Origin of the sequence: Streptomyces sp. NPDC014894, from assembly GCF_043080985.1 — a bacterium.
Taxonomy (GTDB): Bacteria; Actinomycetota; Actinomycetes; order Streptomycetales; family Streptomycetaceae; genus Streptomyces.
Genome location: NZ_JBIBWD010000019.1, coordinates 1 through 56,585, shown reverse-complemented (window position 1 = coordinate 56,585; position 56,585 = coordinate 1). Strand labels below are relative to the sequence as shown.

General features: G+C 73.8%; 49 protein-coding genes and 3 tRNA genes (1 of these 52 running past the window's edge). 29 read left to right on the top strand and 23 right to left on the bottom strand.

The window, feature by feature from the left end:
* The 3 genes in view from ACF089_RS32105 to ACF089_RS32095 are tightly spaced (each overlapping or abutting the next) and all read right to left on the bottom strand, a layout consistent with a single transcriptional unit that may run on beyond the window.
* On the bottom strand, nt 1–40 hold the beginning of the coding sequence (locus tag ACF089_RS32105) for a hypothetical protein (RefSeq protein ID WP_392034430.1). It extends 1,466 nt beyond the left edge of the window; the window shows 40 of its 1,506 coding nt (coding positions 1–40); it begins with the start codon at nt 38–40; its stop codon lies beyond the left edge, outside the window.
* On the bottom strand, nt 18–776 hold the full coding sequence (locus tag ACF089_RS32100; protein ID WP_392034427.1) for a hypothetical protein: 759 nt from the start codon (nt 774–776) through the stop codon (nt 18–20). Before ACF089_RS32100 ends, ACF089_RS32105 begins: the two co-directional genes overlap by 23 nt.
* Nucleotides 773–1,435: a hypothetical protein gene (locus ACF089_RS32095; protein ID WP_392034425.1), complete on the bottom strand. Its 663-nt coding sequence runs from the start codon at nt 1,433–1,435 to the stop codon at nt 773–775. The genes ACF089_RS32100 and ACF089_RS32095 overlap by 4 nt, the downstream gene beginning before the upstream one ends.
* 584 nt (nt 1,436–2,019) lie before the next feature.
* On the opposite strand from ACF089_RS32095, the gene ACF089_RS32090 reads away from it, so the two are divergent.
* Nucleotides 2,020–2,673 (top strand): 4Fe-4S cluster-binding domain-containing protein, encoded by a 654-nt coding sequence (locus tag ACF089_RS32090; protein WP_392034423.1) that lies wholly within the window; start codon nt 2,020–2,022, stop codon nt 2,671–2,673.
* A 40-nt stretch (nt 2,674–2,713) separates the two neighbouring features.
* On the opposite strand, the gene ACF089_RS32085 is transcribed toward ACF089_RS32090, so the two are convergent.
* On the bottom strand, nt 2,714–3,844 hold the full coding sequence (locus tag ACF089_RS32085; protein ID WP_392034420.1) for an Appr-1-p processing protein: 1,131 nt from the start codon (nt 3,842–3,844) through the stop codon (nt 2,714–2,716).
* A gap of 853 nt (nt 3,845–4,697) precedes the next feature.
* Here ACF089_RS32085 and ACF089_RS32080 point away from each other — a divergent pair.
* From ACF089_RS32080 to ACF089_RS32065, 4 genes are read left to right on the top strand one after another with little or no spacing between them, the layout of a single operon-like run.
* A complete protein-coding gene (locus tag ACF089_RS32080) occupies nt 4,698–7,394 on the top strand; it encodes a protein kinase (protein ID WP_392034417.1) in 2,697 nt (898 codons plus the stop codon).
* Nucleotides 7,391–9,151 (top strand): hypothetical protein, encoded by a 1,761-nt coding sequence (locus ACF089_RS32075; RefSeq protein WP_392034415.1) that lies wholly within the window; start codon nt 7,391–7,393, stop codon nt 9,149–9,151. Before ACF089_RS32080 ends, ACF089_RS32075 begins: the two co-directional genes overlap by 4 nt.
* Nucleotides 9,148–11,325: an AAA family ATPase gene (locus ACF089_RS32070; RefSeq protein WP_392034412.1), complete on the top strand. Its 2,178-nt coding sequence runs from the start codon at nt 9,148–9,150 to the stop codon at nt 11,323–11,325. The genes ACF089_RS32075 and ACF089_RS32070 overlap by 4 nt, the downstream gene beginning before the upstream one ends.
* Complete coding sequence (locus ACF089_RS32065) at nt 11,322–11,990, top strand: FHA domain-containing protein (RefSeq protein WP_392034409.1); 669 nt, start codon at nt 11,322–11,324, stop codon at nt 11,988–11,990. The genes ACF089_RS32070 and ACF089_RS32065 overlap by 4 nt, the downstream gene beginning before the upstream one ends.
* Before the next feature lie 102 nt (nt 11,991–12,092).
* Here the strand turns inward: ACF089_RS32065 and ACF089_RS32060 are convergent, their stop codons facing one another.
* The 3 genes from ACF089_RS32060 to ACF089_RS32050 are packed head-to-tail and all read right to left on the bottom strand — an operon-like array spanning nt 12,093 to nt 17,406.
* Complete coding sequence (locus ACF089_RS32060; RefSeq protein ID WP_392034407.1) at nt 12,093–12,758, bottom strand: RES family NAD+ phosphorylase; 666 nt, start codon at nt 12,756–12,758, stop codon at nt 12,093–12,095.
* Nucleotides 12,752–13,438, bottom strand: a complete 687-nt coding sequence (locus ACF089_RS32055) for a hypothetical protein (RefSeq protein WP_392034403.1) — start codon at nt 13,436–13,438, stop codon at nt 12,752–12,754. The genes ACF089_RS32060 and ACF089_RS32055 overlap by 7 nt, the downstream gene beginning before the upstream one ends.
* Nucleotides 13,435–17,406 carry a CHAT domain-containing protein gene (locus ACF089_RS32050; protein WP_392034400.1) on the bottom strand — a complete coding sequence of 1,324 codons (3,972 nt, stop codon included), beginning with the start codon at nt 17,404–17,406 and terminating at the stop codon, nt 13,435–13,437. Before ACF089_RS32050 ends, ACF089_RS32055 begins: the two co-directional genes overlap by 4 nt.
* Nucleotides 17,407–17,621: 215 nt before the next feature.
* On the opposite strand from ACF089_RS32050, the gene ACF089_RS32045 reads away from it, so the two are divergent.
* Together ACF089_RS32045 and ACF089_RS32040 are read left to right on the top strand one after the other, a co-directional pair.
* Nucleotides 17,622–19,139, top strand: coding sequence for an FAD-binding protein (locus ACF089_RS32045; RefSeq protein ID WP_392034397.1), 1,518 nt, complete (start codon nt 17,622–17,624; stop codon nt 19,137–19,139).
* Between the two features lie 94 nt (nt 19,140–19,233).
* A complete protein-coding gene (locus ACF089_RS32040) occupies nt 19,234–19,524 on the top strand; it encodes a metal-sensitive transcriptional regulator (RefSeq protein WP_392034394.1) in 291 nt (96 codons plus the stop codon).
* Nucleotides 19,525–19,698: 174 nt separating this feature from the next.
* On the opposite strand, the gene ACF089_RS32035 is transcribed toward ACF089_RS32040, so the two are convergent.
* Together ACF089_RS32035 and ACF089_RS32030 are read right to left on the bottom strand one after the other, a co-directional pair.
* Nucleotides 19,699–20,229 (bottom strand): DUF1877 family protein, encoded by a 531-nt coding sequence (locus tag ACF089_RS32035; RefSeq protein WP_392034391.1) that lies wholly within the window; start codon nt 20,227–20,229, stop codon nt 19,699–19,701.
* Nucleotides 20,219–21,742: an MFS transporter gene (locus tag ACF089_RS32030; RefSeq protein ID WP_392034388.1), complete on the bottom strand. Its 1,524-nt coding sequence runs from the start codon at nt 21,740–21,742 to the stop codon at nt 20,219–20,221. Before ACF089_RS32030 ends, ACF089_RS32035 begins: the two co-directional genes overlap by 11 nt.
* 103 nt (nt 21,743–21,845) lie before the next feature.
* Here ACF089_RS32030 and ACF089_RS32025 point away from each other — a divergent pair, with 103 nt between their 5' ends.
* The 6 genes from ACF089_RS32025 (at nt 21,846) to ACF089_RS32000 (ending at nt 28,713) form a co-directional block, all read left to right on the top strand.
* Nucleotides 21,846–22,577: a TetR/AcrR family transcriptional regulator gene (locus ACF089_RS32025; RefSeq protein WP_392034385.1), complete on the top strand. Its 732-nt coding sequence runs from the start codon at nt 21,846–21,848 to the stop codon at nt 22,575–22,577.
* A gap of 249 nt (nt 22,578–22,826) precedes the next feature.
* Nucleotides 22,827–25,136 carry a glycosyl hydrolase family 18 protein gene (locus ACF089_RS32020; protein ID WP_392034382.1) on the top strand — a complete coding sequence of 770 codons (2,310 nt, stop codon included), beginning with the start codon at nt 22,827–22,829 and terminating at the stop codon, nt 25,134–25,136.
* A gap of 147 nt (nt 25,137–25,283) precedes the next feature.
* Nucleotides 25,284–25,955, top strand: a complete 672-nt coding sequence (locus tag ACF089_RS32015; RefSeq protein WP_392034379.1) for an HNH endonuclease — start codon at nt 25,284–25,286, stop codon at nt 25,953–25,955.
* 125 nt (nt 25,956–26,080) lie between these two features.
* Nucleotides 26,081–26,281, top strand: coding sequence for a hypothetical protein (locus tag ACF089_RS32010; protein WP_392034377.1), 201 nt, complete (start codon nt 26,081–26,083; stop codon nt 26,279–26,281).
* A 157-nt stretch (nt 26,282–26,438) separates the two neighbouring features.
* The gene (locus ACF089_RS32005; protein WP_392034374.1) at nt 26,439–27,026 is read left to right on the top strand and encodes an HhH-GPD-type base excision DNA repair protein; all 588 of its coding nucleotides are present in this window, start codon (nt 26,439–26,441) and stop codon (nt 27,024–27,026) included.
* Between the two features lie 142 nt (nt 27,027–27,168).
* Complete coding sequence (locus ACF089_RS32000) at nt 27,169–28,713, top strand: M28 family metallopeptidase (protein ID WP_392034371.1); 1,545 nt, start codon at nt 27,169–27,171, stop codon at nt 28,711–28,713.
* Nucleotides 28,714–28,860: 147 nt separating this feature from the next.
* On the opposite strand, the gene ACF089_RS31995 is transcribed toward ACF089_RS32000, so the two are convergent.
* A complete protein-coding gene (locus ACF089_RS31995) occupies nt 28,861–30,441 on the bottom strand; it encodes a helicase HerA-like domain-containing protein (RefSeq protein ID WP_392034369.1) in 1,581 nt (526 codons plus the stop codon).
* Nucleotides 30,442–30,538: 97 nt separating this feature from the next.
* Between ACF089_RS31995 and ACF089_RS31990 the strand changes: the two genes are divergently transcribed.
* Nucleotides 30,539–30,835 carry a type II toxin-antitoxin system VapB family antitoxin gene (locus ACF089_RS31990; protein WP_003999914.1) on the top strand — a complete coding sequence of 99 codons (297 nt, stop codon included), beginning with the start codon at nt 30,539–30,541 and terminating at the stop codon, nt 30,833–30,835.
* Between the two features lie 104 nt (nt 30,836–30,939).
* Nucleotides 30,940–31,596 carry a LytR C-terminal domain-containing protein gene (locus ACF089_RS31985; protein ID WP_392034366.1) on the top strand — a complete coding sequence of 219 codons (657 nt, stop codon included), beginning with the start codon at nt 30,940–30,942 and terminating at the stop codon, nt 31,594–31,596.
* Between the two features lie 339 nt (nt 31,597–31,935).
* On the opposite strand, the gene upp is transcribed toward ACF089_RS31985, so the two are convergent.
* On the bottom strand, nt 31,936–32,571 hold the full coding sequence (upp, locus tag ACF089_RS31980; protein ID WP_392034363.1) for a uracil phosphoribosyltransferase: 636 nt from the start codon (nt 32,569–32,571) through the stop codon (nt 31,936–31,938).
* Nucleotides 32,572–32,656: 85 nt separating this feature from the next.
* Here upp and ACF089_RS31975 point away from each other — a divergent pair, with 85 nt between their 5' ends.
* From ACF089_RS31975 to ACF089_RS31940, 8 genes are all read left to right on the top strand, one after another.
* Entirely contained in the window at nt 32,657–32,902 is a 246-nt protein-coding gene (locus tag ACF089_RS31975; RefSeq protein WP_392034360.1) for a hypothetical protein, read from the top strand.
* Between the two features lie 180 nt (nt 32,903–33,082).
* Nucleotides 33,083–33,616, top strand: a complete 534-nt coding sequence (locus tag ACF089_RS31970; protein WP_392034357.1) for a hypothetical protein — start codon at nt 33,083–33,085, stop codon at nt 33,614–33,616.
* Nucleotides 33,617–33,681: 65 nt separating this feature from the next.
* Nucleotides 33,682–34,110, top strand: a complete 429-nt coding sequence (gene tadA, locus ACF089_RS31965; RefSeq protein ID WP_392034651.1) for a tRNA adenosine(34) deaminase TadA — start codon at nt 33,682–33,684, stop codon at nt 34,108–34,110.
* A gap of 130 nt (nt 34,111–34,240) precedes the next feature.
* A tRNA-Ser gene (locus ACF089_RS31960) sits at nt 34,241–34,325 on the top strand.
* 526 nt (nt 34,326–34,851) lie between these two features.
* Nucleotides 34,852–35,016 carry a hypothetical protein gene (locus ACF089_RS31955; RefSeq protein WP_392034354.1) on the top strand — a complete coding sequence of 55 codons (165 nt, stop codon included), beginning with the start codon at nt 34,852–34,854 and terminating at the stop codon, nt 35,014–35,016.
* Between the two features lie 40 nt (nt 35,017–35,056).
* Nucleotides 35,057–35,350, top strand: coding sequence for a Dabb family protein (locus ACF089_RS31950; protein WP_392034351.1), 294 nt, complete (start codon nt 35,057–35,059; stop codon nt 35,348–35,350).
* A gap of 480 nt (nt 35,351–35,830) precedes the next feature.
* Nucleotides 35,831–36,634, top strand: a complete 804-nt coding sequence (locus tag ACF089_RS31945) for an RNA polymerase sigma factor SigF (RefSeq protein WP_392034648.1) — start codon at nt 35,831–35,833, stop codon at nt 36,632–36,634.
* A 236-nt stretch (nt 36,635–36,870) separates the two neighbouring features.
* The gene (locus ACF089_RS31940) at nt 36,871–37,749 is read left to right on the top strand and encodes an RNA polymerase sigma factor SigF (protein WP_392034349.1); all 879 of its coding nucleotides are present in this window, start codon (nt 36,871–36,873) and stop codon (nt 37,747–37,749) included.
* Between the two features lie 218 nt (nt 37,750–37,967).
* Here ACF089_RS31940 and ACF089_RS31935 read toward each other — a convergent pair whose 3' ends face one another.
* Complete coding sequence (locus ACF089_RS31935; protein ID WP_392034346.1) at nt 37,968–38,186, bottom strand: hypothetical protein; 219 nt, start codon at nt 38,184–38,186, stop codon at nt 37,968–37,970.
* Between the two features lie 496 nt (nt 38,187–38,682).
* On the opposite strand from ACF089_RS31935, the gene ACF089_RS31930 reads away from it, so the two are divergent.
* Nucleotides 38,683–39,135, top strand: a complete 453-nt coding sequence (locus ACF089_RS31930) for a MarR family winged helix-turn-helix transcriptional regulator (protein ID WP_392034343.1) — start codon at nt 38,683–38,685, stop codon at nt 39,133–39,135.
* Nucleotides 39,136–39,152: 17 nt separating this feature from the next.
* Nucleotides 39,153–40,757, top strand: coding sequence for an MDR family MFS transporter (locus ACF089_RS31925; protein ID WP_392034340.1), 1,605 nt, complete (start codon nt 39,153–39,155; stop codon nt 40,755–40,757).
* Nucleotides 40,758–40,845: 88 nt separating this feature from the next.
* On the opposite strand, the gene ACF089_RS31920 is transcribed toward ACF089_RS31925, so the two are convergent.
* From ACF089_RS31920 to ACF089_RS31895, 6 genes are all read right to left on the bottom strand, one after another.
* On the bottom strand, nt 40,846–41,610 hold the full coding sequence (locus ACF089_RS31920) for a TetR/AcrR family transcriptional regulator (RefSeq protein WP_392034337.1): 765 nt from the start codon (nt 41,608–41,610) through the stop codon (nt 40,846–40,848).
* Nucleotides 41,611–41,711: 101 nt separating this feature from the next.
* A complete protein-coding gene (locus ACF089_RS31915; protein ID WP_392034334.1) occupies nt 41,712–43,247 on the bottom strand; it encodes an MFS transporter in 1,536 nt (511 codons plus the stop codon).
* Between the two features lie 94 nt (nt 43,248–43,341).
* Complete coding sequence (locus tag ACF089_RS31910) at nt 43,342–44,079, bottom strand: response regulator transcription factor (RefSeq protein ID WP_392034331.1); 738 nt, start codon at nt 44,077–44,079, stop codon at nt 43,342–43,344.
* A gap of 68 nt (nt 44,080–44,147) precedes the next feature.
* Nucleotides 44,148–45,131, bottom strand: a complete 984-nt coding sequence (locus ACF089_RS31905; RefSeq protein ID WP_392034328.1) for an amidohydrolase family protein — start codon at nt 45,129–45,131, stop codon at nt 44,148–44,150.
* A 178-nt stretch (nt 45,132–45,309) separates the two neighbouring features.
* Nucleotides 45,310–46,188 (bottom strand): DUF2797 domain-containing protein, encoded by an 879-nt coding sequence (locus tag ACF089_RS31900; protein WP_392034325.1) that lies wholly within the window; start codon nt 46,186–46,188, stop codon nt 45,310–45,312.
* Between the two features lie 545 nt (nt 46,189–46,733).
* A complete protein-coding gene (locus ACF089_RS31895) occupies nt 46,734–46,973 on the bottom strand; it encodes a hypothetical protein (RefSeq protein WP_392034322.1) in 240 nt (79 codons plus the stop codon).
* A gap of 100 nt (nt 46,974–47,073) precedes the next feature.
* Between ACF089_RS31895 and ACF089_RS31890 the strand changes: the two genes are divergently transcribed.
* Nucleotides 47,074–47,382, top strand: a complete 309-nt coding sequence (locus tag ACF089_RS31890; protein ID WP_392034319.1) for a hypothetical protein — start codon at nt 47,074–47,076, stop codon at nt 47,380–47,382.
* On the opposite strand, the gene ACF089_RS31885 is transcribed toward ACF089_RS31890, so the two are convergent.
* The 3 genes from ACF089_RS31885 to ACF089_RS31875 form a co-directional block, all read right to left on the bottom strand.
* Entirely contained in the window at nt 47,376–48,488 is a 1,113-nt protein-coding gene (locus ACF089_RS31885) for a DUF1152 domain-containing protein (RefSeq protein WP_392034316.1), read from the bottom strand. The genes ACF089_RS31890 and ACF089_RS31885 overlap by 7 nt on opposite strands.
* Nucleotides 48,489–48,511: 23 nt before the next feature.
* Nucleotides 48,512–49,135 (bottom strand): hypothetical protein, encoded by a 624-nt coding sequence (locus ACF089_RS31880; RefSeq protein WP_392034314.1) that lies wholly within the window; start codon nt 49,133–49,135, stop codon nt 48,512–48,514.
* Between the two features lie 222 nt (nt 49,136–49,357).
* Nucleotides 49,358–49,792 (bottom strand): NUDIX hydrolase, encoded by a 435-nt coding sequence (locus tag ACF089_RS31875; RefSeq protein ID WP_392034311.1) that lies wholly within the window; start codon nt 49,790–49,792, stop codon nt 49,358–49,360.
* A 90-nt stretch (nt 49,793–49,882) separates the two neighbouring features.
* Here ACF089_RS31875 and ACF089_RS31870 point away from each other — a divergent pair, with 90 nt between their 5' ends.
* Nucleotides 49,883–50,671 carry a GntR family transcriptional regulator gene (locus ACF089_RS31870; RefSeq protein WP_392034308.1) on the top strand — a complete coding sequence of 263 codons (789 nt, stop codon included), beginning with the start codon at nt 49,883–49,885 and terminating at the stop codon, nt 50,669–50,671.
* 109 nt (nt 50,672–50,780) lie between these two features.
* On the opposite strand, the gene ACF089_RS31865 is transcribed toward ACF089_RS31870, so the two are convergent.
* Both ACF089_RS31865 and ACF089_RS31860 read right to left on the bottom strand, forming a co-directional pair.
* Nucleotides 50,781–50,853: transfer RNA gene (locus tag ACF089_RS31865), tRNA-Arg, on the bottom strand.
* Nucleotides 50,854–51,045: 192 nt separating this feature from the next.
* A tRNA-Ser gene (locus ACF089_RS31860) sits at nt 51,046–51,139 on the bottom strand.
* Between the two features lie 230 nt (nt 51,140–51,369).
* Between ACF089_RS31860 and ACF089_RS31855 the strand changes: the two genes are divergently transcribed.
* Both ACF089_RS31855 and ACF089_RS31850 read left to right on the top strand, forming a co-directional pair.
* Nucleotides 51,370–51,825: an SSI family serine proteinase inhibitor gene (locus tag ACF089_RS31855; protein ID WP_392034305.1), complete on the top strand. Its 456-nt coding sequence runs from the start codon at nt 51,370–51,372 to the stop codon at nt 51,823–51,825.
* 263 nt (nt 51,826–52,088) lie between these two features.
* Nucleotides 52,089–56,435 (top strand): PAS domain-containing protein, encoded by a 4,347-nt coding sequence (locus ACF089_RS31850; RefSeq protein ID WP_392034302.1) that lies wholly within the window; start codon nt 52,089–52,091, stop codon nt 56,433–56,435.
* Nucleotides 56,436–56,585 lie beyond the last annotated feature (150 nt).

Below are 56,585 nucleotides of genomic sequence, written 5' to 3'. Positions count from 1 at the left end.
GCGGCCGCTCGTCCCCGTCAACGGTAGGTGGTGTGGACACGGGCCTTCACCCTCCCTTCGAGCAGCTCCGTCCAGAACGCGTCGAACTGCCGGAAGCGCGAGGTCTTGGTGTCGAACTTCATCCCGTAGCCGACCGGGTGGATGTCCGCGCCGGACAGATCGGGGGTGTCGTGGGACTTCAGCAGATCGTCGATGGCGGCCCGGCGCTTGTCCTCGGTGGCCAGATCCCGTCGTCCCATCCTGAACTCCGGATCGTTCTGCTGGAAGTCGCTGACCACCAGCAGCTTGAAGGAGCGGTCGTCGCCGTCGGGCCGGGAGAGCGCGATCCGCGAGAGTCCGCCGATCACGTCCGAGCCCGGCTCCTCCCGCTGCGCGCACCGCAGCAGCTTCTGCGCGCTGACGAGCGCCGCGCCCCGCAGGGCGGTCCTGGTCCGCTCCCGGTCGGCGGTGCCGGGCAGATCGGGGTCGAGGTCGACCTCGGCCACCTGGCACTTCGAGGCCTGGGAGACCCGGGTGATCGGCGCGAAGTAGGTGGTGCGGCAGCCGTTGTCGGAGAGGAACTTCTCCAGTTTGGCGTTGAGTTTGGCCTTGGCGTCGAAGCCGTCCTTGGTGGCCGCCGCCGAGCCGGAGCCGTCGACGACGACCCCGCAGGTCTGGCTGTGCCGGTCCGGTTCGTCGTTGAGCCCGCAGGAGGCGGAACCGGCCACGGGCAGTACGAGCGCGAGCGCCACGGGCAGTACCCGGCGTACGCCGGCGGAATGGCGGTGAGCGGTCATCGGGCGGCCCTTCCCCCGGCGGCGCCGGTGTTCTGTCGGTCGAGGATGCGCAGGGCGCGGGAGGTCGCGGTGGAGTCGTCCGGGTCGTCGTCCAGCAGCCAGATCTCCGGCCGCCAGTTGGCGTCCAGCTCCATCCGGCCGGGCAGCCAGTCGGCCGAGGGACGGCCTCCCAGCCGGGAAAGCTGCCGGTGGACGGCGCACAAACCGTCCCAGTAGCAGGCCAGTTGCTGATTGGCGCGGTCGGTCACGGCCTGGGCCTGGGAGCGGCAGAGGTCGGTGCTGGTGCGCCACTCGCCCACCCAGTGGCCGTAGCGGGCCAGCGCGGCGGGCATCGGCTCCCGGCGGACGTCGTACTGGGTGACGACCCGCACCGACTCGGCGCGCAGCCGGGCGATCAGCTCGCGCTCCCGGCGGATCAGCGCGGCGCGCATCTGCTCCGTGGTGCGGCGGGCGGTCTGGCGCACCTGGGTCACATAGGGCGTGACCAGCGCCGGATCGGTGTCGGGCAGCAGGGTCGCGGAGACCTCGGCGAGCGCGAGCGGCACCCGGGGCACGCCCCGTTTCCCGTCGCGCCTGCCGCGCAGCCCGGCCAGGGTCCGCGCGGTGCGGCCGAGTCGGCCCCGGCGGGCCGCCGCGTTGACGTTGTCGGCTCTGATCATGGAAGTCTTTCCCCCGTTTTCCCGCAGCGTGAATTACGCGCCGGACAGAGATGTATTCGCCGTTCGCACTCATGCCGAAGAAGCCGTCGCGCGATACCGGCCCCATGGAACCGCGAACGGAAGTTCGGCTCGGACAGGGATCTGGTGTTCCGCCCCGGCTCCGGGCGGAGACACTGTCGGACGGTGGCGACAACTGGCAGGAGCGTAGCGGAGGTTTCCCCCTTCCGTACCCAGGAACGCCCCTATTCCGTTCTGTTCCCGAAGTCGCCCGGAAGCCGCCCGGAGAACGCCCCCGCCGGGCTCCGTAAGCGGGCCATACTGAAATGGTTCCGGGGGCCGGAGTTTTATTGATCATGGAATTGAACGCACACGGCCGCCGGGGAAAGGACGACGGCCGGATGGCGGAAACCCCGGGGGCCGGAAGGAAATCGGACCCTCCTGAGACAGGTGCGGCGGATGGGGCGGGCAGGACGGATGGAAGGGGTGGGACGGACGGGTCGGAGGGGGTGCGCGGGGGCGCGGGTCCGGGGGGCGCCGCGAAGGGTCCCGAGGTCTCGCTGAGGATCAGCGGCACGCACTTCCCGGTGCGGACCCTCGGGCCGGGCCGCCGGCTCGGCGTCTGGCTCCAGGGCTGCGGGCTGGCCTGCGCGGGCTGCATGTCCCGGCACACCTGGGACCCGCTGGGCGGCTCGGACCGTACGGTCTCCTCCCTGCTGGTCCTCTGGCGCGCCGCCCTGGCCGCCGGCGCCGACGGGCTCACCGTCAGCGGCGGGGAGCCGCTGGACCAGCCGGCCGGGCTGGACGCGCTGCTCACGGGGGCCGCCTGGATCCGGGCGGAGGCGCTCGCCTCCGGCGAGGGCACGGCCCGGCACGCCGCCGATCTGCTCCTCTACACGGGGTACGAGGACGCCGAGATCGAGCGCGACCCGGCCCGCGCGGCGGCCGTCCGGCACGCCGACACCCTGGTGACCGGGCGCTTCCGGGCGGCCGAGCCCACCGCGCTGGTGTGGCGCGGCTCGGCGAACCAGCGGATGCGGCCGCGTACGGAGCTGGGGCGGGCGCGCTACGCGCCGCATCTGGACCGGCGCGACGACGGCCCCCGCCTCCAGGTGCACATGGTCGAGGGGGAGAACGATGTACGGCTGTACGGGGTGCCCCGGCGCGGCGAACTCGGCGCGCTGGAGAAGCGGTTGGCCCGGGCGGGGATGCGGCTGCGGGGCCCGAGCTGGCGGCCCTGAGAAGGCGGCCGGGCCGCTCGTGCCCCGGCCGGCCCGGCTCTCAGAGCGCGCCGACGGCCTGCGCGGTCGCCCGGTCCCGGACGACCATGTGCACCCGCCGGCCCGGGTCCCTGGCCAGCTCGTCCCGGATCGCCCAGCGCAGCCAGGTCGCGCTGACCACGGGCGTCAGACCGCCCCGGCCCGCGCCGAGCAGCGGGAAGCAGAGCGACGAGGGCCCGCGGCCCTCCCGTTCCTCCTCCTCCCGGGCGAGCGCGAAGCAGGAGGCCACCGCGCGGGCGAGGCTCTCCGGGCCGACCCGGTAGGTGTCCTCGTACGGGGTGGCCACCGCCGCGTGGTAGATCCGCCGCACGCCGCGGGCGGCCAGCGCCCCCGGCGAGGTGGGCACCACCGTGCCGGAGCGCACCGGCAGCCCCGGGCGGCCGTGCGCGCGCAGCCACTCGCCCAGCTCCCGGACGAGCACGTCGTCCACGATCTCCCCGGCCTGGTCGCGGACGGCCGCCGCCAGCCGGAGCGAGCCGGAGACCGTCGGCCGGAAGGTCTTGGACATCTCCAGATAGACGTTCTCCGAGGAGACCAGGATGTCGATGTCGCGCAGCAGCTCTATGGGCGAGACATGGAGCGTGAAGCTGGTGGAGGCGTCCACCGGGACCCGCTCGACCCGCAGCGGCGGCTCCAGCCCGCCGGTCCTGCGCCCGGCGCCCGACGCGGCGGCGGCCGGGGCGGGGGCGGCCGGGGCGGGGGCGCTGCCCACCGGGACGGGCGCGGGCTCCCGCAGCACGGTCAGCACCGCCTCCGCGAGCTGCTGGATGACCTGCTGCTCCTGGTGCTTGCGGAACCGCTCCGGGGTCACTCCGTACACCCCCGCCGCGGTCTTGCGGCGCTCGAAGGCCGGGTCGCCCCTGCGGTCGGGCAGCAGCCCGAAGGTGTGGGCCGCCGCCCGGCCGAGCAGATCCTTCTCGCCGAGCCGCCGCACCGCCTCCTTGAGCAGGGCCTCGATGCCCGCGGGGGTGTCGTCCGCGCCCGCGCAGAAGCCCCCGGCGAGGGCGGCCGCGCGCAGCGCCGGATGGTCGGCCCCGCGCAGACCGGCGAGGCCGGGGCGGCGCAGGGTTCTGAGTTCGTCGAGAAGGTGGTCGTAGGCAGGCAGAGTGGAAGGCGACTGCTCCTGACTCATGGCGACCAGGCTAGCGAGCGGGCGCTCCCCGGTCGACGGTTTCGCGATACGGGACCGTATCGATCCGGGCCGGTGGGGGCGGGCGGCGCAACGCGCCTTCCCGGGCAAGCCGTTCTCCCGGCGGACGGTACGGGGAATGCGCGGAAATCCCGTCCGCCATTGCCGGGGCTTCGCTACCATCGCCGCGAAGCCCCGGGGGATTTCGCCGGACCGCGCGGTTTCTTTTCGTTGCCCGGTGCACGGAAATCGTCGTGCCGTATTGGCGGCCGGCATTCCGCTCGCGCGGGGAATGGCCTCCGGCCGGGGTCGGCCGTCTCTCCGGGGCGGCTGTTCCTCCGTGCCCCGGCGTGTTCCGACGCGTGCCGGGGCGTACCGGCGTGCGTTACGGCCCGGGGCGCCGGCCCTCTCCCGCGACCGACTTCACCGATCTTCCGTTCCGGCCGGCGCCGGGGTCCCTCACCACGGCGTTCTCCTCCGACCCGCTTCACCGGCCCGCTTTCGCCGGCCGCCCGTCCCGACCGGCGTCACCGCGGCTCTCCCGCGACCGCGGCCACCGCCGTCCCGTCCACCGTCCCGTCCGCCGTCCCGCCCGGCGGCCCGCCGACACCCGTCCGCCCGTCCCGGCCCGCGTCGCGCACGGGATCCCGTACGACTGTCACCGCCGACCGCCGACGACCGATTCCGGCCAGTGCCGCCGGGCCCCGCCGACCGCCGGTTCAAGCCAGTGCCGCCGGGCCCCGCCGACCGCCGGTTCAAGCCAGTGCCACCGGCCCCTCCCACCGGCCGCCCGGCCCGCGCGCGCCGACCGCCCGCCCTGTCCCGACTCAGCCCCGCCGTGCACGAGGTGACTGAAGTGACCCTTCCACCGGACCGGCCCGTCGCGCCGCCCACCGAGTACGAGAACGAACCGCCGCCGCCCACCGAGTACGAGGCGCCCGCGCCCGGGACGGCCGCCGGGGGCGTACCGCTCACCGAGGAGGAGGCCGAGGCCGAGCGCCCCGCGGCCCCGGCGCGGCCGCGCGGGGACACCGGGCAGCTGCCGCTGTCGCTGCGCGACCGGTTCCGGCTGCGCGCGGTGCTGCGGCGGCCCGAACTCCCGCACCAGGCCGCCGTCTTCCGGGTGGAGGACGCGCACGGCACGCACATCCTCAAGTGGTACGACAGCGAGCACGCCCCCGAACCCGCGGTGTGGGGACCGCTGCTGGAGCGCCGCCGCCCGCATCTCACCCACTACACCGAGGCCGACCGCACCGGGGCCGACGGCCACCCCTACGACCTGGCCCCCTCCTACGGCGAGACCGACCTCGCGACCCGCCTGCGGGACCGCCCCGGACCCGTCGAACCGGCCCTGCTGGCCAGTGTCGTACGCCAGCTGCACGCCGCCCTGACCAATCTCCACGAGCTGGGGATCGTGCACCGGGACCTCAGCCCGGCCAATGTCGTGCTCGGCAGTCTGGACCCCGCGGACCCGGAGCTGGTCCTGGTCGACTTCGGCGTCTCCGCCCACGCCCCCGAGGAGCGCTACTCCCGGGCCGAGCGCTGGGCGGGCACGGCCCTCTACATGTCGCCGCAGGCGTCGCTGCGCAATCAGCTGATCCATCCGCCCGGCGACTGGTGGTCGCTGGGCATGATCGTCGCCGAGATGGCCGGAGGACGGCACCCCGTCCCGTACACCGACAACGACTTCGTACGGGAGGAGATCAGCTCCCGCGCCCCGGACCTCTCGCTGGTCACCGACCGCAGACTGCTGCTGCTCTGCACCGGGCTGCTCACCCGGGACCCCGACCACCGCTGGGGGAGCGAGGAGGTGGCCCAGTGGCTGGCGGGCGGCTCGCCGCAGGTCGCGCCCTGGGAGGCCGGCAGCGCGCCCGGCGCGTCCGACCCGGCCGGGAGCCCGGGCGTCGATCCGTACCCCTTCCTCGGCGAGGAGTACACCCGGCCGGGACAGCTGGCCCGGGCCTTCGGCGAGAACTGGCGGCAGGCCCGCACCACGCTGGGCGGGCGGCGCGGCCGGGAGGACTTCGTCCGCTGGCTGCGGCAGTTCGAGGGCTCGCCCGGCCGCGACCCCGCCGAACTGAACGCCCTGGTCGGGCTGTTGGCGAACGAGGTCAGGCCCGCGACGCTGGTCCGGCTGATCTCCTGGCTCGGCCCCACCCTCGACGCCTCCTACCGGGGCGTGCCGCTCGACCGCGCCGGGCTGCGGGACCTGCTCCGGGAGGCCGGCCGCGGCGACGACTTCGCCCGCTCGGTGGTGGCGGACCTCGGCGCGCACACCATCCTGCCGCTGCTGGAGCACCGCCCCGGCGGCGAGGGGCTCCAGGCGGTGCACCAGCGGTGGATCACCGCCCTCTCCCGCTGGGAGCAGACCGCCGAGGAGCTGATCGCGGAGACCGCCTGGCCGAGGCAGTCCCGGGAGGAGGCCCGCGCCGCCGCCCGGCTGGACGGGGCCCGGCGGGCGGCGCTGCTGGCGCTGGCCGCCGACCCGGAGGCGAGCCGGGCCCGGCTCGCGCGGCGCGCGGCGGAGCGCCTCGACGCGCTGCCCCAGCCGGTCGCCTGGTACCGCAGGCTGGTGCGGGACCACGACGATCTCGTACGGATGCATCTCGCCGAGCGGCTCGCCTTCCTGGCGGAGCGGGAGTCGTGGGAGGCCCGGGCCCGGATCGAGGCGGACCGGGCCGTGCTGCGCCAGCAGCGGGACCTGGACGCCGCCGCGATCTGGCTGCGCCGCCAGGACATGGCTCCCACGCTCGGCTGGGCCGTCGGCGGGGCGGCCGCGCTGATCCTCCCCTGGATCCTGGTCATCGGGGTCTGCGATGTGCTCGGGTGGGCGGACCAGGCCACCGTGCTCACCGCGTGGCTGCTGGCGGTCCCCGGGGCCGCCGCCGTACTCGCCCTCGAACTGTGGACCGCGTACCGCATCGGCAGCCCCGGCTACCACCCCGACCGTTCACTGGCCGGGCTGGTGATCGACCGCGCGCTGCCCTTCGCCCGTTTCGCCCGGCAGCCGGGGGCCCGTTTCCCCGTCCGCGGTCTGGTGCTGCTGCTCCTGCCGTTCGGGCTGCTCTTCCTCACCCTGGCCCACGCGGCGTGGGCCTGGCCCGCCGGCACCGTCGCCGTACTCGCCTGGTGGACCGTCCGCCGGCTGCACCGCTGGCATCTGCATCTCGTCGACCTCCGCAGCGGAGCGCGCGGCGACCCGGGCCCGGCCCGCCCCCGCCCGCGTCGGCGACCCCGCCCGCGCACCCGCCGCGCCGGAGACGCCGGCCCGGGGAGCGGCTCAGGAGACGGACCGGGTACGGGGGACGGCCCGGGAAACGCGCCGGGTACGGGGAACGGCCCGGGAAACGCGCCGGGTACGGGGGACGGCCCGGGAAACGCGGCGGGAAGCGCGCCGGGCAGGGGGGACGGCCCGGCCGACGGCCCCGGAGAACGGCAGGACCGTCCGCCCGGCCCCGTCCCCGGACAGCGCCGGGACCCCGGAGGCGGCGGCCCGCCCCCCGGACAGCGGCCCGGCGACGGAAGCACCGACCACGGAGGAGAGTTCGTATGAGCGCGGGACTGGCCCTGCCCAGCATCGAGTCGATCGCGACACAGGTCGACTTCCCCACCGGCGAGATGGCCGACCTGTTCGCCCAGGGCGGCTCCCAGGCCGTCGCCGACGCGCTCGCGCGGGAGGGCTCGGGGACGGCCGTCGCCGACGCCCTCGCGCGGGCGGCGGAGCAGTCGGGCGCCGTCGGGTCGGCGACGGACGCGTTCCCCGCCACGGCCCAGAACCTCGGCGTCCCCGATCTCACCGTGCCGGACCTCACCGTCCCCGATCTCACCGCCTCGGACGTCCTCCCGGACTTCGCGGTCCCCGACGTCGCCGGCGTCGGGGAGCGGATGGCGGACGCGGCCGCCGACCAGCTCCAGGACCTGCTCCTGCCCGCCCTGATCGGCCTGGGCTCGCTCAGCGGCGCCCTGCTCGCCGGACGCGCGGCCATGGCGGGCGCGCAGGCGCTCGCCGCCGCCGCCGTCCGGGCCGCCGAGTCCCAGGCCGCCCTGCGCCAGGCCCGGTTCACCGCCGCCCAGTCCGCCGCCTGCTGGCGCGAGGCCGCCTTCGCCGCCGCCCGGACCAACGCCCGGCTGGAGGCGCTGCGGGCCCGGATCCGCCGGGCGGGCGCCGCCGCCGGACCCGGCCCCGAGCTGCCTCCGCCGCTGTCCCCCGCCGGGCTGAGCCTGGCGGAGACGTGGCGGCGGCTCGCCGACACCGAACAGCGGCTGCGCCACGCCGAGGCCGCCTGCGCGCGGGCCGCGATGGAGGCCGCCGGCGGGGCAGAGTTCACCGGCGGCGACAGCGGCTGGCACACCCGGCTGCGCGCCCGGCGGCGGGAGGCGCTCGCGGAGTACGAGCGGACCGGGGCCGGGGAGACGGCGACGGCTCCGCTCCCCGTCCGCCCGACGGCCGCCGCCCTCTCCGAGGAGGACGCGCTGCGCCTGGGCGGAGAGCTGCTCGCCGGACTCCCCCGGGAGCTGCCGATGGCGGACTACCGGCTGGTGGAGGAGATGGCCGCCTCGGCGGTGACCGCCGCCGGGACCCGGCCGGCCGCCGCCCGGCGGCATCTGCGCGAGGCCACCCGGTTCGCCGAGCGGCTGACCCGCACCGCCGAACGGCGGCGGGCGGACGAGGAGTGGGCCGCCCAGAAGCTCGCGTTCCTCCGGCACGACCCGGCCGGCGGCGCCGTGCCGCTGCCGGACGCCGCCGCCGAGATCGCGGACCTGGAACGGGTCCTGCACCGGGGCGAGAGCCTCGGCGAGTCCGAGATCCTGCGGATCTCCGCCCGCGTCGGCGAACGGACCGAGGTGTTCCAGCGGCTCTACACCACGGAGGTGATCCGCGCGGCCGTGCGCGAGGCGGGGACCGCCGGCTCCGACGACGGCGCCCGGAGCGACCGCGGAACGCCGGGCGCGGAGCCCCCGGCGGTCGTCGACTGGACCCCGCCCGGCTGGGGCGAGGAGCACTGGCTGCGCCTGCTGGTGGACGGCGGCGGGGCCGCCCGCGTCGTCACCATGCACCGCGACCGGCCCGCCGCCGAGGAGACCGACGCCGACCGCGAACTCGACTGGCTGCGCTGCGCCGAGGCCCCCGAGCAGCTGCGCACGCTGGAACGGCTGACCGAACGGGCCGGGCTGCCGCTGCGCTTCGCCTTCGACCCGCTCCCCGAGCGCCCCGCCCCGCGCGACCGGGCCGGGCCCGCCGACCGCCGCGCCCACGACCGGGGCGACGGCCCCAAGGCCCGCCACCACGATCAGGAGCCCCGCCGATGAGCGACACCCGGCCGCCCGCGCCCGAGGTCACCCCCGGCCGCGAACGCGGACTGCCCGCCTTCGCCGAGGAGCTGACCGGCACCCTCAGCGTCCACTCCCAGTACGTCCTGCACGGCAACATCCGCGACATCCACCTCGTCCGCCACGACTCCGCCCCCGACGACGGCGGCGCGGACCGGCCGTACGACGCCCACCACACCCTCACCGAGGTGCTGTGGAACGCCCTCTGGCAGGAGGGGTACGAGGTCCTCGTCCGCTACGACATCGTGGACGGGTTCACCGTGGTCACCGGACCGGCGAAGGACGAGGTCCGCGAGCTGCTGCACGGCCGCGACGGCGGCGGGGGCCGCCCCGCGCGGCACCCGGGCGCCGCCGCCCGCCCGGCGGGCGGCCCCGGCCCGCTGCCCGACACCGAGCGCGTCCTGCGCGCGATCGCCGGGGGCTTCCCGCCGTCCGGACCGCTCGCCGGCCCGCGCCCCGGGCAGCGCCCGGAGCGCCAGGACCCCATCCGCGCGGTGCTGCTGATCGACTACGCCGCCCGGATCCCCACCGATGTGTCCCGGCTCAGCGAGCCGGAGCGGGACTTCTTCCTCAGCTGTCTCAAACTCGCCGAGGACGCCCGTCCGCTGCCCGACCCGCGCAGCGGACGCAAGCTGTTCAACCCGGTGATCTGGCTGGCCGACGGGGAGCGCGAGCTGCCGACCTGGCTGGTGGCCGGGAGCGAACGGGTCCGGACCATCGGGCTGCCGCTGCCCGACCTCGGCGGCCGGCGGCGGATGGCGCGGCTGCTCGCCGGGGAGCACGCCGAGAAGTCCCGCCGGGACGAGGGGACCGTACGGCTCGACAAGCCCGCCGGGCCCGACGCGCCGGACGGGCCCGAGACGCCCGCCCGACCCGACCGGCTCACGAAACGGGCCCCGGAACCGGCCCCCGCGGCCGCCCCCGCCCCCGCCTCGGACCCCGAGCACGACATCGACACCTTCGCCCGGGCCACCGCCGGGCTGACGCTGCGCGCCATGCGCGAGAGCACGCACATGGCCCTCGACCGGGGGCTGCCGTTCTCCGCCATGCGCGACGCGGTGCGCGTCTATCAGCTCGGCGTGGAGGACAACCCCTGGCAGCGCTCCTACGTGCGCGACCAGATCCGTAAGGGGGAGTCCTACATCCGGGGCCGGGTGAAGGGCCAGGAGAAGGCGGTCGGCAAGACGCTCGACATCCTCAAGCGCGCGGCCCTCGGGCTCTCGGGCGCGCAGGCCTCCCACCCGGGCAGCCGCCCGCGCGGAGTGCTCTTCTTCGCCGGACCGACCGGCACGGGCAAGACGGAGCTGGCGAAGTCCGTGGCCACGGTGCTGTTCGGCACCGAGGACGCCTGTCTGCGCTTCGACATGAGCGAGTTCTCGGCGGCCCACTCGGTGGACCGGCTGGTGGGCGCGCCGCCCGGATACGTGGGGTACGAGGCGGGCGGCGAGCTGACCACGGCGGTGCGCAACGACCCGTTCCGGGTGGTGCTGTTCGACGAGATCGACAAGGCCGACAAGGGGGTGCTGGACAAGTTCCTCCAGGTCCTGGAGGACGGCCGGCTCACCGACGGACAGGGCGTCACCACGTACTTCAGCGAGTGCGTGCTGATCTTCACCTCCAATCTGGGGGTGCGGAACCGGGCGGACCGCGGCGGCGCGCGGGGCGGCGACGGCGGCGGCCGGATCGCGGTGCCGGGGATGCCCTACCACGAGCTGGAGGAGATCATCCTGGCCAATGTGAAGCAGCACTTCGTGGAGGAGATCGGCCGGCCGGAGCTGATGAACCGGCTGGGCGGCAATGTGGTGGTGTTCGACTACATCTCGGCCGAGGTGGCCGCGGAGATCTTCGATTCGCAGGTGGGCAACATCCAGCGGGTGCTGAGGGAGGAGCAGGGGGTCTTCCTGCGGCTCTCCGAGGAGGCGCACCGGACGCTCTCCGCGCACTGCACGGCCGACTCCGACAACGGCGGCCGGGGCATCGGGATGCTGCTGGAGACGCATCTGATCAATCCGCTGGCGCGGGAGCTGTTCGACCGGGGGGCGCTGGAGGGGACGGCGGTGACGGTGACGGGCGTACGGCTGGACGAGGACGGGACGGCCGCGCTGGAGCTGCGGCTGTCGTCGGCGTCCGGCGCGGAGGGCGTCCGTCCGTGAGCGGGGGGTGGTGGCGGGAGGCCGACGACAGCGACAGCTCCATCTCCAGCGGCTCCGGCGGAGCGCCGGCCGGGACCGGCGGCGGCGGGGAGGAGCGGGCGCGGCCGGCCGGCGGGGAGGACCGGGAGCGGGCGCGGCCGGCCCGCGGGGAGGACCGGGAGCGGGCGCGGCCGGCCGGCTGGGTGCCGCTGAACGACCCGCCCGAGGCCGGGCCCCCGCCCGCGCCCGCGCCGGAGGCGGAGGCACCGGCGGAGGGCGCGGCGAGCTGCTGGAGCTGCCGTGAGCCGGTGCCCGCCGGGGAGCCGCTCTGCCCCTCCTGCGGCAGCGGGCGCGCCCATGTCGTCCTGGTCTGCGCCGAACCCGCCCTGGAGCTGGCCCGGGGCCCCGGCCGCCCGCTGAACCTGGGCCGGGACCCCGATTGGGCGCCCTGCACCGCCGCCGCCTTCAGCGGTCTGCCGAAGCTCTCCCGCCGGCACGCCACGGTCACCGTCGAGCCGGACGGCGGGGCCTGGGTCGAGGAGGCCGTACCGGGCAGCCGCAACCACACCTTCGTCAACGGCGCGCAGGTCGTGCCGGGAGTCCGCACCCCGCTGCGGGACGGCGACGAACTCCGCCTCGGTCTGCGGGTCGTCGCCTTCTCGGTACGGCTGTACGGGCCGCGCTGAACGGACCCGTACAGCTCCGCCCGCGTACCGCCCGCTTTCCCGAACAGCTCGCTTCCGCGAACCGAACGGACCGGGCCGCCCCCTGTACGGCCCGGTCCGCGCTCAGAGCCGGACGCCGGGCGGGACGACGACCGCCCGCAGCGGCGCCAGCAGCCGGTTGGCCTCGGCCGCGCCCTCGAAGGTGCCCAGCGGGCGGCTCTGCCCGGGGACCGCCTTCAGCGGCTCGGCCCCGCAGCGGTCCCCGAAGAGCACCACCGCGTGGTGGGAGGGATTCCGCCGCGACTGCCAGCGGAGCCCCTGCGCCTCCGGGCACTGCCGCCGGATCTCGTGCGCCCAGAACCGGGTCATCGGATAGCGGCTCTCGCCGCCCTCCAGCAGCCAGGAGTCCTGGAACACGGCGGCGAGGTCCTCCCCCGACACCAGCCGTACGAGCGTGAGGTCCTCCGTCACCCGCAGCCTGGTCAGCGTGCGGGCGGCGGCCACCGCCCACGGCACCTGGCGCAGCCCCGAGGGCCCGCTGAAGCGCACCGACCGCAGCAGCACCTCGGCGAGCGTGGTGGCCGGGTCGGGGGAGGCGTACAGAAACGGGTACGGGTCCTCGAAGGTGCCGTCGAAGCGGCTGCCGTCGAAGTGGGACGGGGCGAGCGAGGGGTTGAACTCGGCGGGCGGATAGTCCGATCCGTGGCATCTCCACAGCTCGCCGCCCGCGGGCAGCACCGTGAGCCGGGGGGCCATCCTGGCCTGCTCGGGAGGGGGCTGGCCTACCATGCGCCCTCCTCCATGAGCGCGCGGGCGGCGAGAGTGAGCGTCTCGTCCGGCACCCGCCCCACCAGGGCGGCGGGGACGCCGCTCAGCCACTCGTTGCCGCCGAGCCACCAGTCCGCCGCGCCCCAGGGGTCCTGGTCGCTGAGGAGGAGCCGGTTGATCCGCTGGACGACGGGGACGGGCTCCCCGGTGTCCGGGTCGAACTGGAACTCCGGATAGCGGTCGCGGCCTTCGCGGTCGGTCAGCCGGATCAGACCCGCGCCCGAGGGATCGCCGGCCGCCTCCGGGGTGAGCCGGTCGCCGCCCCGCGCGGGGGCGGCGAGCAGCTGTTCCCGTACGCCCCGGGCGATCTCGGCGCTCTCGGGGTCCAGGGCGGGCCAGTCGACCGACTCCAGGAGCCGTATCAGCGAGTCCAGCCGGTCCGCGTCGGGCAGTACGGCCGCCGGGCCCGGGGAGCGGACCTGGCGCAGCCGCGCGCTCAGCTCGGTCTCGGGGGGCAGGGCCCGCAGGACGAGCCGGATCTCCCGCAGGGCGGTGCGCACCGCCCTGATGTCGTGGCCCGCGGCGCCCAGTCCGCCGAGCGCCTCCCGGTAGCGGGCGAACTGAGCGGCGGTCAGCGAGGCGTGGATGACGGGCTGGTGGTCGCGGAGCAGGTCGAGTAGTTCGTCGGTGCTCGTGCTCATACGGTCGTTCCTTCGGCGCCGGGGCGGGGTACGGGTGCGGACACGGGTGCGGGGTTGCCCTGGTGGATGAAGCCGGCCCAGGAGGAGAGCGCGGCCAGGGCGCGCGGATTGCGGTCGGTCTCGGTCAGCAGGTCGCCGCGGAGTCCGGGGACCGGGCGGCGGTCGGGGTCGGTCATCCACAGCTGGGCGGCGCGCAGGGCGTCCGGCGGGGCCGTTCCCAGGACGGCGAGATGGTGGTGGAAGACGACCATCAGGGCGGCGGAGGCGCTGTCGGAGACCTCCCAGCGCGATCCGACGACATCGGCGGCGCCCCGCGCGAGCAGCGCCGTGGTGGGGGTGAGGGCCTCGTCGTGGTCGCGGCTGCTGAGGTCGGTCTCGCAGGCGCTGAGCACGATCAGCGGTCCCTCGGCGGGCTGGTGGGCGCCCGGGGCGTCCATCAGCCGGGTGACGGTGAGCGTGGCCCCCTCGGCCGAGGCGTCGAACCCGCCGCCGGGGTCCGCGAGCTGGAGGACGGAGTCGGTGGGCCGCAGCCCGGCGACACCGTGCACGACCAGGTGGAGCAGGGACGCGGGCGGCACCGTGGGGCTGCCGCCGGGGAGCCGGGCGAGGATGTCGTCGGGGGTGCCCGGGGCGTCCTCGGCGGCGTCGGGGTGCCAGCCGTGGACGGCCGCGCCCGGGTAGTAGGCGTCGCGCACCCCGCTGACCTCCTCCTGGGCCCAGTCCAGCTCCCCGGTGGGGTCGGCCACCAGCACGGGCCGCAGCCCCGCCGGCATCCGGCCGCGCCGGGCCGAGCGCAGGAACTCGCCGCCCGAGGCGGCGTAGGAGACGACGGCGTGCTCGCACGCGTGGCTGTACGTCCGGGTCCCGCCCGGCGGCGGCTCGGCGAGCCGCGCGGCGTGCCACGGCACGGCCCCCAGATTCCCGCAGGCGACGACGACCAGCCGTACGGGGGCGGCGGTCGTGGCCGCGCCGGGGGCGGTGGCCTCGCCCGGTTCGCCGGGGCCCGCGGCCTCGCCCGACGGGACGGAAGGGGCGGCTCCGGGCGGGCGCGGAGGGGCTCCGAGGGCGCGTGGGTCGGCCCCGGGCGGGTACGGGTCGGCTCCGGGCGCGCGCAGGGCGGTGAGGAGCGGGCCCATGACGGCGCGGCCCGCCCACGCGCAGAGGTCTTCCAGGGCCGATTCCCAGGCCCGGTCCGCCTCGGCGCGGACGTCGCGGTCCCCCCGGCGGACGTCCGAGCGGCGGGCGCCGGCGTCCAGATAGCGTTCCAGCGGCTTCCGCCCGAGCGCGCCGAGGCCCGGCAGCCAGTGCACCTCCGGCTCCCCCTCGGGCCGCACCAGGACCGCGAGCCCGTCGGCCTCCCCCTGTCCCGGCATGAGGTGGACCAGCGCGTCCGCGCCCGAGGCGCGTACTCCTTCCCGCAGTTCGGCGATGCCGGGCGCGTCCAGCAGATCGCGCAGCGAGTCCCGGCCGCCCTCGGGCCGCCGCAGCACGCCGAGCGCGCGGCGGCGCAGGGTGCTGGGGATCGTGAACGTGCCGTCGGCGCCGGTCGGCAGCAGCTGGTCGGCGAGGGTGCGGACCTCGTCGAGACCGGCCGCCGGGGCCACCCTCGGCGCGGCGGCGGCCGACGGCAGCTCGCGCAGCGCGCCGCCCCACTCCTTTGCGAGTTCCGTCTCCCCCCGGGCCGCCAGCTGCTCCGACACCCCGGCCGAGACGGCGGCGGCCCGCAGCACCAGCGCCCGCCCGGTCTCCAGCACCTCGACGGCCTTGTCCGCGCGCCGGTCGCGGGCGGCCCAGTCGGCGGCGAGCAGCGCCCGGCTCGCGCCGGCCCTGGCCACCTCCAGGCCGTGTTCGGCCCCGAGCTGGAGCAGCACCTCCTCGGCGAGGAACCGGAGGGAGTCCTGCGCCGCCGCGACGGAGGCCCGCTGGTCGTCCCGGGCCCGGTCGCCGCGCCGGGCGTACGCCTGGGCCAGCGACCACAGCAGCTCGTGGGTGACCTCGGGGCTGTGGTGCTCGGTCAGGCCGCGCCGGGCGCGCTCCAGTTCGGCGACGGCCTCGTTCTCGTGGGCCCGGTCGCCCGTCGCCTGGTGCACGCTCTGGAGCGCGACCGCGATGATCATGCGCGTACGGACCTTCTGGTCGATCATCAGCGCCGGGGCGTCCAGGCTCGCCCGGGCCCGCGCCACCGCTTCGAGCAGACGCTCGGCGTCGGGCTCGAAGAGGGAGGAGAGCAGCACCGTGGGCACCCAGGCGGCCTCCAGCACGGGCCGCAGCGGCGCCGGGATCGCGGGGTGCTCCAGCGCCTGCCGGAAGTAGGCGGAGGCGGTGCGCAGCGCGCCGGTGCCGCCCTCCAGCAGGGTCAGATAGAGATGGACCATCCCGAGCTGGAAGGAGACGAGGAACTGCCACTCGGCCTCCGGCCCCATCTCCTCCTGGAGGTCGAGGAGTTCGTCGAGCAGCTCTTCCAGCTGCCCGGCCTCGCCCTCGCGGTACGCCTGGTCGCAGCGGAGCTGGAGGTGCAGGCACTGATTGACGCTGAGGAGTTCCCTCGGGGCCTTCACCCCGGCGAGGAGGGAGTCGATCCCGCTCGCGCCGGAGCCGACGAGCGCGTCGAGACGGGCCCGCAGCTGGTCGCGGTCGGTGAGGCTGCCGCCCGTCACGGCGGCGGCCGAGAGCAGTCCCGGGGAGACGAGTCCGGCCATCCGCTCCAGCCACGGGGAGTCCTTGGTCCGGGGGGCGCGGGTGGCGTCGCCGATCAGCCGGGCGGCGTCCTCCAGAGCGCCGGGCTCACCGGTGCGCAGCCCCTGGGCCATCATGACCAGGGCCGCCGTGACCGCGTCGCCCTCGTCGTCCCCGGCGCGGTCGCGGAACTCGGCCATGAGGCCGGCCATGTCCTCCGCGCGGATGGTGCCGGGGGCGAAGACCTCCAGATTGAGGACGGTACGGGTGATCCGGGCCTCGATCTCCTCCGCGCTGTCGGGCTCCCCGGCGTCCGCTCCCTCTGCCCCGCCCGCACGCGCGCCCGCTTCGGCTTCGGCGGGCGGCCGGAAGTCGCCGGTGAACCCGCCGAGCATCAGACAGGCGTCCAGGAGGCGTTCGTACGCGGAGCCCGGCCGGAGTCCGGACATCACCTCCTTGGCCGCCCGGGCGAATCGCTCCGGGTCCACGGTCTGTCCCGCGCGGGGCCGCAGGTCGAGCCATTCGACGAGCTGGGCGAGCTGTCCGGAGGCGCCTTCGGGCAGCTTCGGGATGAAGCCGGCCACCAGATCGCGCAGCTCCGTCAGATCCGCGTCGAGTTCCGGGTCGCCCTCGTCCGTCCGCCGGCCCAGGTCGATCAGCTCGCGGAGCCGGGGCAGGGTGCCGTCCAGCCCGGCGACCATCGCGGGCGGGGTCAGCAGTCCGATGGTGTGGACGGCGGCGGAGATCTCCTCCCGCTGGTCGAGCCCTCCGGAGCCCCGGGCGGCCCGCAGCGCCCGGAGGCCCTCGGCGCGGTCGGCGTCGGTGGGGGCCGCGACATAGCGCAGGGAGTAGAGCCCGCCGAGCCGGGACCGGAGCGTGGCGAGCCCGGGGTCGTCGTCGGCGGCGAGGGGGGCCAGCTCGCGCTCCAGGGCGTGGAGTTCGCCGATCAGCCGGTCTCGGGCGGCCGGGTCGGGCGGTCCGACGCCGATCCCCGTGGACACGCCCGCGCCGACGCCCGCCCCCGCGCCCGCCCCGGTGCCCGGCTCGCGGTCGCCCTCGCGGTCACCCTCGCCGGGGGGCGTCACGCCCAGTCCCGAGGCCGCCCGGCCGAAGAGCTTGGCGTGGCTGATCCAGGCCCCGGCCTCGACCACGGCCGCCCCGACCCGGGCACGCACCTCCTCGGCCCCGACACCGACACCGGACCCGGTCCCGGCTCCGGCTCCGGTCCCGCCCCCGGTCCCGTCCGCCATCCCGCCCTCGGCCCCGCCCTCGGTCCCGTCGCTCCGGCTCATGGGCTCCCCCTTCGACGCGCGCGACACTCGTTCCATCATCGGCCGCCCCCGGACGGTTCGGAGGCTGTTCGGAGGCTCCGCCGGAATCCGCCCGGAAGACATCCGCGAATCACCCTGATACCGGAAGAAGCGCTCTCGTACGGGGTGTTGGACCCCGCCCCGGCCCGCCCGGCCCCTACCGTCGGTCCGAGCAGCGCGACGTGAGGAGACCGCACATGGGCGCGCCCTTCCCGCCGGACGCGCGGCGCCGGGAGCCGCCCCGGATCACCCCGGACGATCCGCGATACGGGCATCTCGTCGCACGCGGGCCCAACCGGTTCCGCGGCACGCCCGACGAGGTGCGGCTGGTGGAGTCGACCGAGCAGACGGTGCGCTGCGTCCAGGAGGCCGTGCGCGCCGGGCGGCGGCTCGCGGTGCGGAGCGGCGGGCACTGCTTCGAGGACTTCGTGGACCGTCCCGAGGTGCGGACGGTCATCGACATGTCCGGGATGCGGGAGGTGTCGTACGACCCGGTCCGCCACGCCTTCGCGGTGGAGGCCGGGGCCACCCTCGGGGAGGTGTACCGGCGGCTGTATCTGGGGTGGGGGGTGACCGTGCCCGGCGGCTACTGCCCCGACGTCGGCGCGGGCGGGCATGTGCCGGGCGGCGGCCACGGGCCGCTGTGCAGGCTCTTCGGGCTGGTCTCGGACCATCTGTACGCGGTGGAGACCGTGGTGGTGGACGGCTCCGGCCGGGCCCGGAGCGTGATCGCGACCCGGGAGCCCGGCGACCCGGCGCGGGAGCTGTGGTGGGCGCACACCGGCGGCGGGGGCGGGACCTTCGGCGCGGTCACCCGCTACTGGTTCCGCTCGCCGGGGACGACGGCCGCCACCCCGCCGGAGGAGCTGCTGCCCGTGCCCCCGGCGACGGCGCTCGCGTTCCGGGCCGGCTGGGACTGGCGGGAGCTGGACCGGAGGTCCTTCGGGCGGCTGGTGGACAACTTCGGCCGCTGGTGCGAACGGCGCTCCGGGCCGGGCGCCGAGGAGTCCGCGCTCTACAACGAGCTGGTGCTCGGGCCCAGGGCCGCGTCGGAGTTCTCCATGCTCGGCCAGGTCACCGCCGCGCCGGGGCCCGCCGGGCGGCTGCTGCGGGAGCATCTGGACGCGGTGTGCGAGGGCGCGCCCCGGCCCTCGTACGTCACCGGCCTCACCCTGCCGTGGCTGACGGCGGCGCTGCGGGGGCCCGGCGAGGGGGTGGGCGACCGGCGGGTGAAGATCAAGTCGGGCTATCTCCGGCGGCGGCTCGGCGAGGACCGGATCGAGACCGCGTACCGCCGGCTCGTCGGCACGGAGGACGGGGTGTCGGGGAGTCTCTCCCTCACCACCTACGGCGGTCGGGTCAACGCGGTGGCCCCGGGCGCGACGGCGGTCGCCCAGCGCGACTCGGTCATGAAGCTCACCACGCTCGCCCTCTGGCGCGGGACCGGTCCGGAGGCCGCGCACCTCGCCTGGATCCGGGAGTTCTACCGGGAGCTGTACGCGGGGACGGGCGGGGTGCCGGCGCCCGGCGAGACCGACGACGGGGCCTTCGTCAACTACGCGGACACCGATCTGCGGGACCCCGTCTGGAACACCTCGGGTACGGGGTGGGAGGAGCTGTACTTCAAGGACGGCGCCGCCCGGCTGCGCGCGGCGAAGGCCCGCTGGGACCCGCTCGGGGTCTTCCGCCACGCGCTCTCGGTCCCGGCGGGCTGAGCCCGGGAGACCGCCGAGGGGGCGGCGGTGCGGCGGCCGGGTGCCATCCTTGGGAGTCCGGTGTGGTCCCGGGGGACGTTCGAAGGAGTCTGTTGTGGAGCTGGATCTCGCAGCCGCCGAGCTGAAGGCCGTGCTGAACCGGCTGCGCCGGGCGCAGGGCCAGATCTCCGGAGTGATCCGGATGCTGGAGGAGGGCCGGGACTGCGAGGAGGTCATCACCCAGCTGGCCGCCGCGTCCCGCGCGCTGGACCGGGCCGGTTTCGCGATCATCGCCACCGGCCTCCAGCAGTGCCTGACCGACATCGAGACCGGCCGCAACACCACCGGCGAGGACCCCGAACGCATGCGCGCCCGCCTGGAGAAGCTCTTCCTCTCCCTGGCCTGACCGCCCCGCCCCGGGCGCCGACCACCGAGAGCGCCCGGGCCCGCCCCGTACGACGCGCGTCGCGAGCACCCGCACACGGTCCCCGCCCCCCGGGGGCGACCCGCCGCGCCGACCGCGTACCGAGCCCGCGGGCCCGGACGCGCACCCCCGCGCGGCGGCGGACGCGTCGACTCCTCATCCGTCCACCGTGAACAGCACCCCGCGCCCCGCCCCCGACGCGCGGAGGTAGAAGTCGCGGAGGGCCGAGAGGCGTTCCCAGGCGTAGGGGAGGTCCAGGGGGCGGTCGAGGGCGCGGAGGCCGTGGTGGAGCCGGGTCGGGGTGAGGGAGGCGAGGGCGGCGGCGACGGCGGGGACCTGGGCGGGGAGCAGCAGACGGGCCAGGAGACGGGGGCCGGCGGGGAGCGGGAGGCCGCCGAGGACGGCGCGGGAGAGCGCGGCGGAGCCCGGGGCGAGCGCGCGGTGCAGGGCGTCCCACGCCTTGTCGGTGTCGACGGCCCAGCGCTCCTCCCAGGTCTCCTCGGCGTCGTCGGCGTACGCCTCCACCGCCGCCGCCCCGGCCCCCGCGAGCCGGAACGCGTCGGCGGGCTCCACCGCGAAGTGCCGTCCGAGACCGGTCACCTGGAGCCGTTCCCGTACCCGGCCGCTCGACGCGACGCCGTCGAGGACGGCCACGTACAACTCTCGTATCAGCAGCTCAGTGGACATACGGACCGCCGGTCGACGGCGGCCGGCCGGCCGGGACGACGGCGAGGGAGAGGGCGGCGGCCACCGCGGCGGTGACCGCGAGGACGGTGTACGCCGCGGTGAATCCGGACGCCTCGCCCACGGTGATGCCCGCGGCGGCCACCGAGGAGACCACCGCCACCCCGACCGAACCGCCCACCTCGTGGAAGGTGTTGACGACTCCGGAGGCGAGCCCGGCCTCCCGGTGGTCGACCGTCGCCAGCGCCGTCGAGGTCGCGGCGACGAAGACCGCGCCGACGCCGAAGGCGGTGAGGGAGAGCCCCGGCAGCAGCGTGGCGTACACCGGTGAGCCGGCCGGGAGGAGCGTGAGAGGCGCGCCGCCCGCGGCGGCGACGGCGAGTCCGGCCGAGGCGACCGCCCGGCCGCCGAGCCGGCCGAGCAGCCGTGAGCCGAGATGCGCGCCGAGGCCGACCGCCACCGCGACCGGGAGGAAGACCAGACCGGTCGCCATGGGGCCGTGGCCGCGCGCGTGCTGGAGATCGACCGAGCCGAGGAAGAAGAGCGCGATCAGCAGGGCGGTGGCGATCAGCATCAGGAACGACCCCGCGAGCACCGGGCGGCGGGTGAACATCCGCAGATCCATCAGCGGGGCCCGGGAGGCCCTCTCCACCAGCGCGAACACTCCGTACAGCGCGGCGGACCCGCCCAGCGCGAGCAGTGTCGCCGGATCGGACCAGCCGCTGTCCCCGGCCCGGACCAGGCCGTAGATCAGCGCGCCGGTGCCGGCCGTGACCAGCAGCGCGCCCGGCACGTCGAGCCGGACCGCGGGCGCGGCGGCCCGGGCGGGGACCAGTGCGGGGATCGCGGCGAGCAGGGCGAGGCCGACGGGCACATTGATGTAGAAGACCCACTGCCAGCCGGGGCCCGCGGTGAGCGCGCCGCCCAGCAGCACTCCGGCGGCCGACCCGGTGCCGCCGATCGCGGCCCAGACGCCGAGCGCCTTGGTGCGCTCCGCGCCGTGGAAGGCCGTGGTGACGATGGCGAGGGCGGCGGGCGAGAGCAGCGCCGCGCCGACGCCCTGCGCGACCCGGCCGGCGATCAGCGCGGGGGCGTTCTGGGCGAGTCCGGTGAGCAGCGAGGCGGCGGTGAAGACCACCAGTCCGGCGAGCAGGGTCCGGCGGGCCCCGAGCGCGTCGGCGAGCCGGCCGCCGAGGAGCATCAGCCCGCCGAAGACGAGGGCGTACGCGGTGACCACCCAGGTCAGCGCGGCCCGGCCGAGGGAGAGATCGGCGGCCATGTCGGGCAGCGCGACATTCACCACCGTGACATCGAGGACCAGCATGAACTGCGCCGCGCAGATGAGCGCGAGCGCGGTCCAGCGGCGCGGGTCGGTGGCGGCGGAGGCCGTCCCGCCGTGGCCCGCCTCCGCCGCCGCCGACCGGTCGGGGTGAGCGGAGTGACCGGGCGGCTCGTGGTCCGGCGGGCCGGGGTCGTGGTCCTCGGCGGGGTGGTGTCCGGCGTGGGCGCAGGGCATGGCGATTCCTCCTGACGCGGTCGGGCGACCGTCTCATCTGAACCGTACAGTTCAGTTCAGTTGAACTCAACCGTACAGTTCAGTTCTCGGTTAGGCTCGTCCCATGACCCCGGACACCGCACCGCACGCGGCCGACCGGCCCGGCGGCCCGAACAGCCCGAGCGGACCCAGCAGCTCCAGCGACCCCAGCATCCCCACCGGACCCAGCGGCCCGCGCGCCGAGCGCAAGCGGCGGGCCATCGTCACGGCCGCCCGCACGCTCTTCCTGCGGGAGGGCTTCGGGGTGGGGATGGACGCGATCGCCGCCGCGGCGGGCGTCTCGAAGGTGACCGTCTACAACCACTTCGGCAGCAAGGAAGCCCTGTTCACCGCCGTGATCACGGGCGCGCTGGACGATCCGGCGCACCAGGGCGGCGGGAGCGACGGCCCCTCGGCGGCCCTGGCCCGGCTCGCCGAGGCCGAGGATCTGCGCGCCGCCTTCCTCGACGCGGCCCGCGCCTGGGTCCACGCCGTGCGCGACGACCGCGAGGTCGCGGCCCTGCGCACCCTGGTCGCCGCCGAGCTGCACCGCTTCCCCGAGCTGGGGCGGGCCTGGCAGGACGACAGCCCCACCGGCCACCACCCCGCCGTCGCGGGAGCGCTGCGCGCCCTGGCCGAGCGGGGCCTGCTGGACATCCCGGACCTGGAGGTCGCGACCCTCCAGCTGTACGCGCTGCTGGTCCACCCGCACATGGTCTTCGGCCACTACGGCGCGGCCATCGACGACGATCTGACCGAGCGGCTGCTCATCGGCGGCGTCGACATGTTCCTGGGCCGGTACGCCACCGCCGGCTGAGCGCGGGGCCTCGCGGGGCCGGGGGTCCCCGGCCCCGCGAGGCCGCGGACCCCGGCCCGCGAAAACGCCCCGCACCCCCTTGCGCACTGGTCCAGACCAAGTAGCTTCAAAGGTTGTCATGTACGCAAAAACATGACCCCTCACCGACAGGGCCCACGGGACCGCAGCACGGCCCCGGGCACAGAACCACCACGCACGACCGAGCACGGACTGAGCACGGCCACCGCCCCTACCCCCTCAGGGAGCGCCATGTTCAACCGACGACACAGACACCCCTCACGACTCCCCCGACGCCACCGGATCGCCGCCCTCCTCGCCGTCCTGATGCTGCCGCTCGCGGGCCTCACCGCGCTCGCGGCCTCCCCGGCCCAGGCGGCGGGCACCCTCACCGCCGCCTTCACCAGCCAGGACAACGGCTCCTGGTGGAAGGGCACCTACACCATCCGCAACAGCGGCACCGCGCCCGTCAACGGCTGGACCCTGGAGTTCGACCTCCCCGCCGGGGTCACCCTCAGCGGCCACTACCACGGCGAGGCGAGCGTCAACGGCAGCCGGGTGACGGTCAAGAACGCCTACTACAACGCGACCGTCCCCGCGGGCGGCTCCACCGAGCCCTGGAGCTACTGGTTCACGGCCTCCGGCCCGATCGCCCCGCCCACCCGCTGCACGGTCAACGGCGACAAGTGCGACGGCACCCCGGACAAGCCGCCCGGCCCGCCCGGAACCCCGCGCTCCACCGCCGTCACGGCCCGTACGGTCGCACTCGCCTGGGACGCGGCCGCGGCCGGCGACCACCCCGTCGCCTCCTACGACGTGCTCAGCGGCGGCGCCGTGCTGACCAGCACCGCCACCGCCAACACCACGGTGACCGGGCTGAATCCCGCGACCGAGTACACCTTCACCGTCCGCGCCAAGGACACCCGGGGCAACCCGGGGCCGGCGAGCCCGCCGTTCACCGTGCGGACCGTGGACCCGGCGACCGACCCCGTACCGCCGACGGCCCCGGGCGGTCTGCGCTCCACCGCCAGAACGGCCACCACCGTCGCCCTGGCCTGGAACGCCTCCACCGACAACGTCGCCGTGGCCGCGTACGACGTCTACCGGTCCGGCGTCCTCGTCAAGACGGTCGCCACGACCGCCGCCGTCGTCGACGGGCTCTCCCCGGCCACCGCGTACACCTTCACCGTGAAGGCCCGGGACACCGCCGACAACTCCTCCCCGTCCTCCAACGCCCTCGCCGTCACCACCGACGACGTCGCCGGACCCGGCAACCACCACAAGGTCGGCTACTTCATCCAGTGGGGCCTCTACGGACGCCAGTACTTCGTGAAGAACATCGACACCTCCGGCTCGGCCGCCAAGCTGGACGTCGTCAACTACGCCTTCGAGAACATCGACTCGGTCAATCTCACCTGCCAGGCGGGCGTCACCAAGGGCGTGTCCGGCAATCCCCAGGACCCGGACGAGGGCACCGGCGCGGGCGACGCCGACGCGGACTACGCCCGGCCCATCTCGGCCGCCCAGTCCGTCGACGGGGTCGCCGACGACGGCTGGGGCAAGCTCCGCGGCAACTTCAACCAGATCAAGAAGCTGAAGGCCAAGCACCCGCACCTCAAGTTCGTGGTCTCGCTCGGCGGCTGGACCTTCTCCAAGTTCTTCTCGGACGCCGCGGCCACCCCCGCCTCGCGGGAGAAGTTCGTGCGGTCCTGCGTCGACATCTGGATCAAGGGCAATCTGCCCGTCTACAACGGCGCGGGCGGCCCCGGCACCGGCGCCGGGGTCTTCGACGGCATCGACATCGACTGGGAGTGGCCGGGCGCCGAGGGCCACCCGGGCAATCACTGGAAGGCCGCCGACAAGGACAATCTGACCGCGCTGCTCGCCGAGTTCCGCAAGCAGCTCGACGCGCTCGGCGGCGAGCACCGGCTGCTGACCGCCTTCACCCCCGCCGACCCGGCGAAGATCCAGGCCGGCTGGGACCTGACGAAGATCTTCGACTATCTCGACTTCGCCAACGTCCAGGGGTACGACTTCCACGGCTCGGGCAGCGACAACTCCTGGGAGCCCCGGCGCACCGGGCACCAGGCCAATCTGCACCGGGACGCCCAGGACCCGTACCCCTTCGACTTCAGCGTCGAGAAGGCCGTCCAGACCTACCTCGACGCGGGGGTGAACCCGCGCAAGCTGACCGTCGGCTTCCCCTTCTACGGACGCGGCTGGAAGGAGGTCGCGAGCGGCGGCGCGGGCGTCAACGGCGAGTGGCAGACCGCGAACGGCGCGGCGACCGGGCAGTTCCCGGAGGAGGCGGGGATCCGCGGCTATCAGAACATGATCAGCAGCTATCCGAACATGACCGTCCACCACGACGAACAGTCCGTCTCCACCTACGGCTACACCGGTGAGAACGGACAGTGGTGGAGCTTCGACGACGCCTGGTCGATCGGGAAGAAGTCCGCCTGGATCAAGTCCAAGGGCCTGCTCGGAGCCATGATCTGGGAACTGTCCGGGGACACCCCGAACGGCGCCCTGATGAACGCGCTCCACACCGGCCTCCCGTAGGGCCTGCCCACAGGCCCCGGATCACCATCGGCGGTCGCCGGGCGCGTAAACCCGGCGACCGCCACCGGCGAATATTCCGCCCGTACGAGTGGATCGAGCGCGTCACCCCCGCGTCCGGCCCCCCGACCACCGCTAGTAACTGGCGTCATGAACAAGAAATGCACCAGCGCCTTAGCGGCGCTCTCCCTCGCGCTGCTCCCGCTGCTCCCCGCCGCCCCCACGGCGGCGGCGAGCCCGGTGGAGGTCCTCCAGTTGGAGGACGCCATCTCGGTCCTCGTGGAGGCCGAGGAGTTCCGCGCGGGCTACACGGAAGCCGCCTTCCCGCACTGGAACGAGGGCAAGAAGGCCGCCGACGGCTGCTCCACCCGCGAGGAGGTGCTGCTCGCCGAGGCGGTCGAGGAGCCCGATGTCACGGCCGGGTGCCGGCTGTCGCGCGGCAAGTGGGTCTCCTACTACGACAACCAGACGGTGACCAAGCAGTCCAGCATCGCCGTCGACCATGTCGTCCCGCTCGCCGAGGCCTACGGCTCGGGCGGCTCGGCCTGGAGCGCCGAGCGCCGTGAGGCCTACGCCAACGACCAGGGCTCGCCGGCCACCCTGGCGGCGGTGACGGTCCGCGCCCAGGAGGAGAAGGCCGGGCGGGACGTCAAGGAGTGGCTGCCGCCGGAGTCCTCGGCGATCTGCCGGTACATCGGCGACTGGGTCGGGACCAAGCTGCGCTGGGGTCTGACCGCCGACAAGGAGGAGATGGAGGTGCTGAAGCTCTTCGCGGACAATTCCTGCGAAACCACGGTAGTCCTCGTGAACCGGGTGCCCTGACCCCGCTCAGCATTGGGCCGAACGGGTGAATGCGCTCCGTATGGGGTTTGAGGCCGTGACCTTCCAGCCGGTCCGATAGATACACCGGTCACCAGGTACCCGACGAACAGGTGGACGAAAGCGACATGAAGCCCACAATCGCCCTGACGATCCTCGGTGCCGCGCTGCTGGCCGCCGTGCTCCCCGCCACCAGCGCGGTCGCGGACGAGACCCATACGGACTCGCACAACGGCGTCACGCTGATCTCGATCGGCCAGATCGACGACCCGCTGGAGGATGTGCTGGAGCACGCGGCCATCTTCGGCGAGACCTCCGTCCAGGACTAGGCCCGGCGGACGTCCCGAAGGACGCCCCGGCGACCCCGGCGGACACCCCGGCGGGCGTTCCGGCAGGCCCCCTCGCGCCGCTCGGCGGGAGGGGGCCTTCGCCGTGCCCGGAAGCGCCTCGCTGGCGGGCCGCCCGCACCCGGGTGATCATCGGACTATGAGTCCCGAGATGCACCTCGCCCAGCAGCCCGAGGCCGATGAACTGCTCGGCCGCAGCCCGCTCGCCGCTGTCGTGGGCATGCTGCTCGACCAGCAGGTCCCCATGGAATGGGCCTTCTCCGGGCCGTACACCATCGCCCACCGGATGGGCCGCGACGATCTCGACGCGGGCGAGATCGCCGCGTACGACCCGGACGCCTTCGCCGAGCTGCTCAAGGAGAAGCCCGCGGTCCACCGCTATCCGGGGAGCATGGCCAAACGGGTGCAGACGCTCTGCCGGCATCTGGTGGACGAGTACGGCGGGGACCCGGAGGCGATCTGGCGGGACGCCTCCGACGGCGCCGAGCTGCTGACCCGGCTGAAGGCGCTGCCCGGCTTCGGGGAGCAGAAGGCCCGGATCTTCCTGGCCCTGCTGGGCAAGCGGTACGGCGTACGGCCCAGGGGCTGGCGCGAGGCGGCCGGCCCGTACGGGGAGGCGGGCGCGTACCGCTCGGCGGCCGACATCACCGGCCCCGAGTCGCTCGCCAAAGTGCGCGCTCATAAACAAGAGATGAAAAGGGCGGCGAAAGCGGCCAACGACGGCTGAAATACGGCTGTTTGAAGAGGCGATCACGGCTCCGGCAGTGTCGATCACATGAACTACAGGGTGAGTTGAGGCACAAGCGTTCCCATAACCATCGTGCTCTCGCTAACTTCCCTTCAACTTGTCCACACCGGGAAGGAACTCTGTGAAGGCAACCCGTCGCAGAGCCGTGGCCACTCTGGCCGCCGCCGCACTCGCGACCCCGCTCCTGCTGGCATCCGCCTCCCCCTCCGCCGCCCATCGCGACGACGCGGGCCGGCAGGCGGCGAAGCTGGCGAAGAAGCTGGTCTCGAAGGCGTCCGTGAAGGACGCCCACAAGCATCTGAAGAAGTTCCAGCAGATAGCCGACACGGCGAACGGCAACCGCGCCGCCGGAACCCTCGGGTACGACGCCTCGGCCGCGTACGTCTACCAGCAGCTGAAGAAGTACGGCTACGACGTGCGGTACGAGCCCTTCGAGTTCCAGTACACCGAGACGCTCGCGCAGAAGCTCTCCGTGGTCTCGCCGAACACCCGCGACATCGTGATCAACGCGATGACGTACACCAAGTCCACCCCGGTCGGCGGCGTCAAGGCCGATCTGGCGGCGGTCCCGGCGGACGCGACCACCGGCTGCGAGGCCGCCGACTACGCCTCCGGCGCCTTCACCGGGAAGATCGCGCTGATCAAGCGCGGCGGCTGCACCTTCGCCGAGAAGCAGGCGGCCGCGGCGACCGCCGGCGCCATCGGCGCGATCGTCTACAACAACACCGCGGGCTCCATGGGCGGCACCCTCGGCGATGTGGCCTCCGGGAAGATACCCACCGGCGGCATCACCCAGGCGGAGGGCGAGAAGCTCGTCACCGAGCTGGCCGCCGGACCGGTGAACGTCTCCTTCGAGATCCGCCAGCTCCAGCAGAAGCGCGTCACCAACAACGTGATCGCCGAGACCAAGCACGGGAACGCGGCCAACACCGTGATGCTGGGCTCGCACCTGGACTCCGTACTGGAGGGCCCGGGCATCAATGACAACGGCTCCGGCTCCGCCGGTCTGCTCGAAGTCGCCCAGGAGCTGGCCAAGGCCGAGAAGCGCCCGGCCAACAAGGTCCGCTTCGCCTGGTGGGGCGCCGAGGAGAACGGGCTGCTCGGCTCGAAGGCGTATGTCGCCGGCCTCAGCGATCTCGGCAAGAAGGAGATCAAGCTCTATCTGAACTTCGACATGATCGCCTCGCCGAACTACGGACTCTTCGTCTACGACGGCGACGACTCCGACGGCGTCGGCGCGGGCCCCGGCCCCGAGGGCTCGGCCCAGCTGGAGCGCGACATCAACGAGTTCCTCGACGAGAAGGACACCCCGCACGAGGGCACGGACTTCTCCGGCCGCTCGGACTACGGTCCGTTCATCGGCATCGGCATCCCCTCCGGCGGCACCTTCACCGGCGCGGAGGGCATCAAGTCCGCCGCGCAGGCGGAGAAGTTCGGCGGTACGGCGGGCCAGGCGTACGACCCGAACTACCACGCCAAGGGCGACGACATCAAGAACGTCAACCTGACCGCGTTCAAGGTGAACATCGGGATCATCGCCAACGCGACGGGGACCTACGCGCATGACATCAGCTCCCTGCGGACGCCGGTGAACTCGGTGCCGACCGAGCCCGGCACGGGCAGCGGCGGCGGTCTGCACGAGGGCCACGAGGACGTGATCGAGTAAGAACGGCGCCCGGCCGCCCGGTCCCCGCCCCACGGGACCGGGCGGCCGGGCGGTCAGGCGGTCAGGCGGTCAGGCGGTCAGGCGGTTTGTACGGGAAACGGCCGGGCGGGTCCGCGCGGGACGCTGAGGGACCGGGTCGGCTCCCGGCTATCTCCGCCGGCGGGCGGTGCCGAACAGGGACCGGGTGATCTCCCGCCCGATCTGGGTGCCGACCGAGCGGGCCAGCGAACGGAACACCCCGCTCCCCACCACCTGCCGCACCAGCGAACCGTCCCGATCCCCGGCGGACTCCCGGCTCCCCTGTCCCTCCGGTCCCTCCCGGCTCGTCTGCCCCTCCGGGCTCCCCTGCTCATCGGGGGCCCGCGGCGGCGGCTCGGCCTTCGCCGCCGACAGCTTCTCGAAGGCCGACTCCCGGTCCACCGCTCGCGCATAGCGCTCGTACAGCGGCGAGGACCGCACCGCCGCGTCCAGCGCCGCCGCCTCGACCGGACCCATCAGCGACTGCGGGGCCCGCAGCCGCGTCGCCGCGACCGGCGTGGGCGCGCCCGACTCGCTCAGTACGGTGATCACCGCCTCGCCGGTGCCGAGCCCGGTGAGCACCTCCTCCAGGTCGTACGCCGAATTCGGGAAGGTCCGCACCGTCGCCCTGAGCGCCTTGGCGTCCTCCGGGGTGAACGCCCGCAGCGCGTGCTGCACCCGATTGCCGAGCTGGGCCAGCACATCGGCGGGAACGTCCTTGGGCGTCTGGGTCACGAAGAACACCCCGACCCCTTTCGAGCGAATCAGCCGCACGGTCTGGGTGATCGACTCCAGAAACGCCTTGCTCGCGCCCGTGAACAGCAGATGCGCCTCGTCCAGGAAGAACACCAGCTTCGGCCGCTCCAGATCCCCCGCCTCCGGCAGATCGTGGAAGAGATCCGCCAGCAGCCACATCAGGAACGTCGAGAACAGCTGCGGCTTGTCGCCCACCGCCGCCAGCTCCAGCACGGAGACCAGCCCGCGCCCGTCCGGCGCGATCCGCAGCAGCTCTGCCGTGTCGAACTCCGGCTCCCCGAAGAAACTCCCCGCGCCCTGCTGCTCGAACGCGGTCACCGACCGCAGGATCACCCCCGCCGTGGCCGTCGACAGCCCGCCGATCCCCTTCAGCTCCGCCCGGCCCTCGTCCGACGTCAAAAACGCCACCACCGCCCGCAGATCCTTCAGATCCACCAGCTCCAGACCCTTGGAATCGGCGTAGTGGAAGATCAGCCCGAGCGACTGCTCCTGCGTCGGATTGAGCTGAAGCACCTTGGAGAGGAGTACGGGGCCGAAATCGGTCACCGTCGCCCGCACCGGAATCCCCGGGCCGATGCCGCCGAGACCGTAGAACTCCACGGGGAACCCCCGCGCCTCCCACTCCTGCCCGACCTGCCCGGCCCGCTCCTCGATCCGCTCCCCCGGCCGGCCCGGCGCCGAGATCCCGGAGACATCGCCCTTGACGTCGGCGAGGAAGACCGGCACCCCCTGCGCCGAGAGCTGCTCGGCGATCAGCTGGAGCGTCTTCGTCTTGCCCGTGCCGGTGGCCCCGGCGACCAGCCCGTGCCGATTGAGCATCGACAGCGGGATCCTGATCGGGGCCTCCGGCAGACACCGGCCGTCCCAGAGCAGCGCACCAAGATCGAGAGCGGCCCCGGTGAGGTCGTACCCCGAGGCGATTTCCCGCGCGGCCTGCGGCATGCTCTCGGCCATAAGGCCCCCTGATTCTCCGTATCTGAGGAGTTTTGCCCAGGATCGCACTCGGCCGCCATGGCTGCGCCCGGAGGCGCTTGCCCGGTAGGCTTTCCGTGTGATCTTCAAGCGCATCGGAAACGGACGGCCTTACCCCGACCATGGCCGGGAAAGCACCCGGCAGTGGGCGGACGTCGCGCCGCGCCCGGTCCGCCTCGATCAGCTGGTGACCACCAAGGGCCAGCTCGATCTCGAAACGCTGCTCGCCGAGGACTCCACCTTCTACGGGGACCTCTTCGCCCACGTCGTGAAGTGGCAGGGCGATCTCTATCTGGAGGACGGTCTGCACCGCGCGGTGCGCGCCGCGCTCCAGCAGCGCCAGGTCCTGCACGCGCGCGTTCTCGAACTGGACTGAGCGGGTCCGCCGACTGACCCTTTCGGGCCCATTCCACGACCGTACGGCCCCAGTCAGTCGATCATCTTGTAGGCATGGCCTCCGGGCCGCATTACGCTGCGCCCATGAGCATGCTGACTCCTCCCGGCATGGGTGGAAAGTACCGCGTCACGGGCGACACGTACCCGCGGATGCGACGCCCCCGCAAGCGCCGCAGGATCGTCACGGCGCTGATCGCCGGAGCGGTCGCCCTCGGCCTGGCCGGCTGGGGAACGGTGCAGCTCATCGATGTCTTCACCGACGACGGCGAGAAGACCGCCACGGCCCGCGGCGCGGACTGCAAACCGGCCCCGCGCACAGCCGCCGCGCCGCCCCTGAAGCTCAGGCCCGGCCAGGTCACCGTGAACGTCTACAACGCCACCCCGCGCGGCGGTCTCGCCAAGGCCGCCGCCGACGAGCTGAAGAAGCGCGGCTTCACCATCGGCAAGGTCGGCAACGCCACGGCGGCGTACGACAAGAAGGTCAAGAACACGGGCGTGCTGCTGGGCTCCAGCACCGCCGTCAAGGGCCCCTTCCTCCTTCTCGGCACCCAGGTCAAGGGCACCACCGCCAAGACCGACACCCGCAAGACCAAGGACGTCGACCTCATCCTCGGCACCGCCTTCACCACCCTCTCCCCCAAACCCACCGCCGACCGCGCCCTCACCGCCCTCACCACCCCACCCCGCCCCACCACCAACCCCTGCACCCAAACCCGCGCCGCATCCCCCACCGACGACTGACCCCACCGCCGACCGGGATCCCCAGCCCCGCCGGCGTTTCAGGCGCGGGGACCCGAGCAACTTCAAGCCCCACCGCCGACCGGAATCCTCCAGCCCGCCGGCGTTTCCGGCGCGGGGACCCGAGCAACTTCAAGCCCCACCGCCGACCGGAATCCCCAGCCCCGCCGGCGATTGAGGCGCAAGGACCCGAGCAACTTCAAGCCCCGCCGGCGATTGAGGCGCGGGGGCTCGGGGGCAGCGCCCCCGACAACTCCCCGCACACCAAGAAGCCCCAGGCCCCCCACCAGGGGGACCCGGGGCTCACCCACCGAAAACTTCGGCCGGTCCAGCAGAAGAGAACTACTCCGCGGTGCCGTACATCCGATCCCCCGCGTCCCCGAGCCCGGGCACGATGTACCCCTGCTCGTTCAACCTCTCGTCCACCGCCGCCGTCACCACCGTCACCGGCGCCCCCGCCAGCTCCCTCTCCATCACCTCGACGCCCTCCGGCGCCGCCAGCAGCACCACGGCCGTCACATCGTCCGCCCCGCGCTTGATCAGCTCGTGGATCGCCGCGACCAGCGTCCCGCCGGTCGCCAGCATCGGGTCGAGGACGTACACCTGACGCCCGGAGAGGTCCTCCGGCATCCGCGTCGCGTAGGTCGACGCCTCCAGCGTCTCCTCATTGCGGATCATCCCGAGGAACCCGACCTCGGCGGTCGGCAGCAGCCGCACCATCCCGTCGAGCATCCCGAGCCCGGCCCGGAGGATCGGCACCACCAGCGGGCGCGGGTGCGACAGCTTCACGCCGGTCGTCGTGACCACCGGGGTCTCGATGTCGACCTGCTCGGTGCGCACGTCCCGGGTCGCCTCGTACGCGAGCAGGGTGACCAGCTCGTCGGCGAGCCGCCGGAAGGTCGGGGAGTCGGTGCGCCGATCGCGCAGTGTGGTGAGTTTGTGCGCCACCAGCGGGTGGTCGACGACATGGATCCGCATGCCGTCAACAGTAGCCCGGCTCGCATCAAGGAAGCCTCCGGAGGGAAGGTGGAGCCATACGTCGAGCCGTGGGGTGGTGTGGCCGATGCCGGAACCCGGGCATCCCGAACAAGAGCACGAGCACGGGCAACGCGCCGTGGAGCGCGCCGGGAGAGCCCCCGAGTCCGAGACCGACGCCGACCCCGCGATCGACGTCGAGCGCAGAAGGCGGCGCGCCCAGTTCCTCCGAGAGCTGAACGAGGCGAAGGCCCTGCGGGACCGGGTGCAGCCCCGCCGGGCCCGGGCCGCCCGGATGCGCCAGCAGATGCGTATGCGCACCTTCCGCTGGTAGCCCGTCCGGCCCCGGCGCGCCGCGCGCCGTCCCCCGGGAGGCCCCCCGGATGAGAACTGATGGCCGACGCAACGACGGAAGACCTCTCGCGAGGCGCTGGTTTCTGCCACGATTCCGAGTGGGCGGGGCACGCATCAGCGCCGCCCGGTCGTCACACCTCTGATCAGTGGGAGAGTCACGGTGTACTTCGCCGCACTGCTCGCGCGCACTCAAGACGGGTGGCAAGCGAGCGACACAGAGCTCGACAATGTGGAGAACCTGTCGGATCTGGCCGATCTGGCCCGAGCGGCCTCGCTGGACGAGGACACGGTGCTCCTCTTCGTCGAGCAGGAGGACTCCTGGTTCGGGCTCGTCAGGGTCGAGGGCGAGGAGGACCCTCGTATCTTCGTCTCCGACGCGGCAGCGGCCGCGCGCTCCTCGTACGGGGAGATCCTCACCGACGAACTGCTCGGCCGGGACGCGGGCGACCCCGCCGACGAACTGGACGCGCTGGACCTCGACGGCACCGAGGACGGAGAGCCGGCCGGGAACGACGAGAATGACGACGGTACGGACCCCGCCGCCGAGGCGGTGCCGGCCGCGCCGCTCGGCGATCGCGGCATCCTCGCGGATCTCGGCCTCTCGGAGAAGGAGCTGCTGACACTGAACACGGACGCGCTGACGGAGATCGCGGACGCCCTGGGCGCCGCCGAGATGCTGGAGACCGTCCGCTAGTGACGGAGACGGCGACAGGTGCGGGCGATCCCGTGGATCCCGTACGGGATCCCTGGGAGACGCCGATGCGTCTCGCCCTCGCCGAGGCGGAACGCGCGGCGCTCTCCGGCGATGTGCCGGTCGGCGCCGTCGTGCTCGACCGGGACGGCGTCCCGCTCTCCGCCGGGCACAATGAGCGCGAGCTGACGGGCGACCCCACCGCGCACGCCGAGGTGCTGGCGATCCGCCGGGCCGCCGAGCGGATCGGCGGCTGGCGGCTGTCCGGCTGCACCCTGGTGGTGACGCTGGAGCCCTGCACGATGTGCGCCGGCGCGATCACCCAGTCACGCGTGGACCGGGTGATCTACGGCGCCCGGGACGAGAAGGCCGGCGCGACGGGCTCCCTCTGGGACGTCGTACGCGACCGCCGGCTCAACCACCGCCCCGAGGTCGTCCACGGAGTCCTGGAGCGGGAGTGCGCCCAGCTCCTCACCGACTTCTTCCGCGACCGCTGACCCCGCCCGGCCCGGTGAACGGCCCGCTCGGCCCGGTGAACGCCCCGCCGGGTCCCGGTGAACGGCCCGCCGAGCGCTGCCCGGGGAACCGATTTCAGCACACGGCCCACTGTGGGCTAAGCTCTCTCCCGGTAGCGTGTCCGAGCGGCCGAAGGAGCTCGCCTCGAAAGCGAGTGTGGGGAAACTCACCGAGGGTTCAAATCCCTCCGCTACCGCTCTTGAACCGCCCCCGACCTGCATGACAGGTCGGGGGCGGTTGTGCGTTCACCCCCGGCCCGGGGCCGCGGCTCATGGCCGCCGGCCGGGCGCGATCGCACGGGGCTGGGCGTGGACGTGAAGAAGCCCAGGCCGGTGAGGGTGGCCTGGGCTTCTTCGCGCCGGATCGGGGGAAGCGGAGACGGGGGTGACCGCCTCCCCCGGGGAGGGAGACCGGTCCACGGGCCCCTGGCCGCAGTCGGGGGAACATGCGGCGCGGCGGGGCCCCGCACGTGGGGCCGGTCCCGGGGCCCGCGGGATTCCTGCCGTGTCCCTGTGGGCCCGGTTCCATCGTGCTCCCTCGCGGGTCCGCGCACGGTCGGCAAACGGCCCCGATCTCCGGGCCCTTGGTCCTTAAAGGCTCGGTTAGACTTCCGCGACTCTCCACGATCACTGAAGAGACTGAGGAGAACCGAGGGGATCGGAGAGCCGGGGCCGCAGGGGGAGTCACCAGAGATCACCGGGGATCACCGGGGAGGAAGAGGCATGGCGCAAGCGAAGAAGATCGCCCTCTACATCATCGTCGTCTTCGTGCTGTACACGATCATCGCATCCCCGGACAGGGCCGCCGCGCTGGTCCAGATAGGCTTCGAGGGCATATCCAGCGCCGCCAAGAGCGTCGGCGAATTCATGACCGCGCTGGTCAATTAGGCCCGGCGGGCCCCGCCGCGCCCCTGCCGAGGAGTCTTCCTTGATCCGTCATCTGGTTCTCTTCAAGCTCCACGAGGGCGTCGAGCGGGACGAGCCCCGAGTGATCGCCGGAGCCAAGGCCTTCCAGGAGCTGGACGGGCTGGTGCCCGGTCTGGAGTTCTGGGAGTGCGGCTGGAACATCAGCGACCGCCCCATCGCCCATGACTTCGCGATCAACTCCGCCGTGGCCGACCGTGACGCTTTGAAGCGGTACATCGAGCATCCGGCCCATCAGGCCGCCGCCGGACAGTGGCGAGAGTTCGCCACCTGGGTGATCGCCGACTACGAGTTCTGAGCCCGGACCCCAGCCCGCCTCCCCGGCCCCCGTACGGCACGTCCACAGCCCCTTGCCTCTTCGGCAAGGGGCTTCTTGAGGTTTAAACCCCGCCATGCCTTCAACACGGTGTTATCTGGTGCTTGCACACAGTGGACATGTCTTGTGATGCTATGACCGCTTTTGATTGATGAGTTGACCGTAGATGACCGCAAAGGGGTGGCGTACGTGCCGGCCAGTACCGCGCCTGAAGCGCTGCCCCAGAACGAGCGCGCGACCGACCCCCCGGCCGCCCCCGCCGCTCTCCCGGCCGCCGCCCCGGCCGCCCCCGCCGCTCTCCCGGCCGCCGCACCGGTCACCGCCGCCGCCACGGCTCCCGCCCCGGGCCCCGGCCCCGGCCCCGGTCCCTCGACCGGGCCCCCGACCGCCGGGCCCCCGACCGCCGGGCCCCCGACCGCCGGGCCGGACGTTCCCGAGCTGACCGACACCGGGGCCCCGGACATCACCGAGCCCCTGGCGGCGGGCGCCGCCCGCCCCGGCGGCAGGGGCGCGGACACCCGGGCCCTGACCCAGGTCCTCTTCGGCGAGCTGAAGCAGCTGGAGCCCGGCACCCCGGAGCACGGCCGGGTGCGCGGGGCGCTGATCGAGGCGAACCTCCCGCTGGTCCGGTACGCGGCCGCCCGCTTCCGCAGCCGCAACGAGCCGATGGAGGACGTCGTCCAGGTCGGCACCATCGGTCTGATCAACGCCATCGACCGCTTCGACCCGGACCGGGGGGTGCAGTTCCCCACCTTCGCGATGCCGACGGTCGTCGGCGAGATCAAACGGTACTTCCGGGACAATGTCCGGACCGTCCACGTCCCCCGGCGGCTCCATGAGCTGTGGGTCCAGGTGAACGGCGCGACCGAGGATCTGACCACCGCCCACGGCCGCATCCCGACGACCGCCGAGATCGCCGAACGGCTCAAAATCGGCGAGGACGAGGTGCTCGCCTGTATCGAGGCCGGGCGCTCGTACCACGCGACCTCCCTGGAGGCGGCCCAGGAGGGCGACGGGCTGCCCGGCCTGCTCGACCGGCTCGGTTACGAGGACCCGGCGCTGGCCGGCGTCGAGCACCGGGACCTCGTCCGGCATCTGCTGGTGCAACTGCCCGAGCGTGAGCAGCGGATTCTGATGCTCCGCTACTACAGCAATCTGACGCAGTCCCAGATCAGCCAGGAGCTGGGCGTCTCACAGATGCACGTGTCAAGGCTCCTTGCCCGCAGCTTCGCCCGATTGCGATCCGCAAACAGGATCGAAGCGTAGCCACAACGGGTAGATCGCACCTGAACGTTTTTCGGCGGGTCCAACACCCGTGCACCCCTTGCTTCCTGCGGTGATCCCCTGAAGCAGTGTCGACAAATCTCTTCGACGTGTTGCCGACATGTGACATTCTGCCGGAGACGCGTTTGCCGCAGCCTTGTGGCCGGTATTTCAGGTGCAGGCTGCGTTCCTCCGTTGGTCGCGGCCACCGCGACCGTACGCGACCTCAAGGGGGTGGCATGTCCGCAGAACAGGGCAGCTCGAAGGTGCTCACGCTCACGCCCGTGCAGAGCGCACCCGCACCCGTCACGCCTGACAGCTCGGAGGCCATCGACACCCGCACTCTCTCCCGTTCGCTGTTCCTGCGGCTGCGCGCGCTGGACACGGCGAACGCGGCGGAGGGCGAAGGGATCGTCGACAGCCCGGAGCGCACCTATGTGCGCGACACTCTGATCGAGCTGAATCTGCCACTGGTGCGGTATGCGGCGGCCCGCTTCCGCAGCCGCAACGAGCCGATGGAAGACATCGTCCAGGTCGGCACGATCGGCCTGATCAAGGCGATCGACCGCTTCGACTGCGAACGGGGCGTGGAATTCCCCACGTTCGCGATGCCCACCGTCGTGGGCGAGATCAAGCGCTTCTTCCGCGACACCTCCTGGTCGGTGCGGGTGCCGCGCCGGCTTCAGGAGCTGCGTCTCGCGCTGACCAAGGCGAGCGACGAGCTGGCCCAGCGCCTGGACCGCTCCCCGACCGTCCCCGAACTCGCCGCCGTGCTGGGCGTTTCGGAGGAGGAGGTCGTGGACGGCCTCGCCGTCGGCAACGCGTACACCGCCTCCTCGCTGGACTCCCCGTCCCCCGAGGACGACGGCGGCGAGGGCTCGCTCGCCGACCGCCTGGGGTACGAGGACTCGGCGCTGGAGGGCGTGGAGTACCGCGAGTCGCTGAAGCCGCTGCTGGCCAAACTCCCGCCCAGGGAGCGGCAGATCATCATGCTGCGCTTCTTCGCGAACATGACCCAGTCGCAGATCGGCGAGGAGGTCGGCATCTCGCAGATGCACGTCTCCCGGCTGCTGACGCGCACCCTCGCCCAGCTGCGGGACGGTCTGATCTCGGACTGATCCCCGACGGAACGCCGACCGGCCGGTCCCCGGCCGACCGGCTCCCGCGAAGCCTCTGTTGACGGCGTGTCACCCACGCCGTTCGCGAGCCGCGCCCGTCGCCCGTCCGCGCGCCGCGCCCGTCCGCGCGCCGCCCGCGCCCGTGGGTCGGCCCCGCCGGACCGGGCCTCGGCGACCCCGTCAGCGGGACCCGGGCCCCACAGCGGCGAGAGAGCGGGTCAGGCGAACGCCAGCCAGGCCACCGCGCCGAGGATCGCGACCACCGCGACGACCGCGACGATCACGGCCGGCTTCGGGCCGGACTGCGCGGCGACGGTCTGACGGCGGCCCTGGGGCTCGCCCTCGTCGACGAACGCGCGGAACATCTGGGTGCTGCCGGAAGGGTCTTGGCCGCCCTGGGGGTTCTGACCCTGGGGAGCATGGGGGTTGTGTGCCATGGGGCACGACCCTAGCGAACCCGGTCGCCGGGCCCAACCCCGGGCAGTCCCCTCCGAGTCCGCCCACCCCGCGCCCGCCCGCGCCCGCCGCCGCCGATTCCGCCGCCGGACCAGGCGCTGAACCGACCGTCGGCCGCCCCGCGGTTCCCGTACCCGGCCACGCCGATCCCGTACCCCCGTCCGTACCCCGCCCGTACGCGGATCCGGTACGCGAGAACGCCGCCCCCGTAAGGCCGTACGCAGGTCCCGCCCCCGCCGGCGGCCCGGTGCGGCCCCAGCAGCGCGCCCGCGCCCGCGCCGGTGCTCCCGCCGCCGGACCCGCCCGCGAGCGCGAGCGCCCGCCCCGCGCCCCTCGCCCGCCGCCGAAGCCCGCGCCGTACGCCCGTACATCTGAGCCCCCCGCCTCCCCGCGCACCGCAGGCCCTCTTCATTTGCCTTCAGCAACCAACAAACCTATGGTTGCCCTAAGCAACGACCATAGGAGGGGACTCGGGCCATGGCCGCAGAGGCTCAGTACGCGGAACTGGCCCGGCAGCTCAGCGGCGTCAGCGCGCTGCGGCGGAGTCTGACCCGGCTGCTGCCGTTCGAGTGCCCCTCCGGCGCCGCCGCCGTGCTCGCCCTCCTCTCCCGGCACGGAGAGATGCGGATGAGCCGGCTCGCCGAGCTGCTCGCCGTGGATCTGTCGGTGACCAGCCGGCATGTGGCCCACACCGTCGGACAGGGCTGGGTCGAACGAGCCCCGGACCCCGAGGACCGGCGCTCCCGCATCCTGCGGCTCACCCCGGCCGGCGCGGAGATGCTCACCGAGCTGCACCGGCGGACGGCCGGGCTCTTCGCCCGCACCCTCCACGACTGGTCCGAGGACGAGGTCGGGCAGCTGATCGCCCTCCTCGACCGTCTGCGCGACTCCTTCGGGGACTGCCGCGCGCTCCCCCACGACGACAACTGAGAGAAGGAGTCATGCCCATGGCGACGACCACACCGTCCGGTGTGCGGGGCGGCGACGGCCGGGCCGAGCGGGACGCCCGCCCCGGCGAGGACGCGCCGATGACCCATCGGCAGATCATGGAGGCGCTGTCCGGGCTGCTGCTCGGCATGTTCGTCGCGATCCTGTCGTCCACGATCGTCTCCAACGCCCTGCCCCAGATCATCGGCGACCTCGGCGGCGGGCAGAGCGCGTACACCTGGGTGGTGACGGCGGCGCTGCTGGCGATGACCGCGACCACCCCGCTGTGGGGCAAGCTCGCGGACCAGTTCAGCAAGAAGCTGCTGGTGCAGATAGCCCTGCTGATCTATGTGGCCGGATCGGTGGTCGCCGGACTCTCGCAGAGCACCGGGATGCTGATCGCCTGCCGGGTGGTCCAGGGCATCGGGGTCGGCGGTCTGACCGCGCTCTCGCAGGTCATCATGGCCGCGATGATCTCGCCCCGGCAGCGCGGCCGGTACAGCGGCTATCTGGGCGCGGTCTTCGCGGTCGCGACGGTCGGCGGGCCGCTGCTGGGCGGGGTGATCACCGACACCGACTGGCTCGGCTGGCGCTGGTGCTTCTACGTCGGGGTGCCGTTCGCGCTGATCGCGCTGGTCGTCCTGCAGAAGACCCTGAAGCTCCCGGTGACCCGCCGACGGGTCAAGGTCGACTGGACGGGCGCGTTCCTGATCAGCGCGGCGGTGTCGCTGCTGCTGGTCTGGGTGACCTTCGCGGGGAACGACTACGCCTGGGCGTCCTGGCAGAGCGCGGTCATGGTCGGCGGGGCGGCGGCGCTCGGCGCGGGGTTCCTGTTCATCGAGTCCCGAGCGAGCGAACCGATCATTCCGCTGCGGCTGTTCCGCAATCGGACCATCACGCTGGCCTCGGTGGCGTCGCTCTTCGTCGGTGTCGCGATGTTCGCGGGCACGGTCTTCTTCAGCCAGTACTTCCAGCTCGCGCGGGGGCTGTCGCCGACGATGTCCGGGGTGATGACCATCCCGATGATCGCGGGCCTCTTCCTCTCCTCCACGGTCTCCGGACTCGTCATCACCCGGACGGGCCGCTGGAAGGGGTGGCTGGTCGTCGGCGGCGCGTTCACCACGGCGGGCCTCGGGCTGCTGGGCGTGATCCGCCACGACACCGGCAACTGGTACCTCGGGCTCTCCATGGCGGTGCTGGGCCTCGGACTGGGCATGATGATGCAGAACCTGGTGCTGTGCACCCAGAACCAGGTGTCGCCCGAGGACTTGGGCGCGGCCTCGTCCGTGGTGGTCTTCTTCCGTTCCCTGGGCGGCGCGATCGGCGTCTCGGCGCTGGGCGCGGTCCTCGGCACCCGGGTGACGCACTACGTCGAGGACGGCATGGCCGAGCTGGGTCCGCGGGCCGCGGGCGGCGGCGCGCCGGCCGGCGACGGCCTCCCCGACCCCTCGTCCCTCCCGGAGCCGGTGCGCGCGGTGGTGGAGAGCGCGTACGGCCACGGGGTCGCGGACGTCTTCCTGTACTCGGCCCCGTTCGCGCTGGCGGCCTTCCTGGTGACGCTGTTCATCAAGGAGGTCGCGCTGAAGAGCCACACCGTACGGGACGGCTCGGCCGCGGAGTCCTGAACGGACGAACGAACGGGCGGCCGGCGGAGCGGGACGGCGGCCGGAGCACAAGGCGGCCGGAGCACAAGCCAGCCCTGCGCTCCGCCCGTCAGCCTCGGGCCACCATCGCCTCGATCCCCGCCACCAGCAGCTCCAGCGCGTAGTCGAAGTCCCGCTGCCGGTTCTCCTCGACCGTCTCCCGGCTCTGCTCCTCCATGAAGTCCGTGGAGTCGCTGATGAAGTGCTCCAGACTCGGATCCCCGGTCATCGTGCCGAGCGCGTCGCGGAGGTACTCGTCCTGGGTCAGCCCGGCCGCGGCGCAGCGGGCGATGAAGTGGCCCTCGATGGTGCCGAACCCGTAGACGAACTGGAAGACCGCCGACAGCCCGCCCATCTGGCCGCGCGTGGGGAGTCCGGTGTTCCGCATCACTTGCTGCACGGCCGTCGAGAACGCCAGCGAGTTGGGTCCGACATTGAGATACGCACCGGCCATGGCGGACACCCAGGGGTGGCGCACCAGCATCTCCCGGTACGCCACGGCCAGCGCGCGCAGCTGCTCGCGCCACTGCTCCGCCACGCTCACGTCCGGCGGCGCGAGGGAGGCGAAGGCCGCGTCGAGCGCCAGCTCCAGAAGCTCGTCCTTGGTGTCCACGTACCAGTAGACCGACATCGCGGTGACGTCCAGCTCGGCCGCCAGCCGCCGCATCGAGAACTTGGCCGTGCCCTCGGCGTCCAGCAGCCGTACCGTCGCCTCAATGATCTTGTCCCGGTCGAGGCCGGCGGGCTGGGCCGCCCTGCGGGTCCGGTCCGCCCCGCCCGCCAGCCAGACACTGGTCCTCGCGGGACCCTTCGCGCGGTCGGCCGCACTCGCCATCGTTCCACCCTCCTCGGTGGTGACCCGTCCAGATTCGCGCACCGGGCGAGGACGCCCGGGGCCGAACGGGGCCGGACCGGCAGGTCCGCCCCTGTTCGATGCTATGCCGCCCGCCGGTCCGGGTCCGTACTCCCCGCGGCCTCCGCACTCTCCGCGGCCTCCGCCCGCCACAGCAGCGCGGCCGCCAGCAGACCGCCGGCGAGCACCGCCACCGCCCCGACCAGCTGGCTCGTCGCCAGACCGGAGGCGAAGGCGTCCGAGATCCGCGCCCGCTCCCCGGCTCCGTCCGCCGCCGCCAGGGCCGCGGGCAGCGAGGCCGCCCCCACCGCGCCGGACACGAGCGCGGCGAACCGGGAGTTGAGCACCGCGCCCAGCACGGCGACGCCGAGCCCGTTGCCGAACTCCGCGAGGGTGCCGTTCACGCCGGCCCCGACGCCCGCCTTCTCGCGCGGGATCGCGCTCATGATCGCGTTGGCCATCGCGGGCATCGAGAGCGCGATGCCCGCGCCCATCACGACCAGCCCGGTGAACATCCCGCCGTAGCTCTCCGCGCCGAGCAGGGCGATCGCGGCGAGTCCGGTGGAGACCAGGGCCATGCCGACCGCGATCGTCACCGGGGTGCCGAGCCGCGTCAGCAGCCGGGGCCCGACTCCGGTCATATTGAGGGCGACGATGGTCAGGGCCAGCGGCGCGGTCCGCAGCCCGGCGTCCAGCGGCCCGTATCCGAGCACGAACTGAAGGTGCTGGGTGAGCAGGAAGAGCGAGCCGCCCATGCCGAAGGCGACCAGGATCGAGCCCGCGACCGCGCCGATGAACCGCCGGTTCCGGAAGAAGTGCATGTCCAGCATCGGGTACGGGATGCTCAGCTCCCACCGCGCGAAGGCGGTGAGCACGACGGCGCCCACGGCGGCCGACACCAGCACCTGGGTGGAGGTCCAGCCGTGCTCGGGCCCGGAGATGATCGCGTACACCACCGCGGTCATACCGATCGTGGAGAGCACCGCGCCGAGCAGGTCCGGGCGCTCGCCCCGCGGGTTCTTGGACTCCGGTACGAGCACGGCCACCGCGACCAGCCCGATCACGGCGACCGGGATGTTGATCAGGAAGATCGCGCCCCACCAGAAGTGGTCGAGCATGACTCCGCCGACCAGCGGTCCGGCGGCGAAGCCGAGCGAGCTGACGGTGGACCAGAGGGCGATGGCCTTCACCCGCTCGCTGTCGTCGAAGACCTGGACGACGACCGCGAGGATCGTGGTCATCAGCAGCGCGCCGCCGACGCCCATGCCCGCGCGGGCGGCGATCAGCTGGGCCGAGGTCTGGGCGAGCCCGGCCGCGAGCGAGCCGAGGCCGAAGAGGGCGAGCCCGGTGATCAGCAGCTTCTTGCGGCCGTAGCGGTCGGCGGCGTTGCCCGCGGCGAGCAGCAGACCGGACTGGACCAGCGAGTAGGCGTTGATCATCCACTGGACGTCGGTGGCGGACGCGCCCAGCTCCCGGTTGAGGGAGGGGATGGCGACGCTGAGGACGGTGTTGTCGAGCAGCACGACCAGCTGGGCGAGACAGATGACGCCCAGGATCAGCCAGCGCTGCGGATGGCGGCCCACGGGGGCCGTTTCGAGCGTTTCGGGCGTCGCCGTCACGGCAGCTCCTTATACGGTGTACGAGGTGATGACGTACACCGTACAACGAAGCCTTTACGCTGTATAGCTGTTATCGGGGGGAGCCTCTCGGGCGCTACTCGCCCGGCTTGATCAGATACCCCGCTCCCCGCCGGGTGTGGATCATGGGCGACCGGCCGGCGTCGATCTTCTTGCGCAGATAGGAGACGTACAGCTCGACCACATTGGCCTGGCCCCCGAAGTCGTACGACCACACGCGGTCCAGGATCTGCGCCTTGCTGAGCACCCGGCGCGGATTGCGCATCAGATAGCGCAGCAGCTCGAACTCGGTCGCCGTCAGATGGATGGACAGACCGCCGCGGCTGACCTCGTGGCTGTCCTCGTCCAGGGTCAGATCGCCCACCGAGAGCAGGGACTCGGTCCGGACGGCCGCCGCCCGCGAGCGCCGGATCAGCCCGCGCAGCCGGGCGACGACCTCCTCCAGCGAGAACGGCTTGGTGACATAGTCGTCGCCGCCCGCCGTCAGACCGGCGATCCGGTCCTCGACGGCGTCCCGGGCGGTGAGGAAGAGCACCGGCACGTCCGGATCCTCGCGCCGCAGCCGCCGCAGCACCGCGATCCCGTCCATGTCGGGCAGCACCACGTCCAGGACCACCACATCGGGCCGGAACTCCCGCACGGCGCGCACCGCCCCGGCCCCGTCCCCGGCGCCGCGCACCTCCCAGCCCTCGTAGCGCAGCGCCATCGACAGCAGATCGCTCAGCGCGGCCTCGTCGTCCACGATGAGCACGCGGACGGGCTTGCCGTCCGTTCTGAGCATCTCGGTACGCCCCTGGGGCGAGGTCGCGGTCATGGCCGCCAGCCTCCGTCCCCGCCGTGAGAACGTCCTTGTGCCAGCCTGTGAATTCCCTGAGAAAGGGGCTAACGCCCGAACAGCCGGGCGGCGTTGTCGTGACAGACCGCGCGCAGCCAGTCGTCGCCCAGGCCGAGACCTTCCAGCGACTGGAGCTGATGGAGGTACGGATAGGGGAGGTTGGGGAAGTCCGAGCCGAGCAGGATCCGGTCGCCGAGCGCGGCGAGCCGGGGCAGCTCCCGCCCGGGGAAGGGGGCCAGCCGCTCGCTGAAGCCGGTGAAGGCCATGGTGGTGTCGAGCCGGACCTCCTCGTACCGCTCGGCGAGGCCGAGGAAGTCCGCGTACTCGGGCATTCCCAGATGCGCGACCACGAGCCGCAGCCGGGGGTGCCGGGCGAGCAGCCGGGCGACGGGCCCGGGGCCGGTGTGGGCGCCGGGCACCGGGCCGGAGCCGCAGTGCATGACGACGGGCACGCGCGCGTCGCCGAGCAGCCCCCACACGGGGTCGAGCCGGCTGTCGCCCGGGTCGTACCCGCCGACCTGGAGATGCGCCTTGACCACCCGGGCGCCGCCTTCGACGGCGTCCCGTACGTAGTCCGCCGCCCCGTCCTCCGGGAAGAGCGTCGCGGTGTGCAGACAGTCGGGGACACGGGCGGCGAAATCGGCGGCCCAGCCGTTGAGCCAGGCCGCCATGCCCGGCTTGTGCGGATAGATCATCGAGGTGAAGGCCCGCACCCCGAAGGCGCGCAGCAGCGCGAGGCGCTCGACCTCCTCCTGGCGGTAGACGATGGGCCACTCCCGGCCGATGAGCGGACCGGCGGCGTCGAAGTAGGCCCAGACCTTGTCGAGGACCCGCCGGGGCATGAAGTGGGTGTGGACGTCGATGAGGCCGGGGAGTTCCAGCCGCTCCCAGAAGCGCCGTACGGATCGGATCTCGGAGGTCCGGGAGGTGTACGGGTCCCCGGGGGGCCGGGGGGCGTACGCGTCCTCGGTGGTCCGGGAGGCGTACGCGTCCTCGGCGGTCCGGGCGGTGTGTGCGTCCTCGGCGCTCATCGCACCAGCCTCCGACGGGGGCGGGTGCGCTGTCCACGTTTTCGGCCGGGTGATCGGCGCGGGGCGGGGCCGATCACCCGGTGGGGGCGGGTGCCGGGCGGCCCGGGGGGGTGCGGGGTTCGGTTCGTCCGGGGTTCGGTTCGTGCGGGGTTCGGGCTGCGGGCTGCGGGCTGCGGGGTCAGAACAGCCCGTCCTGGACCCCGCCGCCGGCCTCCACCGTGAGGGCGGCGGTCGGCACCGACACCCCCTCGCCGGCAGCGGCCCCGATCAGGGACCATCCGGACATCAGCCGGGTGTCGAGGACGACGACCTCGCCGCCCGCCGTCCGCAGATGCAGATCGGGCCCGGCGACGGAGAGCAGGGTCCCGGCGACCGCGCCGCCGGGGACCAGCTCCCGCACCACCGAGGTGGCGGGCTCCGCCCCGGCGAGCCCGAACGCCCCGGTGTGATCGACCGGCTCGAACCCGAGCGGCTCCAGCGACTCCGCCCAGCCGTCGAGCGCCAGCGCCGCGCGGTGCAGCGCCTCGATCTCGGCGGCCCGCTCCCGGGCCGTCGCCGGCAGCCGGGCCCGTACGGCCCGCTTGTCGGCGTACGGAATCCGGTCCGGCACGCCCAGCGCGCCGCGCAACAGCTCCTCGGTGCGCCGGGCCGCCATCAGCGGGCCGCGCCCCAGCCAGCTGAAGACCACGGCCCCCTGCTCCAGCAGCCGGGCCGGGCCGCGCTCCTCGGCGGTGATCCCCGCCTTGACCATGCCGGGCCCGAACCAGGCGAGATAGACCCGGTAGGTACGCGGATCGTCGGCGAAATTGTCCGCGGCCACCGAGTGCGCCCGGTCCAGCCGCGCGCACTCACCGCACCGCGCCCGCGTCAGCCGCGCGGGCACCACCGCCCGCAGGGGGCACGGATTGCCCCGGGCCCCGACGCACATCCGCTCGCCCTCGGCCCGGAACCCGAGGCTCTTCCCGCTGACCAGCGGACTGACCCGCCCGCCCTCCCATCGCAGTACGGCCATCCGTGTTCCCGGTGGCCATCCGATCCCGGAGCACCGCCATGCCATACGCACCTCCGGGCGCACAGTTGTGACCGAAAACGGGGAGAGTACCCGAGCCCACCGTCACAGCCAGGTCCGCTACGGCGGGTTCCGGCCGCGCGGACGGCTCCATGACGGCCGTCGCATCGCACGCCAGACAGTAGATCCGCTGGTGGGAGCGGTGTCCTGATCTATACGCACGCCCCACGCCGACCGTGCTGCCCGCGCCCGCCCTCTCCCCTCTCTTCTTCCCCGTGGCGCGGCGCGCAAGAGCCTCCCGGCACAGCCGGCGCTCGTACGCGGCGATCCGCCGGGCCGCCGGCGCGGCGGCGGGCGGAGGCCGACGCCGCGAGACCGTCCGCGCGGGCGGCCGGGATCGCCGGGCCGTCGGCGCACCCCGGGCTCCGGCGATCACGCGCCCGTTCGCCCGGCCGCCCGGAAACGGCCCGTTCCCGCCGACCGCCCGGCCCCTTCCGCGCCCCCGTACACGATCCACCCGAACGAGACCTCCCTCACCCCGAGGATCCGGGCCCCGCCCGCCCCCGGCGAACACCGGCTCCCGCGCACGGCCCTCACCCGGCCCCGCCCGCTCCCCTCCGCCCCTCGGGCGCACCCGGCAGACCCTGCCGCGCCGGGCCTTGCGGCGGCCGCCCGGTTCGTTCGGGGCACTGAGCCCGCTCGGCCCGCTCCATGGCGGCGATGCTCCTCCGCCGCCATCGCACCGTCAGCACCGTCGCCGCCACCCCCACGAGCAGCGTCCCGAAGAACCCGCCCCAGACCAGCACGGCCAGTGCCGTTCCCGCCGTCTCCATCGCCATCCCTCCCCACCGGGAGCGTATGGCCCGCCCCTCACGGCCCCGGCCGCCCCCGTCATCACTTGCCGCCGCGCGCCCGGTGCGCCACGATCGCTCGATGTCCCGACTGATCGGCCCGTACACCGCCGACCCATGCCCCCGGTGCTTCACCGAAGAGGTCCGCCACGGCGCCCCCGTGTCCGCCGCGGGTCGCGACGCCGTCCGCCACGTCTGCCGCACCTGCGCCCACACCTGGCTCCGCCCCGTCGAGACCGACATCGACGTCCACGACACCGTCCGCGCCGACCTCCCCGACCGCACCCTCTACGGCACCGCCTGGCAGGTCGAGGACGACCGCGTCCTGGTACGCGGCTCGGGCGGTGAATTCCTGGTCTGGGTCGAGCGCTGGAGAATCCTCGTCTACTGATCCCGCGGGATCCGGTCCGGGTCCGCCAGGTGCCAGAGGGGTGCCGTGTACTGCTTCGGACTGTCGGCGATCAGCAGCGTACGGAGGCTCTCCCGACGGCTGCCGTCGAGGCCGAGGGCCTCGGTGAGACGGCGGAAGGTGGTGTGGCTGACGCCCCGGCTCCGGGCTCCGCTTTCGAAGTCGGCGACCTGGGCGAGCACGGCGTCCGGGCCGGGTTCCCGCACGGGCCGGGCCTCGATCCGCGCGGCTTTGCTCCGCTCCTGGTCGATCTCGGAGAAGCCGCAGATCCTCCGGCTGAGACGCTCGGCCTCCTCCAGTGTCGTGGTGAGGGCGACGGCACGGGCCGGCCGATTGCGCTCCAGGGCGGCACCGAGGTCGACCTCGTGGACGGTGGGGCCCTCGTCCGTGAGCGGTACGGGGAGGCCCGCGTCGCGGATCTCGCAGAGGCCGCGGATGCCCCGGGCGGTGGCCGCGAGCAGCGCGGTGGCCTCGGAGGGGTGCCAGTCCAGGACCCGGGCGACCGGCTCCACGTGCTCACCGCTCAGAGTGAGCACCTTCCGGCCGAGGAGACCGCGCAGCTCCCCGGCGGTCAGCTCGCCGTCCAGACCGGGACCGGCGACCAGTAGCCGTACGGGCGCCTCGGCCTGACAGCAGGCCGCCAGGGTGAGCGCGTCGGCGAGCGGGCTCCGGAGAGTCGGCTCGTCGCCCCGGGCGAGGATGTCGCCGCCGACGTCGAGGAGGTCGACGGATTCGGGATCCAGCCGGCGGATCAGCTCGTCCAGCTGTCGTCCGATGCCCCGGGCTCCATGGCGCGGGTCGATCAGCGCCAGCGTCTGGGGCAGCTCCTCCGCCAGCCTCGGCAGCGTGGACCCGGCCGGCGCGACGGGCTCGGCCCCGCCGGTGACCGCGAAGACCCCGGGCGCCAGCGGACTCAGTCCCCTGAAGTCGCCCGGCCCCCGGGGCCCGGGCACCGGGTCGACCAGAAGCCGATCCCACGCGTACGTGAGGATCACGACCGGCTCCCCACCGCCGTACAGCGCACTCCCCACCACCGAGGCGGCGACCGCATCGCCTCCCCCGCCGGCCGCCACGATCAATCGCGTCACCCCGCCAGACTACGAGCGATCGCTCAAAGGCCCCGTCGGCCGACCCCGGCAGGATCGATGAGAGTGAAGCGGTCCAGGCGGGCGATGAGTTGGCCGGCGATCACCCATCGGATGGCCGGGCTGTCGAACGGGACGCCGGCGGCGTCGACGGCGACGGGACGGGGGCCGGGCCGGTGGAGAGCGCCGTGGACTCCTGCCGGGGTCCAGGACTGGACGCGCAGGGCGACGTGGCGCTGCCTCAGGTGGGGACACGCCCTGGTGGCCAGGGTCGCGCAGGGGCGGCAGACCGGTGGGTGAGTGGTCTCCAGTCCTTGGGGCCAGGAGCCCGGGGCGTCGGACGCCTCGCCCAGGAGCCGGAGGATTCCCCGCTCGTCGCGGTCGGCGGGACTGCCGCAGACCTGGCAGAGGGAGTTGGCCATGGCCAGGCGTTGGCGCAGGGCGTGCACCGCGCCGAAGTCGGGCTGCCCCTTGCCCGGGGTGGAGGGGATACGCCGCCACAGGACACCCCGAGGGTCCCGGTCGTAGGTGCGCTCGTCGGCGTAGGCCAGGCGTCCGCCTCGCACCACGACGCGCACCTTCGAGGGGGACTCTCCGGTCCACCGCGTGATGTAGGGAACAACGCCCGCCAGAGGCATCAGCCGGCTCATCCGACGCGCTCCCCGGTGAGCGTCGGCACGACCCGCCCCATCGGCCCGGCAGCGCTCCGGGCGGCGCCCTCGGCCGGCGGTGGGCCGAGGGCCCGGTGGCGGGTACGCCCGGACTCTTCAGGAGGCCGTGGGCAAGCGAGGTCCCGCCCCTGAATCATGCTCGTATACTCGTGCATACAAGTTCCTTCATGCTGGCAGGCCGCGAGGTGCGGCAGGTTCGGGCTAGACGAGTTTCACGCCGTCGTGGGCGCGGACGGCCGGCGGGTTCGCGGCGTCGAGTGCGTCCAGGACGCGGATCGCGTATGCCTCGGCGGCGAGTTCGGTGACTTCGTCGCGGGTGGCCCAGCGCAGTGCGCGGGTCTCGCTTCCGGTGGTCGGGGTGCCGTCTGCGGCCTCGCACCGGAAGACCAGGGAGACGATCAGCCCGGTCATGTTCTTGTAGACGCCGGTGAGGGTCGCGGGAAGTGCGATCTTGATGCCGGTCTCTTCGAGGACTTCGCGCCGAAGGGCTTCGGGGATGGTCTCCTCGCGTTCGAGGACCCCGCCCGGGGGCTCCCAATGGCCGTTGTCGCGGCGCTGTATGAGCAGGGCGCGGCCTCGGTCGTCCACGATCACCCCGGCGACGCTGACGGAGTGGGGCCGTTCGGCGGTAGTCACGTTCCGTGTTCCTCGTCCTGCTCGGCTCACTAGGCTGATCACCGTAGCAACAGCACTCAGCCTCTTGTCTAGATATCTAAAGGAGTACAGATGGGCTCCCTTCCCTCCGGCCTCCTCGGCTCGCTGGATCCCTCCAGCGACCGGGCGGTCTTCCGGCAGATCGCCGATCACCTGCGGGAAGCCATCGGCAAGGGACGCTTCGCGGAGGGCGCCAAGCTCCCCTCGGAGTCGGAGCTGGTCGAGCACTTCGGGGTGTCCCGTATGACCGTCCGCAACGCGCTCTCGATCCTGCAGAGCGAGGGACTCGTCTCGGCGGAACACGGGAGAGGCGTCTTCGTCCGCCCGCGCCCTCCGGTGCGCAGGCTGGCCTCGGACCGGTTCGCCCGGCACCACCGGGAACAGGGGAAGTCGGCCTTCCTCGTGGAGGCGGACGCGGCCGGCGGCCGCCCGGAGGTCGACCAGCTGGAGATCAAGGAGGAACGGCCGAGCACCGACGTCTCCTCCCGGCTCGGTGCGCCACGGCGGGTACTGGCCCGGCGTCGCCGCTATCTCCTCGACGGCCGGCCGGTGGAGTTCGCCACCTCGTACCTGCCGCTCGACATCGCCCGGGACACTCCGATCTCCGAGCCCAACCCCGGCCCGGGCGGCATCTACGCCCGCCTCGAAGAACTCGGTCACACCCTCGACCGCTTCGAGGAGGAGATCCGCGCCCGGATGCCCTCGCCGCCGGAGGCCAGGACCCTTCAGCTCGCCTCGGGCGTGCCGGTCATCCACTTGATCCGCACCGCGTTCGACACCAAAGGACGCGCGGTGGAGGTGTGCGACACCGTGATGGCGGCCGACGCGTACATCCTCGATTACCGGCTGTCGGCGAACTGAACCGGACCGAAGGAGCACCCCCGGGCCAGGGCCGCCGGCCCCCGTGGCCCGGGCCTTCTCCGGGAACGCGAAAGGCCCCCGGATGATCTCCGGGGGCCTTTCTTTGCTGTGCACTCGGCAGGATTCGAACCTGCAACCTTCTGATCCGTAGTCAGATGCTCTATCCGTTAAGCTACGAGTGCTTGGCTTCCCTGGCTTTTCTGCCTGGTCGGCGTTGCGGGAACAACATTACATGACCTGCGCCGTGAGGCGAAATCCATTCCGCGCACCCGGCCTGACCTGCGAAAACAGCAGGGAAGACGGTGCTTCCCGGGCGGGTCGGGGGCGGATGCGCCGAAGCCCCGGCCAGGTGGCCGGGGCTTCGGTGATCGAACTGGCGGAGGCGGAGGGATTTGAACCCTCGATGGGCTTTAAAACCCAAACCGCATTAGCAGTGCGGCGCCATAGACCGGACTAGGCGACGCCTCCAGCACACTCCGCGCGGGCGCGTTGTGTGTGCCGATGATGACACAACCGAACGCGGTGCCACCAATCGCGGTACACGGTACTAGGCGCGCGGCCCGCAGGGCAAAGCACCATCAGGCTCCGGCGAGCGGGGGGCGCGCAGGCGCGGGTGCGCAACGCTCGGGCGGGCGGCGCGTTAGAAGCGGTGGGGCGCGAGATCGCGCGCCCCGAGACCGCGACCACCGGGAGCCCTCATGCTGCGCCGCATCCTCCTCACCGCGACCGCCTCCGCCGCGGCGCTCGCCGCCGCCGTGCCCGTCGCCGGGGCGGCCGCCCTGCCCCTTCCGCTGGCCTCGCTGCTCTCCGCGCCCGAGCCGCAGCGGGACCGGCTGACGGTGGTCGTGTCCGAGACGGGCAACGCCCGCACCGACGGACGGTACGAGCTGACGTGCGCGCCGGCCGGCGGGACGCACCCCGCCGCCGAGGACGCCTGTGCCCGGCTCGATCAGCTGGCCCGGGAGAGCGAGAACCCCTTCACCCCCGTCCCCCGGGGACAGATGTGCACCCAGCAGTCGGGCGGGCCCGCCACCGCCCGGGTGACCGGGACCTGGCACGGGCAGCGGGTGAACGCCGCCTTCAACCGGAGGAACGGCTGCGAGATCCACCGCTGGCAGACCATGGAGCCGGTGCTCCCCAGCACCGGTTCCTGAGTCCGCTTCCGGTCTCCGGCTCCCGTATCCGGATTCCTGAGTCCGTCCGGATCCGGCGAGGCCCCGCCCAAAAGCCCGTCCGAGCCCCCGCCATGGGCCCGCGGTCACCGCATATACACAGAACCTCGGTATGAGGTCCCCCTCATCCGCCGCCCGTCGCGCACCCCGTGCGCTTAGACTCACTTCAGAGACAGGCCGGGGCCCGAGGGGCACGATGGGGCCGGCCGTCCGCACACGCAGTAGGTCAGGGAGGAACCGTCGTTGTGAGCAGCAGGCCATCCCGAGGCGCTGCTCGCCTCGCAGCCATACTCGACGCTCTCCCCGACGGCCTGGTGCTCGTCAACTGCAACGGCACGGTCGTCAACGCCAACACCATCGCCCTCGGGCTCTTCGAGACCCCGGGCACCGCCCTCGTCGGGCGCGGGCTGCTCGATCTGCTGCCCGCGTTCGACTCGCGGCTCATCCCGGGCTCCATGCGCAGCCCGGACCCGGCCATGGAGCGGATCCGCACCAAGCCGACGCGGATGATGGCCCGGCGCACGGACGGCAGCGAGTTCCCGGCCGAGGTGACCAGCGCCAGTCTTGAGGACGGACGCGAGGCCTACGCCTCCTCCGGCGGCTACACCGGCGACGAGTTGCTGATGCTCGTGGTCCGCGATCTCTCCGGGACGATGGACACCGAAGCGGAACTGGCGCGTTCGCGGCGGCAGACCGAGATGATCCTGCGGGCCGCCGCCGAAGGCGTCGTGGGCACGGACACCGAGGGGCGGGTCGTCCTGGTCAACCCGGCCGCCGCGCAGATCCTCGGATTCCGCGCCAGCGACCTCGGCGGCCAGGAGCTGCACCCGCTGATCCTGCACTCGCGCGAGGACGGCAAGCCCTTCCCGTACGCCGAGTCGCCGCTCGCCGACACCCTGCGGTCCGGCCGCAAGCACCGGGTGCGCGGGCAGGTGCTGTGGGCGAAGAACGGGAAGCGGGTGCCGGTCGATCTGACCACCGCCCCGGTACGGGACGGGGACCAGCTCGTCGGCGCGGTGATGACCTTCACCGACCGGCGGCCCGGCGAGGAGCTGGCCGCCCGGCACGCCGCCGAACTCGCCGAGGTCACCGAGCGCTTCACCGCGGAGCTGGCGGAGACCACGGAACGCTTCACCGCCGAGCTGGCGGACAAGTCCGAGCGGTACTCCGTCGAGATCGAGGAGCGCGACGAGCGCCATCAGGAGCTGTCGGCCCGTCATGACCAGCTGACCGCCGTGCTCGGCGAGTCGCTGCGCGGGCCGCTGGAGGAACTCCGTACGGAACTGGGCACCCTCGTCGCCGACCCCGCGGGTCAGCTGTGGCCCGAGGCCAACCAGGTGCTGCACTACCTGGCCGCCGGGTACTCCCGGATGACGACGCTGATCGACAATGTCCTCGGCTTCCAGCGGCTCGACACCGGCCGGGAGCGGCTCACCAAGTCGAAGGTCCTCCTCGACGGGGTCGTCGCGGCCGGGATCGAGGGCGCGGTCGAGCTGATCGGGCCCGGGCGGGCCCAGTTCGCCGTGCACGCGCCGTCGATCGAGGCGGAGGTGGACGCGGCCCGGCTGGCGACCGCCCTCGCGCATCTCGCCGCCGACGTGGCCGGGGTGGACTCGACCGGTAAGGCCAGGCTGCTGCCCGACGGCGGCCGCGGGGACTCGACGGTCGTGGTCGCCGCCGCACAGCGCGGCGAGGTCGTACGGATCGAGGTCCGGGGCCCCTTCGCCGGAGGGGACCCGGTGCACGAGCCCATCGTGCGCGGGATCGTCCAGGCGCACGGCGGAGTACTCCAGACCCACGATGTACCGGGGACGAGCGGCAGCGCGTACGTACTGGAGGTGCCGCTCGGCGAGGGGGCGGGCGCGGTGCAGCTCCCGGCCGCCGCACCCGGCCGGGGGAGCGCGATCGCCCCGGCCGCGCCCGGCGCGCGCCAGGCTCCCGGCGCACGCCCCGGCGTGCACCGGCCCGCCGCGCACCCCGGCGCTCCGGCGCTGCCTCCCGTCGGGCCCGGGCCCGTGGCCCCACCCCTCGTACCGCCCGTCGTACCGCCCGCCGCCGCACCGCAGGCGCCCGTACCCCAGGCGCCCGCGCCGCAGGCCGCCTCTCCCGCGCAGCCGCCGCCGGTCACGGCCGCTCCGGCGGCCGGGGGCGACGACCAGGTCACCGGTGCGGTGGTCCTGCCGGAGCAGCGGGTCTCCCCCGGGGCGGCGGACTCGGCTCCCGGGCCGGTCCCCGGACCTGCCCCCGAACCGAGCCATGAGCAGACGTCGCCCGAGCAGGGCGTCGCCCCGGCCGGCGCGGAATCCGGCGTGGGGTCCGGCACGGAGCAGGCGGCGGAGTCCGAGGCGGCCGGCAGCGGCCGGCGGCGGGCCCGGCGCGGCTCCACCGACGCCTTCCTGGAGAGCCCCCTCTCGGGGCAGCGCGCCGCCGAGGAGTCCGGGCAGCCGGCTCCGACCCCGACCGGGCGGCGCAGGGCCTCGGCCCCCCAGGACGAGCAGCAGAACGACGAGCCGGGCGCAGCGCAGGACTCCGGCGGTACGCAGGGCGGCGGTGGCGGGACCGGACGGCGGCGCGGGCGGCCGAGTCCGGCCGAGGAGTCCGCCGGGGCGGCGGGGCCGGGCGTACCGGCCGAGGGTTCCGTGGTCACGGCGGCCGAGGGCGCGACCGGTCGTCCGGCGCTCGGCCAGGCCGTGCCGCCGCAGGGAGTTCCCCCGCAGGGCATGGGCCAGCAGGGCATGGGCCAGCAGCATGGCGTGGGCCAGCAGCAGGCCGTGCCCCCGCACGGGATGGGCCAGCCCGGCATGGGACAGCCCGGAATCGGCCAGCCCGGCATGGGTCAGCAGGCCGTACCGCCGCAGGGCATCCCGCAGCAGCAGGCCGTACCGCCGCACGGTCTCGGCGCGGAGGCGGGCGGACAGCGTCCGGCGCGCACGGGGCTGCCCGAGCTGTCCGCCGGGCAGCCGTCCGAGGCCGCGAACACGGCCGGGCGGCGCGCACGGCGCGCGCTCGCTCCCGCGCCCGCGCCCGCCGAGGAGGCCGAGGCCGGACGCGGGGTGTTCGCGCTGCCGCCCGCCGAGGCCGACCGTTCGCCGCGGACCCCGGGAGCCGTCGACGCCTCCGTGCCGGGGCAGCACGACGCCGTACGGACCGAACCGGGCGACGATCACCACACCCCGCCGCAGCACCACCCCGAGCCGACCGGCCGCCGCCGGGCCCTCGGCGAGGAGCCCCCGGGCGTCCGGATCGCCGACGAGGCGGCCGCCGGGGCGCAGCCGACCGTCCGGGGCACCGGCCAGGGGCCGAGCACCGGTTCCGTTTCGCTGCCGCTGCCGCCCCTTGAGCCGCCCGCGCCCGGCTCCACCGGGTCGCACACCATCGCTCAGCCCCTGCCTGCGGAGGCTCCGCTTCCGGCCGATGCCTCACACGGCCGGGCGTTCAGCGTGCGGACGCTCGGGCAGGGCGTGCCCTTCGCCCAGCAGGTGGCCGACCAACAGGACCAGCCGGGCCAGCCGGGCCAGCCGGGCCAGCCTCAGCAGGCCCAGGGCCAAGGACAGGCCCAGGGCTCGCAGGGCGGTCAGACGTCGCTCGGCTCCGGCCGCCGGCGGAAGCTGTCCACCCCCCCGGACGTCGAGCGCCCCGACGGCGAGCGCCCCGAGCAGTCCGCCCGGCCGCACCCGCAGGGGCAGCCGGGCGCCCCCGGCCCCCGGCTCCCCGTCGAGCGCGGGGAACTGGGCGACCGGGCCGAGGGCCGGTCGTACGCGATAGGCGCGCCCGACGAGGGCGCCGAGGGGCCCGAGCCGCTCGACGGACCCGGCGGCGCGGTGGAGGTGGCCAACCAGCCGCAGCCGCAGCCGGTCGACGACGAACTCCCCCCGGAGCCGCTGGACAATCCGCGCCGGCTGCTGGTCTGGCCCGCGCCCGACGTCTCCACCCAGCAGGCGCTGAGCGACCGGGGCTACCGTCCCGTCGTCGTGCACTCCCGCGAGGAGGTCGACGCCCAGATCGCCGCGTTCCCCGCGGCGCTCTTCGTCGATCCGCTGACCGGGCCGATCACCCGTACCGCGCTCCAGTCGCTCCGGCAGGCCGCGGTCGCGGCCGAGGTCCCGGTGCTGGTCACGGCCGGTCTGGGGCAGGCCACCCGGGAGGCCGCGTACGGCGCGGACCCGGCGATCCTGCTCAAGGCGCTGGCCCCGCGCGACAGCGAGCAGCATCCGCCCCGGGTGCTGCTGATCGAGGAGCACGAGGAGATCGCGCTCGCGCTCACCACGACCCTGGAGCGGCGCGGGATGCAGGTCGCGCGGGCGGGAGCGGACACCGACGCGGTGGCGCTCGCCGCGCAGACCCGGCCGAATCTGGTGGTGATGGACCTGATGCAGGTACGCCGCCGCCGGGCCGGGATCATCGACTGGCTGCGGGCGAACGGACGGCTGAACCGTACGCCGCTGGTGGTGTACACCTCCGCCGGGCTCAACCGGGCCGAGCTGCCCCGGCTCTCCTCGGGCGAGACCGTCCTCTTCCTCGCCGAGCGTTCCACCAGCGGTGAGGTGCAGTCGCGCATCGTGGACCTGCTGGCGAAGATCGGTACGAACTAGTCGCGCCCACCGGGACGGGCCCGTACCGCCTCGACGCGGTACGGGCCCGGTCCCGGGGACGGGCCGCGGCTCTCAGAGGCGGGTGACGTCCAGCTCCCCGTCGGCGTACAGCTTGCGGATCACCTTCTTGTCGAACTTGCCCACGCTGGT

Excerpts from the sequence above, each read along its gene's own strand:
- ACF089_RS31975 (WP_392034360.1), top strand. The coding sequence starts at position 32,657 with ATGCCGGAACCCGGGCATCCCGAACAAGAGCACGAGCACGGGCAACGC.
- ACF089_RS31985 (WP_392034366.1), top strand. The coding sequence starts at position 30,940 with ATGAGCATGCTGACTCCTCCCGGCATGGGTGGAAAGTACCGCGTCACG.
- ACF089_RS31900 (WP_392034325.1), bottom strand. The coding sequence starts at position 46,188 with ATGGCATGGCGGTGCTCCGGGATCGGATGGCCACCGGGAACACGGATG.
- ACF089_RS31930 (WP_392034343.1), top strand. The coding sequence starts at position 38,683 with ATGGCCGCAGAGGCTCAGTACGCGGAACTGGCCCGGCAGCTCAGCGGC.
- ACF089_RS31920 (WP_392034337.1), bottom strand. The coding sequence starts at position 41,610 with ATGGCGAGTGCGGCCGACCGCGCGAAGGGTCCCGCGAGGACCAGTGTC.
- ACF089_RS32100 (WP_392034427.1), bottom strand. The coding sequence starts at position 776 with ATGACCGCTCACCGCCATTCCGCCGGCGTACGCCGGGTACTGCCCGTG.
- upp (WP_392034363.1), bottom strand. The coding sequence starts at position 32,571 with ATGCGGATCCATGTCGTCGACCACCCGCTGGTGGCGCACAAACTCACC.
- ACF089_RS31935 (WP_392034346.1), bottom strand. The coding sequence starts at position 38,186 with ATGGCACACAACCCCCATGCTCCCCAGGGTCAGAACCCCCAGGGCGGC.
- ACF089_RS32010 (WP_392034377.1), top strand. The coding sequence starts at position 26,081 with ATGAAGCCCACAATCGCCCTGACGATCCTCGGTGCCGCGCTGCTGGCC.
- ACF089_RS31955 (WP_392034354.1), top strand. The coding sequence starts at position 34,852 with ATGGCGCAAGCGAAGAAGATCGCCCTCTACATCATCGTCGTCTTCGTG.
- ACF089_RS31925 (WP_392034340.1), top strand. The coding sequence starts at position 39,153 with ATGGCGACGACCACACCGTCCGGTGTGCGGGGCGGCGACGGCCGGGCC.
- ACF089_RS32075 (WP_392034415.1), top strand. The coding sequence starts at position 7,391 with ATGAGCGCGGGACTGGCCCTGCCCAGCATCGAGTCGATCGCGACACAG.
- ACF089_RS31870 (WP_392034308.1), top strand. The coding sequence starts at position 49,883 with ATGGGCTCCCTTCCCTCCGGCCTCCTCGGCTCGCTGGATCCCTCCAGC.
- ACF089_RS32020 (WP_392034382.1), top strand. The coding sequence starts at position 22,827 with ATGTTCAACCGACGACACAGACACCCCTCACGACTCCCCCGACGCCAC.
- ACF089_RS32005 (WP_392034374.1), top strand. The coding sequence starts at position 26,439 with ATGAGTCCCGAGATGCACCTCGCCCAGCAGCCCGAGGCCGATGAACTG.
- ACF089_RS31880 (WP_392034314.1), bottom strand. The coding sequence starts at position 49,135 with ATGAGCCGGCTGATGCCTCTGGCGGGCGTTGTTCCCTACATCACGCGG.
- ACF089_RS32035 (WP_392034391.1), bottom strand. The coding sequence starts at position 20,229 with ATGTCCACTGAGCTGCTGATACGAGAGTTGTACGTGGCCGTCCTCGAC.
- ACF089_RS31910 (WP_392034331.1), bottom strand. The coding sequence starts at position 44,079 with ATGACCGCGACCTCGCCCCAGGGGCGTACCGAGATGCTCAGAACGGAC.
- ACF089_RS31890 (WP_392034319.1), top strand. The coding sequence starts at position 47,074 with ATGTCCCGACTGATCGGCCCGTACACCGCCGACCCATGCCCCCGGTGC.
- ACF089_RS32060 (WP_392034407.1), bottom strand. The coding sequence starts at position 12,758 with ATGGTAGGCCAGCCCCCTCCCGAGCAGGCCAGGATGGCCCCCCGGCTC.
- tadA (WP_392034651.1), top strand. The coding sequence starts at position 33,682 with ATGCGTCTCGCCCTCGCCGAGGCGGAACGCGCGGCGCTCTCCGGCGAT.
- ACF089_RS31895 (WP_392034322.1), bottom strand. The coding sequence starts at position 46,973 with ATGGAGACGGCGGGAACGGCACTGGCCGTGCTGGTCTGGGGCGGGTTC.
- ACF089_RS31995 (WP_392034369.1), bottom strand. The coding sequence starts at position 30,441 with ATGGCCGAGAGCATGCCGCAGGCCGCGCGGGAAATCGCCTCGGGGTAC.
- ACF089_RS32015 (WP_392034379.1), top strand. The coding sequence starts at position 25,284 with ATGAACAAGAAATGCACCAGCGCCTTAGCGGCGCTCTCCCTCGCGCTG.
- ACF089_RS32070 (WP_392034412.1), top strand. The coding sequence starts at position 9,148 with ATGAGCGACACCCGGCCGCCCGCGCCCGAGGTCACCCCCGGCCGCGAA.
- ACF089_RS31855 (WP_392034305.1), top strand. The coding sequence starts at position 51,370 with ATGCTGCGCCGCATCCTCCTCACCGCGACCGCCTCCGCCGCGGCGCTC.
- ACF089_RS32045 (WP_392034397.1), top strand. The coding sequence starts at position 17,622 with ATGGGCGCGCCCTTCCCGCCGGACGCGCGGCGCCGGGAGCCGCCCCGG.
- ACF089_RS32085 (WP_392034420.1), bottom strand. The coding sequence starts at position 3,844 with ATGAGTCAGGAGCAGTCGCCTTCCACTCTGCCTGCCTACGACCACCTT.
- ACF089_RS31905 (WP_392034328.1), bottom strand. The coding sequence starts at position 45,131 with ATGAGCGCCGAGGACGCACACACCGCCCGGACCGCCGAGGACGCGTAC.
- ACF089_RS32055 (WP_392034403.1), bottom strand. The coding sequence starts at position 13,438 with ATGAGCACGAGCACCGACGAACTACTCGACCTGCTCCGCGACCACCAG.
- ACF089_RS32030 (WP_392034388.1), bottom strand. The coding sequence starts at position 21,742 with ATGCCCTGCGCCCACGCCGGACACCACCCCGCCGAGGACCACGACCCC.
- ACF089_RS32095 (WP_392034425.1), bottom strand. The coding sequence starts at position 1,435 with ATGATCAGAGCCGACAACGTCAACGCGGCGGCCCGCCGGGGCCGACTC.
- ACF089_RS32050 (WP_392034400.1), bottom strand. The coding sequence starts at position 17,406 with ATGAGCCGGAGCGACGGGACCGAGGGCGGGGCCGAGGGCGGGATGGCG.
- ACF089_RS32025 (WP_392034385.1), top strand. The coding sequence starts at position 21,846 with ATGACCCCGGACACCGCACCGCACGCGGCCGACCGGCCCGGCGGCCCG.
- ACF089_RS31940 (WP_392034349.1), top strand. The coding sequence starts at position 36,871 with ATGTCCGCAGAACAGGGCAGCTCGAAGGTGCTCACGCTCACGCCCGTG.